The sequence below is a fragment of the uncultured Tateyamaria sp. genome (assembly GCF_947504105.1).
Classification (GTDB): Bacteria; Pseudomonadota; Alphaproteobacteria; order Rhodobacterales; family Rhodobacteraceae; genus Tateyamaria.
Genome location: NZ_CANNGP010000036.1, coordinates 1 through 43222 on the forward strand (window position 1 = coordinate 1; position 43222 = coordinate 43222).

Sequence of the window (43222 nt, forward strand, 5' to 3'; positions counted from 1 at the left end):
TCTCTATCGCAGATAATGACACCTGCACTATGGCGCATTGCGACGCCGGGGGAGCGGGAGCCATCCACCCCATCGGCAAAGCGTTTGGTCACGTGACTATGCAGCCTGATCAAACTGGATTTTGCCGTTGTGCAAGAAAAAGAGCTTGCGGAAGGCAGACAGATCCACCGGGTTTGGCAAACGAACATCCGAGATGTCCGGCATGGACTTCCCGCTCAAATCGAACGAGCGGTCAATTTGCGAGATCACCGCACATATTGCGCCCGTGTCTATTACATGTCTTTGGAGAAACTTAATCTGATCATCGAGACTTGGATGGGTGCGCTTCTGATCGAGAAGCTGAAGGTAGTCAACGATGATGAGCGCAGGTTCTTTTTCGGCCCTTAGGCGACTGACGACATAGTCCGCAGAAACATCATCAGATGTATCGACCACCACCGAACTATTGATGAAGTTCGGATCTATACCCATCGCCGAGAGCCGATCCGCAACGTCGCGCTCATGGTAGTCCAGCGTGAAGAAATAGCCCTTACGGCGGAGTTGTGATGCCTTGGTCGCCAGTTCGAGGCCTAGAAGAGTCTTGCCATGTCCTGGTCGTGCCCCAATGAGTGCCAAGTCGCCGGGTTCCAGTTGGGACAGAATTTCTCCTGCCTGACTTTCATTTGCCGATGACGACGCCAGATGGCTCCAACTTTGAAATCCCTCTTCGATGGCAACCTTGTCTAGCGCTTGATGCAGAGCAATGTCGATTTCCCGCGCCAAGAGCTTGGCCTTCCGCTTCAATACGTAAATGGGAGCAGATAACTGCATTTGTCGTCCTCCTCTTTCGAGCCGCTTCTGCAATCCCTCCTTATGCTTGCGCTCGAACGAGACATGTTCAGACGAATTCGCTCAGCATGACTGATGCTTCCCGGATGGAGGGCGGAGGCCAGAGCAAGGCCTGCGGTCACTCTCCTTCAACTGCCGCGATTATTCAACATACAACCGCCGTTCGCTACGACCTGACGAATGAGCAGCTCGGGCTCATTCCCGACCTTCGCAGCGCCGCAAGAACCCCAGACCAAGGCCGATTAAACCGCGGCCAACCCGGCGTCCAATGCGCTCAGCACTCGGGCAATCTCATCCTCTGTCACCACCAACGGGGGTGACATCATTATGTTGTTGCCCCCGATCCGCACCATCGCCCCGGCCTCATAAGTGGCCTTGTGGATGCGCTTGGTCGCTTCGAGATCAAGCGGTGTCTTGGTTGCCCGATCACTCACCAGCTCAATCCCAGTCATCAATCCGTGCCCACCGCGGACATCACCGACAATGCCATGCTTCTCCATCAGCGCGACACATCCTTCAAACAGCTGCGCGCCGCGCGGACCCGCATTGGCCTTGGTATCAAGGCGCAGCGTCTCATCCAGACAGGCCGTGACTGCCGCAGCCCCCACGGGATGCGCTGAATAGGTGTAGCCATGGAAAATCGCCCCATCGACGTCTGCCTTCTCAAACACGTCGGCCACCGCCTCGTTCATTAGCGCAGCGCCCACGGGGAAGTAGCCCGAGGTGATGCCCTTGGCACAACTCATCATATCGGGTTGCACGCCCCAGTGACGGGACCCGCTCCAATCGCCCGTTCGGCCAAAGCCCGTGATCACCTCGTCTGCGATCATCAGAATGCCATGCCGATCACAAATCTGCCGCATCAGCGGCATGAACGTCTCGTGCGGAACAATGACGCCACCCGCTCCTTGAATAGGCTCCATGATAAAGGCGGCAATGCTGCCAGGCCCCTGAAACTGAATCTCATCCTCCATTGCCGCCGCAACATTCTGGGCCAGCGCCGCCGGGTCCGTTTCATCAAACGGATTGCGGTAGGGATAGGGCGATGGCAGGTGAAAACAGCCCGGCATCAGCGGCTCATAGGCGATGCGAAACCGGTTGTTGCCGTTGACAGACGCACCGCCGAAATGCGTGCCGTGATAGCCCTTCTTCAACGACAGGAACTTGGTCCGCCCCGGCTCGCCCTTGATCCGGTGATACTGGCGGGCAAGGCGCAAACAAGTTTCAACGGAATCCGACCCGCCCGAGGTAAAGAAAACCCGTGCCATACCATCGGTCTCGAAAAACGATCGCACGGCATAGGAGGCTTCAATGGCAGTCGGGTTCGATGTGCCGAAGAAGGCGGAATAGTACGGCAGGTCATAAAGCTGCTTGGCAATCGCGTCCTTCACGGCGTCATTGGAATAGCCAAGGTTCACGCACCAAAGACCCCCAACCGCGTCAACGGTCTTGTGGCCATCGATGTCCTCGATCACAGATCCCTGGGCACCCGTGATGATGGTAGGCGCATGGGCCATCGCCTCGCCCGGATGGCCCATTGGATGCCACATATGACGTGCATTGTTGGCGCGCAGGAAATTGTCGTCTTTCATCATGGCCTCCCTTGGTTGCCAACACCCGGCCACAAAAAAGGAAGCAGGGCAAGCGCCCTGCTTCCTCTATTCTCAAATGGGCACGCGTTCGCGTCAGACTTCTTCTGGCAGAACGATGTTCAGCACGATCGCCACCAACGCTGTCGGCGCCACGGCAGAGGTCATCAGCGTCTTCACCACACCCGGCAGATATTGCACCGCTGTTGGCACCAGGTTCAGCCCCAGACCCGCAGCCAGCGACACGGCGATGATCACCATGTTGCGGCGGTTCATCTTGACCTCGGTCAGCACATTCAGACCAGCGGCGGCCACCATGCCGAACATCACGATCACACCCCCGCCCAGAACGGGCAACGGCATCGACGCGATGACAGCGCCGATCTTTGGGATCAGACCACAGATCACCAGCACCAATGCGCCAATGGTCACCACATGACGTGACATGATGCCGGTCATACCGACAATGCCCACGTTCTGGCTGAAAGACGTATTGGGCAGACCGCCAAAGACAGCAGCCACAGCTGTACCCGCCCCGTCCGCATAGGTGGCACCTGCAATCTCGCGGTCCGTGGCCTCACGTCCTGCGCCTGCCTTGGTGGTGGCCGAAGCGTCACCCACGGTCTCGATGGCGGACACGATGCTGACCAGCGTGACAGCGACGATGGCCCCGATGCTGATCTCGAAACCGTAAGGCAGCGGGGTCGGCACCATCACCCAAGCTGCGTTCGACACCGCGCCAAAATTCACCATGCCAAAGACGAAGGCGACAATGTACCCGACTAGCAGGCCAATCAGGATGGCAGCATTGCTCAACAAGCCCTTGGTAAAGAACTTGAGCACAAGCGCCACGATCACCACACTCAAAGCGACGGACCAGTGCATAAGTGACCCAAAGCTTTCGGCCTCCATCTGGAAACTGGCAGCACCACCGGCGGCATATTTGATGGCAACCGGAATCAGGTAAAGACCAATGGCCAGGATAACGAGGCCCGTCACAAGCGGCGGAAACAACCAGCGCAGGTGCTGGATCACCGACCCTAGCAGGAAGTGGATCACCCCAGCAATCAGACAGGCGGTCAGCGCCACGCCCAGACCCTGGGTCGCAGCAACGCCTGCCAGCACGCCCACAAAGGCAAAGCTGGTGCCTTGCATGATTGGCAGGCGCGCGCCCACCGGGCCAAAACCCACGGTTTGAAACAGCGTCGCTATGCCGGCAAACAGCATCGCCATCTGGATCAGGTACACCTGCTCCGGCCCGCCAAAGGCCAGTCCCGCAGCGCCCGCCACGATGATGGATGGGGTCACGTTCGAGGCGAACATCGCCAGCACGTGCTGCACCCCCAGCGGCACGGCCTGGTGCAGCGGCGGGGTGGTATCGGGGTCCGAAAACGCCCCTGAGGTTAAGTCTGTCATATCTCTGTCCCTGTTCCCAAGCCGTCTTGTCGCGGCTGTCGGGGACTATGAAACCACAAGATATGGCGGATCAAGAAAAAACTCTTCCAGATTTGGGGTATCGCCAATCCGATCCACAACTGCGAACAATCCGGGCAAATGCAGTGGCGTCAGCACACCGTGCCACACGCCGCGATGCAGGTTGATGCCCTGACCCGGCGCAGTCAGGAACGCCTGTGGTACACCCGGCCGGTCACCCTCGTCACGGGCCACGGTCACCAGAAATCCATACTCCGACATCGGGAGGAACGCCTGCGACCCTTCGGGATGACGCTCTAGAAGATCGAGGGTGTAGGGCAGGCTGCGTGGCTCGGCCTGAAACAAACTGATGCCGCCGCGCGCATTGCCAAAATCCAGCAACGCCCGGTCGTGATACCGCCCACACTTGCCCGCATTGATGATCTTGTCCGGGTCTCCCGCGCAATCCAGCACATCGCCAAAGGGAGCGAATGCATTAGCCGTCAGCGGCTGCGCCGTGATCTCAAAGCGGGACATGCCGGTTTACATCCTTGTAGAGCAGATAGCGGAATGGCCCGTCACCTGTGGCAATACACGCCTGCGGGCAGAAGGCGCGCAACCACATAAAGTCACCCGGCCCCACGCTGACCCAATCCTTGTTCAGCAGGTAATTCGCCGTTCCTTCCAGCACGTAAAGCCCATGTTCCATCACATGTGTCTCGGCAAAGGGGATACGCCCGCCGGGCTGGAAGTTTACGATGTTCACGTGGCAATCATGGCGCAGGTCGAGCGGATCAATGAAGCGTTGCGTCGCCCACAGGCCACCGCAATCGGGCATCGGGGCGGCGGGCACATCCTGATCATGGGTCACCACCACATCGGGGAGGCTCAGACCAGCACCCACCACGTATTTCTTGCGGATCCAATGCAGGCCACAAGCCTGATCCGACCGGTTCCACAACGTCCACGGCGCACCGGCCGGGATGTACGCGAAACTGCCTGGGCGCAGCTCGTGCAGATCTGCCCCTACAGTCAGGTGCGCATGGCCAAGCGCCACGAACAGCACAGCTTGGGCGTCCACGTCCGGCTCGGGATCATTGCTGCCCCCCTCAGGCGACAGCTCAACGGCATATTGGGCAAAGGTCTCGGCAAACCCGCTTAGGGGCCGCGCCAGGATCCAGGCCCGCGTGCTGTCCCATCCGGGCAGGAAGGACGTGACGATGTCCCGCTGAACCGAGGCGGGGATGACCGCATAGGCTTCGGTAAAGATGGCCGTGCTTTCGGGGCTTTCGGTCTGGCTGGGCAAACCGCCGGGAGGAAAGGCATAGGTCATTCCATAGCCTCCAACCGCAACCAGGCGATGCGTTCAACCTGACGACAAGCCTCAGCCATCTCAACACCGGTCTCGTTGCCGATCCGCCGTTCAAAGGCGCGCAATATGCCCGCCTTGTCGTGATCCTTGACCGCGATGATGAAGGGAAAGCCATGCTTGGCCGTGTAGTCGGCGTTCATCCGTTCGAACGTCGTCCGCTCCGCATCTGTCAACGCATCCAACCCCGCACTCGCCTGTTCCTCTGTACTTTCGACCGTCAGCCGCTTGGCCGCCGCCAGCTTGCCCGCCAGATCAGGGTGGGCGCGCAGCACGCCTAGGCGTTGGTCTTCGGACGCCGCGCGGAAAACACGGCACAACGCATTGTGCACACCCAAAGGACAGTCATGGGCTGGCCCCAATTCAAGCGCATAAGCCCCTTCGGCAATCCAAGGCGAATGCTCAAACACGCCGCCAAACACCTCAACAAAAGCGGCACGGTCCAGATGAATCCACCCACGCTCGGGCTTGGGCGGATGAACCTCAGCCCAGTGCGCCGCAATATCCTGCCGCCGGGCGCACCACACACCCTCATGCCCCTGCACGTATTCAATAAACCGGCGCAACGCCTGTACCCGACCGGGCCGTCCGATCAAACGGCAATGCAGACCCACAGACATCATCGCAGGCCGCCCCGCCGTACCCTCGGCATAGAGCGCATCAAACGTATCCCGCAGATAGGCAAAAAACTGATCGCCCGCATTGAATCCCTGCGGCGTGGCAAAGCGCATGTCGTTGCAATCAAGCGTGTAGGGAAGGATCAATTGGTCGCGGGCACCGATCCGAACCCAATAGGGCAGATCATCATCATAGGTGTCGCTGATCCAGTCCATGTCCCGCTCTGCCGCCAGCCACACCGTGTTCACCGAACAGCGGCCCGTATACCAACCGCGCGGACGCTCTCCCGTCACTTCGGTATGCAGTGCAATAGCCGCGTCCATGTCCGCCGCCTCGTCCTCGACCGAATGATCCTTGTAGTCGATCCATTTCAGCCCATGAGACGCGATCTCCCAATTGGCCTGCTGCATCGCCTCAACCTGCGCAGGGCTGCGGGCCAACGCCGTCGCCACGCCATAAACCGTCACGGGCACACGGGTCTCGGTGAACAACCGATGCAACCGCCAGAATCCGGCCCGCGCGCCGTAGTCGTAAATGGACTCCATGTTCCAATGCCGCTGCCCGGGCCAGGGTGCTGCCCCCACGATCTCGGACAAGAACGCCTCAGATGCCGCATCGCCGTGCAGCAGGCAGTTCTCACCCCCCTCTTCGTAGTTCAGAACAATGGACACGGCGATGCGCGCGCCACCCGGCCACGCCGCATCCGGTCTATCGGCCCCGTGGCCATGAAAATCGCGCGGATACCGCGGTGGCAACTCGGCCATGGACTTCCCCAGACAATCAAGGTGAGATGCCGCCAATCTGCGACCAAACAAGGCAGGATGCAATGGCAGCCGGATACCTCACCACCCATGTCCTCGACACCGCGCGGGGCATGCCAGCCCCGGGGATCAAGATCGCGCTCTACCGCGTATCCGGCAACAGCCACAAAAAGATCGCCGAGGCCGTGACAAATGCCGATGGCCGTACCGAAAGTCCGATCCTGCCACAAGGCAAGATGAAACAGGGCCAATACGAACTGATCTTTTTCTGCGGAGACTACCTCGATCAGCACGGGCTGAGCACGGATGAGGTCAAGTTCCTCGACCAGGTGCCGATCCGCTTCGGCATTACCGATGACGAGGCGCACTACCACGTGCCGCTCCTACTTTCGCCCTACGGCTACTCGACCTATCGCGGCAGTTGACGCGCAGCGGCGGGACCTTACCTGCCGTGGATGACCGACACACGACCGCCTGTTGACCCCAACATGACCGCCGCCGAGTTCGACCGCTGGTACTGGCCGGTCGACGCGCTCAAGACGTTTTGCGACGGTCTCGACATCCCCGCCACGGGCACCAAGGCAACGCTGCGGGCGCGTGTTCTGTCTGCCCTCTCTGGCGCACCTCTGCCCAAGGCGCCAAAGCGCAGCGGAACAAGCACGTTCAACTGGGCGAAGGCGGATCTGACAGCAAATACACGCATCACTGACAATGTGTCGTTCGGGCCAAATGTACGGGGCTATTTCAAAGCCGCGATCGGTCCCAAATTCTCCTGCCATTCCGACTTCATGGACTGGATGCGTGCCAACGCCGGGGCAACCCTCGCAGACGCTGAACAGGCATGGCACACACTCGAAGCGCGCAAGGACGACCCGACCTTTCGGCGCGAAATCGCGACCTGCAACAACTATCTGCAATATCTGCGTGACGCACGGGACACGCATCCGGACTTGTCACTGGATCAAGCCAAGGCATGCTGGGACGCGAAAAAGGTGCAACCGGCCCCCGGCGGATATGTCCATTTCGACAGCGATGATCTGTCCGTCCTTTCGTCCTGACATCTACGGGACAAAAGTACCGGGCTGCGGGATGAGACAACTGGTTATGCGACACAACCAAACGCCATCTCTCGTTCCCACACCGCTTAACCCAATAATAACCTTTGGCACCACACGCATCGTTAACCACGCCAAATCAACCCATACGGAACCGAAGGATTGCACAGGGGGTGTACGGATGCTGCATGGGGGGTGACAGCTGCTTTTTCCAACAGAGTAACGCGTTAACGCGTGTTCGGGCGACGTCGCGTCCGTTTCCGCTGCTAACTGTTGCGCGTACGGTGCGGCCCGGCCACCGCCGCGACGCCTAGAATGATCCCTGAAACGGTCGCAATCATCCCTGCCGCACTGACCGATGCGTTTGCACCAATCCACAGCGGCCCATACCCCGCCAGCACATATCCCAGCACCGCGGCCAGCGCGGCAAACAGCACTGACCACGCAACCTGATGGCCCAGCCGGTTGGTCATCATCCGCGCTGCTGCGGGCGGGCAGATGAACATCGCAATCACGATGATCGACCCCACCGCATCAAAGGCAGCTACGGCTGCAATGGCCGACATGATTACCAGCGCCAGGCCCAGCGGTGCCGTGCGAATACCAAGGCCTCGGGAAAATCCTTCATCAAAGGTAGACAAGGCCAGAGGGCGCCAGAAAAGCCATAAAAACAAAGCGATGACCACCAAAGCCAGCACCATGCGGGGCAACTCCACCGGCAGCCCCGCAAGTGCGGCAGGGTCCAACAGCGAGGCCCATCCCGTCGCATCCAGCCAGATCAGGCTCTCCAGATTTCCGTACAGGGCATGCTCGACATCCAGGTGGACTGAGGAGGTATCCGACTGCTCCAAGAGCAGCACACCACCGGCGAACATGGCGGTGAAGATGACCCCCATGGCCGCCCCCGCCTCGATCCGACCCAGACGACGCACGGCTTCGATTGCAATCACAGCAATGACCGCAGCCGCAGCCGCCCCCAGCAGCATAGGGCCCGTGGCAATCAGCCCGGTTACCAGAAACGCCACCACGATCCCCGGCAGCACCACATGGCTGATCGCATCACCGATCAACGCCTGCCGACGCAGCAGCAGAAAATTCCCCGGCAATGCACAAGCCACGGCCACCAACACTCCGATCAGGATCGGCGGCAGGGACAGGGCAACAAACTCCGCCCCCATCACGCCACCACCTGCGGTGCGTCGATTTTCCCATCAACTTCAGTGAGTTGGTCAGGAGTCAAAACATCCTCGATTGGCGTCAAACCATCATACCGCGTGGCGGCCAAAGCATAGGCTTGGTCCCCTCGAACAATAGCCCAGCGCGTCTCATCCAACAGTGCTTTTGACGCAGCCGCCTGCCCCGCCGGTGTCGGCACACCGTCGGGCAGGACCAAGCCTGCACGCTCCAGCAATCGGCGCGTCAGAACCTCATAGATCGGCTGCCCCTGCGCCAATGCCAGAAGCCCCTGCCGCACATGTACCCTTCGCTGATAGCGCAGGTGGGTCAGAAGCGAGGCCAGCACTCCACGACGCGGTGAGAATAGCAAAGAGAACAAGAAGATGGCAAACCCTACCAACACGACAATCGGCCCGGTGGGTAGGGCAGGCGCCGTCGCCGAACTGGCCGCGCCAACATAGCCCGACACGCCCCCCACGACACCTGCAATGATCACCACATGGTCCGCACGTTCCGTCCAGAACCGGGCCGTCACCGGCGGCACAATCAACAGCGCCACAATCAGGATCAACCCCACAACCTTGAGGCCCACGACCGTCACCACCAGAACAATGCCCATCATCGCCAGATCGACGCGCGGCAACGACCATCCTGTCGCCTCGGCATAGCCGGGATCGAAGGCCGCCAAGCCCAACGGCCTGCGCAAGATAACAACCAGCGCCAGCACCAATGCTGCAGACACGGCCAACAGGATTGCGTCGCTGCGCAACATGCCAGCGGTTGAGCCCAGCAGGAACCCTTCAAGCCCTGCTTGCCGCCCTGCATTCATGGTTTGGATGACAGTCAGAATGACGATACCAAAGCCGAAAAACACTGACAAAACAGCACCAATGGCCGCGTCCTCGCCCAACCGGGTGCGATCCGCCAGCCATTGCACACACAGCAGCCCGAACGCCGCTGACACTCCGGCCCCAAGCAACAATCCAAACAGCGACCGCCCTTCACCACCCATCACAACCATGAAGATAAAAGCCAGCCCGACCCCGGGCAAAGTGGCATGGGAAATCGCGTCGCTGACCAAGGCGCGTTTGCGCAGAAACAGAAAAGTGCCAGCCACGCCAGACGCGATACCCAAGAGGGCCGCCCCAATGGTGACAAGCGTGGCGTTGTAACCCAGCTGCAAAAGCAGCGCGTCGGCCAGCATGGCCTAGCCCGCCACGCTTTCAGGATCCGCGCGTGCCGTGGTTAAACGGCCACCATAAGCGGCCTGCAGGTTGTCTTCGATGAACGCCTCGGCCACCGGCCCGGCAGCCACCACTTGGGTGTTCAGCAAAAGCACATCGTCGAAGTAATCCGGCACGGTGGCCAGGTCGTGATGCACGGCCAGAACGGTCTTGCCTGCATCTCTAAGCCCTTGCAGAACTGCGATAATAGCCTTTTCTGTGGCGGCATCCACACCGGCAAAGGGTTCATCCAGAACGTAGATATCCGCCTCTTGCGCCAGCGCCCGCGCCAAGAAGACACGCTGCTGTTGACCGCCAGAGAGCTGTCCAATCTGGCGGTGCGCAAAGTCTGCCATGCCAACGCGATCCAGACACTCCTGCGCCAGTGCCTTATGCTGGCCCCGAATGCGGCCCAGCAGCCCAAGCTTGCGGTACATCCCCATCATCACGACATCGATGACACGCACCGGAAAATCCCAGTCCACACTTGCCCGTTGCGGGACATAGGCAATCCGATCGCGCATGTCCGCCATTGGTTCGCCAAAGACCGTCACCGATCCAGCAAGGGGCGCGATCACACCCAAAGCCGCCTTGAGCAGGGTCGACTTACCTGCGCCGTTTGGCCCCACGATGGCCGTCATCGCACCCGCACGCACCGTCATGTCGACCGAGAAGATGGCCGGTGTCTGACCATAGGACACCGTCATGCCGCGCACGGCCAGCGGGCTAGCTGCGCGCGTGGCCAAGTCGGTATCCTGCGATGTCACAAGGGAAATGTTCATGCTGCAGCCTTCAGTTTGCCCAGCCGTCCGCCGGCGGGCGCGTCTATGCCCAAAGCACGGGCAATGGTTGTCACGTTATGATCGATCATGCCCAGCCAAGTGCCTTCATAGGTGCCATCGGGACCCATTGCGTCACTGAACAGCGATCCGCCAATGATCACATCATGCCCCTGCGCCGCAGCCCCTTCGATCAGCGCTCGGACGTTGCGATCAGACACGGATGTTTCCACGAACACGGCGAGCAACTGGCGTTCAACGAGCAGATCAACCAACTCTCCGATACGGTTAAGACCAGCTTCGCTTTCGGTTGAGATGCCTTGAATGCCCATCACTTCGAAATCATAGGCTGTTCCGAAATATCCGAACGCATCATGGGCTGTCAGCAGCACGCGCCGCTCTGCGGGAACACTCGCCAACAGGTCGCGCGCATAGACTGACATCGCTTCCGCCTCGGAAACGAAAGCGGCAGCGTTTGCCTCGAACATGCTACGCACATCGGGGCGCAGGTCAGACAGTGCATCGACGACAGCAGGCACACACTGCACCCACAGATCCGGGTCCATCCAGACATGCGGATCAAAGCGACCCTCGTAGTCCTCATGCGCGAACAGCAAAGAGGGATCCAGCGATTCAGCAATCGCATGCACCTCTTTCTTGCGGCTCAAATCGTAGAAGAAATCCTCCATTTGCGCTTCAAGATACAGACCGTGCCAAAGCACCGCATCTGCACGGGTCATGGCAGCAATGTCGCTGCGCGTCTGACGATAGGCGTGCGGATCAACGCCAGCGCCCATCAGCCCCTTGACCGTAACCTGATCACTACCGATGGACCGCGCCATGTCCGCAATCATGCCCGTGGTGGCAACGATGTTGAGGGGAGAGGATGCGGCGTAGGTAGGGGTAGCGGCCAATGCACCAAGGCCAGCCAACAAAGCACGACGGGAGAGCGGAAAGGGGGTTTTCTGTCTCATACGGATGAATATGAGAATCATTCGCAAGAAGTCAATAAGAATGCGAATGACTCGCAATAACATGCCTAGATGTTGAAGACTCTCACTCGAAAGTGATTAAGAAACGCGCGCCCTCGCCCTCTTCTTGCAGCGCAATCTGCCCACCACGCGCCTGCACTAGGCTGCGAACGATATTCAGCCCCATGCCGGTGCCACCCCGTTCCCGGCGCGTGGTAAAGAACGGGTCAAAGATGCGATCACGGTTGCCCGGACTGACACCGGGACCATCATCCCAAACATCCAGCCCGGCCACAGACACACGCAGCGACAGTTTGTTCGCCCCATGAGCTGCAGCATTTCCAGCAAGCTGTGTCAGGATGGCTTTGAGGTCTTCCGCACTGATCGGCAGCATACCATCGGTTTCGACGTTCAGCGCCACATCCGTTTTCAGACTCTCTACCGCATCCGACAAACGTACGGTCCCCGGCCCCGCGGACGTAGCGGCATGCGCATGTCGCGCAAGATCATCGAGCAGGTTCTGCATACGGGCCGAAGCATCCGTGATCGTATTGCCCAATACCTTGGCATCCGCACCGCTGGCACCGGCCTGCAACAGCTCTGCCGCTCCCCTGATCGCAGTTAAAGGTGACTTCAACTCATGCGTTACATGATCCGCATAGGCCTGCAGACCGTCGGCACGGCTTTGCAGGCTATCACCCATGCCCATGACGCTGGAGGCAAGGCCCATGAACTCAGGCGTGCCTAGATGCGTAGGCGCATCTGGCCGCGCACCCTTGCGCACCTCTTGTGCATATCGATCCAGTGACCAGACCGGGCGCAGCACAAGCCGCCAGAGCAAGAAGCCAAGCACCGCAGTCGCAACAACGGCGATCCAGGCGATCAGCCATGCCGCTTCGCCCCACCCCATCACGTTGCCCCACAGGCGCAGGTTGACGATCCCAAGGATCGGTAAGGTCAGAACTGCCGCCAGTGTGCCCCCAAGGACAAAGACAAGGGGCGGGCGCCATTTCTTTATGATCCTGCGCATGGCCCCATCCGAATACCGATACCGTGCACCGTTTCGATGGCGTCACCGCATCCAGCAGTCGCCAACTTGGAGCGCAGGTTGCGCAAATGACTATCCAATGTCCGGTCACTGACCTGACCCCCGGGACCATAAAACGCATCCACCAACGCCGGTCGTGCCGACACACGGTCAGGATGGGCCATGAGGTGGGCCAATATCTCCATCTCACGTGCGGTGAGGGTCAGCGGCGTGCCATTGACCTCGCAAAGATGCCGCGCCGGATCGACGCGCAGGATACCGCGCGTGAAGGCCGGCATCGCAACAGGGCGCGCGCGCTTCAGGATCGCGCCGATCCTCGCAACCAGTTCGCGCGGAGAGAACGGTTTTGTCACATAGTCATCGCGCCCCAGTTCGAACCCGAGAACCCGGTCAATCTCGTCCTCGCGCGCTGTCAGGAACAGAACCGGAGTCTGGTCTATCTCGCGCAAGTTGCGGCATACGGCCAGCCCATCCATCTCGGGCAAGCCGATGTCCAAAACGATAAGGTCATAACGCCCGGACTGCGCCTTGGTCAGTCCTTCAATCCCGTCGCCAGCTTCGTCCACGGCATGACCGGCTTGTTGCAAGGCAATGCGCAGGACAGAGCGGATATGCGGGTCGTCATCGACCACCAACAGATGGGTCTTGGTCATGGCATGTCGGGATCAGTCGTCATGGACGCAAGGCTATTGCGCGTCCGCCAGTTGCGAAAGCCCCATTCGCGCCAGTTTTCGGGGTGGAACAGATGCGGTTGCATAAATTCCGACAGGCACGCTGCCCGCCAGTTGGGTCCAAAGGTAGCGGCCATCACTGGGATCACATCCTCAGACAATTGGCACAGCATCGGCATATCCTCGTGCACCGGCTGGCTCAGGTTGTGGCGCGCGACTGCCGCATCGAAACTAGCGAAGGCACAGACATACAAAACCGCTGCGCCCAGCACACCGCTGCGCAGCATCATCCACGCGGCAGGTTTGTCGCGCCAGATTTGCCAGACCACGATCCCCAGACCAGATGCGACCAACCCCATCCAGATATATGCCGCCAACCGGAGTCGCGTCAGACCAAACGCATCGACATAGATGTCCAATCGCCAAACGGAAGCAAAAACCAATGCGAGGGTCTGGGCGAGCCAGATCAGCATCAGCCAACGCAGAACCGGACGCCCCGCAAGGTAGGGACGCGCCATAACCGCGAACAGTCCCGCCAGCAACGCGGTGACAAGTAACGGATAGGCTCCGCGATGGGCATAGGTCGCCGGGCTGATCCCGTCGGGCAGACCAGCATCGCCATAGAGAAACATCACATCCATCCCGGTCTGCACAGCAAAGAGCACATTGAAGGCAACCAGTGACCGCGCAACAGAGCCTGCATTGATCATACCCGGGCGGTGTACCGTCGCGCGTTGCGGCTTGCGCGCGCGCAGACGTTCGCGCATTCGCAAGGTAACCAGCGCGGGCCAGATGGTCGCCGCTAGAAACAGCCAGAACCATACCCGCCACCAATTCGGCGCAGGTAGCTCGAACATGGTGATGCCACTCACCCAACGGTCCAGAACCGGGTTCGCGGCAAGGATTAACAGGGCAAAGACCAGACTTGTCCCCGCGGGGAAACCCCAAGCCATCACCAGACGACGCAAATCCACCCGGGCCAAATTCAGATCGCTCAAGTGACGCGCCCCTTGCGCACCGTCCTGAAAAGTCTGTGTCGGGGCGACCCACCACAACAGCACGCCCCCGCGCAACAGATCAAGGCGAGACACCCCGGCAAGGGCAGCGGTGCAAAGGGACAGCCCGACCATGGCAATTAACATTGATAGGGGCTGCACCAACTCGACCAACGGCAACAGGCTCAACACCACACCCGCTGCTATCCCAATTCGCGAGCGCACGCTGAGGCGCGGCCAAGCCAAACCAAGACCTGCGAATAACACCGCCGCGAAAAAGATGGCGATGTTAAGTCCCGGCGCGTATCCCCAGACCAATACATCGCCCAAGGCGATCAGGGCAAGCAGCAGCAACGCCTTGCCGCCATCCGACCGCAGTACCTTGCCACGCTGTTCCGTCTTGTCCGCTGGCGCATCCAGCCACCAGCCATCCTGCTCCATCGCCAATGGCACACCGGGTATCGTCAAAGCTTTCACTGTCCTGCCTCTCTTGGTCACTTGCTTTGAGAGCAACCTGGCAGGCACTGGTGCAGATCAACCGCGCCTATTTGTGCAGAGCTTGTGCAGAGGGGTGGTGGTTGCCAAAACCGCCCGGTCATGCCACTTCGGGACTCTGTCGCCGTCCGAAAGGATCACGAAGATGCAGACCACCACGACCACAGATACAACCGCCACGACCCACTTGCCGCAGGTCACCGAACCGCGCAATCCCGGCATGAAGCTGGATCTGGATTGGGTTGCGCGCGTGCAGGCCAACACCTCGGCTATCGAACGGCGCTGCGCGACGCTGCCCGGACGCCGGTCGATCAAGAAAGACCATCAGGCTGCGTGGCTGCTCAAGGCGATCAGCTGTATCGACCTGACCACGCTGTCCGGCGACGACACGGAACGGCGTGTACACAGGCTTTGCGCCAAGGCGCGCCAGCCTGTCAGGGCCGAGATGCTGGAGGCCCTTGGGATGCCCGGTCTGACCACCGGTGCCGTCTGTGTCTATCACGAGATGATCCCGGCGGCTGTGACCGCCCTGAAAGGATCGGGAATACCGGTTGCCGCTGTCTCCACAGGTTTTCCAGCGGGCCTGTCCCCCTTCCACCTGCGCATTCAGGAAATCCGCGAAAGCGTTGCAGCCAGAGCGGAAGAGATCGACATCGTCATCTCGCGCCGCCACGTGCTGGAAGGCAATTGGCAGGCTCTCTATGACGAAATGGCAGAGATGCGGGAGGCCTGCGGTGACGCCCATGTCAAAGCGATCCTCGCCACCGGAGAATTGGGCAGCCTGCGCAACGTGGCCCGCGCGTCGCTGGTCTGCATGATGGCTGGGGCGGATTTCATCAAGACCTCGACAGGCAAGGAAAGCGTGAACGCCACGTTGCCTGTCACTCTGGTGATGATCCGGGCCATTCGTGACTATTACGAACACACCGGCTACCGTGTGGGGTACAAACCGGCGGGCGGGATTTCCAAGGCCAAGGACGCCCTCGTTTACCTGTCGCTGATCAAGGAAGAGTTGGGCGACCGCTGGTTGCAACCGGACCTGTTCCGGTTTGGCGCATCCTCGCTGCTGGGCGACATCGAACGCCAGTTGGAACACCACCTGACCGGTGCCTATTCCGCCGGATACCGCCACGCGATTGGCTGACCGGAATTTAAAAAAATTCCGGAACGTTTTCTGTGAAAGAAAATGCGACCCGGATCGAAACGAAGGACGACATGATGACCGTCAAAGAGATTTTCGAGAGCATGGATTACGGCACCGCACCAGAAGCCGCCGGAGATGCCCTCGCCTGGATCGTTGATCAGGGCGCACGGTTCGGCCACTTTATCAACGGACAGTTCACCGATCCTTCGGACGGCTTTGAAAGCAAGAATCCCGCGACGGGCGAGGTGCTGGCAACTCTGTCACAGGCCACGCAAGCCGATGTGGACGCAGCAGTCAAAGCGGCCCGCGCGGCCCAGCCCAAGTGGGCCAAGTCGGGCGGTCATGCACGTGCCCGCATCCTCTATGCCATTGCGCGGCTCTTGCAAAAACACAGCCGTCTCTTTGCTGTCTTGGAAACGCTCGACAACGGCAAACCCATCCGAGAAAGCCGCGACATCGACATCCCCCTCGCCCAGCGCCATTTCTACTGCCACGCAGGCATGGCGCAATTGATGGAGGCGGAACTGCCCGACCGCGAGGCACTGGGCGTCTGCGGCCAGATCATCCCATGGAACTTCCCTCTGTTGATGTTGGCATGGAAAATCGCGCCTGCCCTCGCCATGGGGAACACGGTTGTTCTGAAACCCGCCGAATACACATCGCTGACTGCTCTGCTGTTTGCAGACATTTGCCGCCAGGCCGGTGTCCCGAAGGGCGTTGTCAACATCGTCACCGGCGACGGCGCGGTGGGCGAGATGATCGTGAATGCTGACGTGGACAAGGTCGCCTTCACAGGCTCCACCGCCGTGGGCCGCCGCATCCGCGAAGCGACGGCTGGTACGGGCAAGGAACTGACGCTCGAACTGGGCGGCAAGTCCCCCTACATCGCCTTTGATGACGCCGATCTGGACTCAGCCGTCGAAGGGTTGGTCGACGCCATCTGGTTCAACCAGGGACAAGTCTGCTGCGCTGGCTCGCGCCTGCTGGTCCACGAACCCGTGGCCGAGGCGTTCTATGCCAAGCTGCGGGCCCGAATGGACAAGCTGCGCATCGGCGACCCCCTGGACAAGTCCGTCGACGTCGGCGCGGTTGTCGACCCGGTTCAGCTGGATACGATCAGCAAAATGGTCAGCAGCAACACTGCCGGGCAGGTCTATCAACCGTCATCGTCCCTACCCGCAACTGGCTGCTACTACCCACCGACCCTGATCACCGGCCTGAACACGGCTGACCCGCTGATGCAGGAAGAGATTTTTGGCCCCGTCCTTGTCTCGACCACATTCCGCACCCCGTCAGAGGCCGTGGAGCTAGCCAACAACACCCGCTACGGGCTGGCCGCAACGCTTTGGACCGAAAACGTCAACCTCGCGCTCGACGTGGCGCCGAAACTGGCGGCTGGCGTTGTCTGGGTAAATGCCACCAATCTCTTTGACGCGGCGGCAGGCTTTGGCGGTGTGCGCGAAAGCGGGTTCGGACGCGAAGGTGGCTGGGAAGGTTTGCAAGCCTATACCAAGCCCAAGGGATCAGCCAAAGCGCTGAAACCTGTTGCGGCCTTCACGGGTGAAGACACACCCAGCGACCCTCTGGACCGAACCGCCAAGCTGTATATCGGGGGCAAACAGGCCCGTCCCGATGGCGGCTATTCCCGCAACGTCTATGGCAAGAACGGCGCGTTGCTGGGCCAATCCAGCCTGGCCAATCGCAAGGATGTGCGCAACGCCGTCGAAGCGGCGGAAGCGGCCAAAGGGTGGGCCAAGACCACCGGCCACCTGCGGGCGCAAATCCTGTACTACATCGCCGAAAACCTCGCAGCGCGAGGCGACGAATTCGCAAACCGCCTGAACGCCCTGCAAGGCGGCCGTTCTGGCGACAAGGAGGTCGAGGCAAGCATCCAACGCCTGTTCACCTATGCAGCTTGGGCTGACAAATATGATGGCGCGGCCAAGGGTGTACCGATCCGCGGCGTCGCCCTCGCGATGAATGAACCGACGGGCATCATCGGAACCCTGTGCCCGGACGAAGCACCGCTTCTGGGCCTCATATCCCTGATGGCGCCAGCCGTTGCCATGGGCAACCGCGTTGTGCTGGCCGCGTCACAGCCCTTCCCGCTGGCGGCAACCGATTTCTATCAGGTGCTCGAAACCTCGGACGTCCCTGCGGGAGTGGTGAACATCCTGACCGGCAAGCATGAGGAGCTTGCACTCCATATGGCGAAGCACCTGAATGTCGATGCCGTCTGGTCCTTCTCAGGCAGTGACCTGTCCGCGACCATCGAACGGGAAGCGGCTGGCAATCTGAAACGCAAGTGGGTGAACCACGGCAAGGCCCGCGACTGGATGGGATCTGACGGAGAAGGCAAGGCGTTCCTGCTGGCCGCCACAGAGGTCAAAACCATCTGGGTGCCCTACGGCGAATAAGGCTTCTTCTAACTGAAAGTACGATCAGGGGAGTTCGAGGGGGCAGACAGCCCCCTCGTCAGCAAAAACAGATCGCGCGTGCGCAAGCGCTCAATTGGCGACAGTCGTTTCCAGGCCTTCCGGCTGCCCCACCACGACGAAATGCAGGCTATCGGGGTCGAGCAACTCGCCCGCCACACGCTTCACATCCTTCAAAGTCACTGCCTCGACCTTGTCGTTGCGGGTCGCGATATAGTCGATGGGAAGGCCAAGCATCTGCATGCCGACCATGATCTGCGCGATAGGTCCATTACCGTCAAATCGTAAAGGATAGGCGCCCGTCACATAGAGCTTGGCGGCATCCAGCTCTTCCTCCGTCACCCCCTCAACCGCGGCACGCGCCCACTCATCTCGGATAACAGACACAGCCTCGGCAATACGGTCATTGGCGGATGCGACCTGTCCCTGGTACGTCGCGGCGTGATCCTGCGGCACGAGGAAGGAATAGACGCCATAGGTCAGTCCGCGCTTCTCACGCACCTCGGTCATCAGGCGGCTCTCGAAGCCACCAGCTCCAATCACTTGGTTCAAAACGCGGGCGGCAAAAAAGTCGGGATCGTCCTGTTCGATGCCAGCCTGTCCGAAGATGGCAACGGATTGCGGTGTATCAAAGGGCACAACGGTTGTCCCGCCTTCGATCAGGATATCGGCAGGACCGGGCTGCGGTGCACCCTCATCCGGTAGCGCGCCGAGTAATTCGTCCAGCATCGGCCCCAATTCTTCGGGCGTGATATCTCCCACAGCGCCGACATAAAGCCTATCCTTGGCAAACACCGCGCTGTGGGCTGTGATCATGTCATCGCGGGTCAGGGTGGTCACACTGTCGATCGTACCGCGATAATTCGAACCGTAAGGGTGATCACCATAAGCCATCTTGTCAAATGCAGCGCGGGCAATCTCGTTGGGGTCTTTGGTATCAGATCGCAGGCCGGTCAGCACCTGGCCTCTAACACGGTCCAGCGCATCTTGTCCAAATGTGGGTTCAACGATCGACTTGCGCAGTAACCCAACCGCGTCGTCACGATTTTCAGTCAGAAAGCGGGCCGATACGGATACGGAATCGTCGCTTACGTCATAGTCAAACGACGCAGCCAGCGCCTCCAGCTCGCGGGCAAAGGCACGGGCATCCAGATCGGCAGCCCCTTCTTCCAGAAGACCCGTCATCAGGTTGATGGCACCGCGCTTCTCTGGCACTTCCAGCGATGCGCCGCCGCGAAACCGCAGCTCAAGCGCCATGAACGGGATCGACGGTTCCTGCACCAGCCATGCAGTGATGCCGCCGGGGCTGACCACCTCGGTAATCTCGACCTCGGCCCGGGCCGGAAGACAGGCAAACAGAGCGATAGTCAGAGTTGCAAACAAGCGGATCATTGGGTCACCTCCTCGGACAGCGGGCGAGTCAGCCAACCCGTTACAGATGCATTACGGTTCAGAACCAACCGGGCAGCCTCCATGATGTCTTCTTCGGTCACGGCCTGCAGGATGTCGGGCCATGCCTGTACATCCTCGACCGTCAGGCCAACAGACAGGGCCGCCCCGTACCTGCGGGCGATGCCGTCGACATTGTCGCGCTCGTAAATCTGACTGGCACGCAACTGGTACTTGATGCGTTCCAGCAGCTCACTGTCCACACCATCCTCAATGAACTGGGCAAGTGTTTCGTCCATAGCGGCCTCGGCCTCCTCAAGCGTAAGACCCGGCACAGGCACGATCACCACATCAAAGGTCGTGTCGTCAAGCGACGTCCCACGATAGAACGCACCCGAAAACACTGCCTTTTGCTGCTCGAATTGCAGCTTCTCTGTCATGTAGCTTGTCTGTCCGCCCCCCAATACTTCGGCCAGCAACGTCAGGGCGGCAGCCGCCGTTTGATCTCCGGGATCGCGTTCTGGGGCAAGGTAAGAGCGGCTCACATATTCCTGCGCAACACGAGCATCGCGGTAGATCAGGCGGCGCTCGGTCGTTTGCGGAGGTTCCTGAGACCTAACGCGTTTGGGCAGGTCAGGGTTGGCGGGGATCACGCCATAATACTTGTCGGCCAGTTCACGCACCTCTTCCGGTGTTACATCGCCAGACACCACAAGGATCGCGTTGTTGGGATAGTAGTACGTGTCGTAGAAGCCCAGCGCGTCGTCCATATCCAATGCTTCCATCTCGTGCCGCCAGCCAATGATCGGCACGCCGTATCGGTGGTTGAGATATTGCGCGGCATTTATCTGCTCTGAATATAGCGCGCGCGGATTGCTGTCGGTTCTCTGATTGCGCTCTTCCAGAATCACATCACGTTCGGTCGCCACGTTCTGCGGGGTGAAGTTGATGTTGCGCATACGGTCGGCTTCCATCCGCATCATCAGCTCCAACCGGTCTGCCGCCACCCGTTGGAAGTACGCAGTGTAATCGTAACTGGTGAACGCGTTGTCAGTCCCGCCATTGGCCGCCACGGTTGCGGACAGCTCGCCATCGGCAAGCGTGTCTGTCGCCTTGAACAACAGATGTTCAAGAAAGTGTGCGACACCGGACGACCCGACAGGTTCATCTGCGGACCCCGCCTTGTACCAAACCATGTGCTGCAACACTGGTGCGCGATGGTCTTCGACCACCACCACCTGCATCCCGTTATCGAGAGTAAAAGCTGTGACCCCGTCCTGTGCCGCTTGCACGACAAGAGGCGAAGCAATCAGGGCAAGACCGGCAATGGCGGCGCGCAATCGGAACATGTCGTGGACAACCTCGGGCAGTTTACATTGATCAACACATACGGCCACTCAGCCGCGGATCAAGCACTACTGGCAGGTTTGTGAGCGAAGGGACGCTTAGCGTCGGCCGCGCCGGACTGTTCGGGGCGGCGCCATAGGTGTTGGAACACCAGCCCGCTGAAAGGTCCGCGCGGTTTGAACCGGGTCCAGCGCCTGTCTGCGATAAGCCTGATTGTAAATGTCTTCGCGCACGATGCGGATCTGGGTCAGACGCGATTGACGCTTGCGAAACTCCGCATCTGCGGCCGCAAGTGTCGCGCGGATATTGGCGTCGCGACCAAAGCGGCTGGCGTGATTGACCAGCGCCCCATCCGAGCCAGGAATCGGAGCATTGGGCGAGGACCTTTGTCCACCCAGCGCTGCAGCGCTGTCTTCCAATGGGCGCTGATCCGTCCGGTTGAACCCACCGGGTGTTGGTTGCGGCAAGGCCGAGAAGCTTTCGGGTTCTTCCAAGGGCTTGGAGGGTACAACGATGAACTCGTCCGGTCCGTCGCCACGCGACGTGATCTGGCGCAAGCCCTTGTTCTCGCATGCTGCAAGCAAGGTCACAGCTATCATGGCACATGCGATCAGTCGCATCGGAACTCTCCCTTTGTCAGCGAGCTTTATCGCAGCTTCGTCCACCTTGTCACGCGCCCTTTTTCCGGGCCGCGCCTTCACTGCCGAAGAAAACAAGGCCGATCGCGCCCGCAAATATAAAGATGTCCGCCACGTTGAACACGAACGGGTTGTCGATGCCACAGCACGACATGTTCAGGAAATCCAGAACGAAACCATAAAGCACTCGATCCAGCACGTTTGCCAAGGCTCCACCGATCAGCAAACCCGCACTGGCATAAGCCAACCACCCTTGCGGATGCTTCCACACCCACCACAAAACGCCCACACAGATCACGATCGCAACAGCAATCAGAGCCCAAACGCTGGTGTCATCCCCAAACAGGCCAAAGTTGATCCCCCGGTTTTCACCATACCGGAAATTCAATAGCGGCGGCAGCACATCAATGGGCTTGAATTGCGACACGCCCAGCACGTGGATCACCCAGTATTTCGACGCTTGGTCGAGCAGAAAGGCAATCGCCGCAGAGATCCAAAGCAGTTTCATTCAGCCCTCAATGCCGGAAATGCCGCATGCCCGTAAAGACCATTGCAAGCCCGGCCTCGTCTGCGGCGGCAATTACCTCGTCATCACGCATGGATCCACCCGGTTGGATCAGAGCGGTGGCTCCGGCCTCGGCCGCGGTGATCAAACCATCCGCGAATGGGAAGAATGCGTCCGATGCGACAACCGACCCTTGGGTCAGCGGCTTTGGCAAGCCCATCACCTCTGCCATGTCCTGCGCTTTGCGCGCGGCAATGCGGGTGCTGTCCACACGGCTCATCTGACCTGCGCCCACGCCGACAGTCGCGCCATCCTTGACGTAGATTATCGCGTTGGATTTCACGTGCTTGGCGACCGTCCAGGCGAACAACATGTCAGTCACCTCCCGCTCGGTCGGCGCCCGCTTGGTCATGACTGTAAGATCATCACGCGTGATCCACCCAACATCCTTATCCTGAATAAGAAAACCGCCTGACACCTGCTTGACCGCCAGAGACGCGGCAAAGGCATCGGCCAGACCGTCCGTGGTGAGCAAGCGCAGGTTCTTTTTGGCCGCAAAGACCTCGCGTGCTTCGGCGTTGGCGCCGGGTGCAATCACCACCTCGGTTAGGATATTTGTGATTTCCTGGGCCGTCTCCGCATCCAATTCTTGGTTCAGCGCAATGATGCCGCCAAATGCCGAGGTGCGATCACAGTCGAAGGCGCGTGTGTACGCGTCTTTCAGTGTCGCTCCGGTTGCAACACCGCAGGGGTTGGCGTGCTTGATGATGGCACAGGCCGGGCCTTGGCCGGCAAACTCGCTGACCAATTCAAATGCGGCATCGGTGTCGTTGATATTGTTGTAGGACAGTTCTTTGCCCTGGTGCTGCTTAGCCGTAGCGACGCCGGGGCGGGCAGACCCATCCGTGTAGAACGCCGCCGCCTGATGCGGGTTCTCGCCATAGCGCAACGTTTGCGCAAGCTGGCCGCCAACGGTGCGGCGACGCGGCGTGCCGTCGACTTGCTCGGCCATCCAAGTACTGACGGCGGTGTCATAAGCTGCGGTTCGTGCGTAGGCAGTCTGAGCCAGCTTCTGGCGCAGACCATATGTGGTTTGACCATCGTTTGCGGACAATTCAGCCAGTACTGCGTCGTAGTCTTCGACATCCACAACAACATTTACAAAGCCATGGTTCTTGGCTGCTGACCGGATCATGGCTGGGCCGCCGATGTCGATGTTTTCGATGACGGTGGCATAGTCCGCACCCTTGGCGACGGTTTCCTCGAACGGGTACAGGTTCACGACCACGAGATCGATGGCACCGATCTCATGCTCAGTCATCGCGGCAACATGATCATCATTGTTGCGTAGGGCCAATAGTCCACCATGCACCACCGGGTGCAGGGTCTTGACCCGCCCATCCATCATCTCGGGAAACCCGGTAACCTCGCTGACGTACTTGACCGTCAACCCAGCATCGCGTAGCGCGCGCGCTGTGCCCCCCGTGCTCAACAACTCAACCCCATGACCAGCCAAGGCCGCGGCAAAGTCGACCAGCCCGGTCTTGTCGGACACAGAGAGCAAAGCGCGGCGGACGGGGGTCAGGTCGGTCATGTTGGCAGCAATCCTTTAGTCATAAAACTCACCGGGTTCATCCCGGTTCAAGTCGCGGATGCCCATGGCAGTTTCCTGCGCTTTGGACAAGGACCAGCGCACACGGGTGGCAAAAGTCATCGCACGCCCTGACAGCACGATCTGCTGTGTGGCACGAGGCTTGAGCCGTCCCTTTTCCAGATACACGCTGGGTTCCAGCGACAGGTCCCGGGTGCCATCATGACGGAAGACCCAGATCTCTCCACTCTTCAGAGCCATGGAAACGGCGGACCCGCCCATATCCAGTTCGGCGTGCACTTCCGGGTGCAGATGGAAGCGGATATCAAAGGGGATACCTGACAGCTTCTTGGCGTCCATCACCTTGTCGAACAACCGTTTTTCAACGTCTTCCATGGCCAGCAACATGTCTTCGCCCGCCATGCCCCGACCGTCAAAGGTCAGTTCAAGCTGTCTTGCGTGGGTCAAACCATGGGTCCGGACATAGCCGTCATGCCCACCCTGAAAACGCAATCCATCGGGGGCGTGGGTGATTTCAATGGGCACATGGGTGGGCGCATCGATCAGTGTTTCTCGGGCCGTGGCCCGTTCGGCATCCCCCAGACGCGCGCTGGAATACCCATCCAGCGACAGCGCCGAATGCGACGGTGTGGCGCGCCCGGCGCGACGCCAATCGGCACCGAAACTCGCGCCCGACCCACAATTCACGATCAGCGGGCGCCGACCAGATGTCACTTCGAATGCAAGGGTCGAGGCATGGGCATTGTACCCGGCTTCGGGCTTAGGCGGGGCCGAGGCATCAATGATCACACTGGTGCGCCCCGAGCTGAGCCGGGCATATCCCATCGACAATCCATCTGGCTGCCGCGTCTTCACACCGGATGCAGCCAGTGCGTGATCCAACCACCCTTCCTGTCCGCGCCCGCCGCCGTGGAATCGGGCCAATCCACCATCAGAATGGCGCAATGTGCGTAGTGTCGGCGCAATCCGGTCGATAGCAGCTGAATAGGTTTCCGGCACAGGTTTTGCGGCATCTTCCAACGCGGCGACGGCCCACGTCAGCAGAGTAAACACCTCGAGCAACTCTTCTGGATTGCGCGTCGGCAGGCCGCCTTGTTCATCGATCTGATCTGTACATTCCTTCGCCAGTGCCGCGACGGCGGGAGGGGTTAGATCCTCCATCCCCTCCAACGCGAGACCTGCGTAGATCAACCCGGTGAGCGCTTCGAACCGGGGCAAACCAGGCGCAGCCGCATGCCAGCGCTTTGACAAAAAGCGGGTTTGCTGTGCAAGGCTCAGATAGAACGCGTCGGTGGCAGGAACATCGTGCCCGCGCAGTAAAAAAATGGCGTGGTTGATCCAGCGGATCAGACGGCGACCGGTCAGATCAGGGGTCCAGCCGGGACCCCGCCCGCGTCCATAATGTTCAATCCACCCCCACAGCCACGCCTGACCCAGTTCACGGGTGGACGTATCCCCGACAGCGGCGAGGTCGTCTAACCATGCAAAGCCGTGGATTTCGTCCAGATAAGCGCGGTCCGGGGCATCGATCCTCCAGATCACGGTGCCCTTCGCCTCGATCAACGCACCCGCAAACAGGTAATTCCCGGCAACCAACTGTCGCCCCTTGGCAAAGCTGCCAATGGTACGCGGTTCAGGCGACGACACAAAAGCCGTAGCGGCCTTCGCTTGTGTTGCACGACGGGCGTGCCAACGGTTCAGGAACCGTGCTTTTCGTGCGGTAAGCCCGCTTAGGGTGGACATGCTCTCTGCCTCTACGCGTCTACGGCGTTTTGGACATCACCTTAGCGGGTGTCCACGCGTGAGTCACGCGATGTCAGCCTGTTTTGCGCAAGCACACCGCATAGAAGCCATCCATGCCGCCACGATCCGCCCAATGGTCCGGGCGCAGGCGCAAACCACCCTCTTCCGTGACCCACTCCGGGTCAATGCCAGGTCGATCAAGTGCGGCGCGATCAACGGTCAGGGAAGAATGACGGCCCAGCGCCTCTTCCACCTGAACTTCGCCTTCGTCAGGCAGCAGGGAGCAGGTGCAAAACACCATGCGACCGCCTGGCTTGAGCAGGGTAGTGGCGTGATCCAGCATACGCGCTTGCAACTCGATCAAAGCGCCAAACTCCGATCCATCCTTGGCAAAGGGAAGATCGGGATGGCGGCGAATTGTCCCGGTGGCTGAACATGGCGCATCCAGCAGAATGGCATCGAATTCCCCAGTAACCTCGAAAGCATCGGCTACCAGTGTCTGTGCTGAGAGCTTGGTACGAACGAGATTCTGTTTCACTCGTTCCATCCGGCCCTCGGAAATGTCGACGGCTGTTACATCTGCCCCAGTTGCAGCCAGCTGTAATGTCTTGCCACCAGGGGCCGCACACAGATCCAACACCGTTTCACCCTTTTGCACATCCAACACACGGGCCGGGATCGCGGCAGCTGCATCCTGCACCCACCACTCGCCGTCCGTGAACCCGGGCAAAGCAGAAACTTGGCCCGCATCCGTCAATCGCACTGACCCTGTGGGCAGCACCGTACCGCCAATAGCCTTTGCCACATCCTCGGCATTGCGCTGAACGGTCAGATCCAGCGGTGCGCCTGTGAAATGCACGGCCTCCATCGCCAAGACGACCTCACCGCCCCAAGCATCGACCAATGGACCACGCAACCATTTGGGCAGACGCGGCGTGCGCAGGGTCGACCATTGTTCTGGCCCCTTGTCCGCCGCCTTGCGCAGCACCGCATTCACCAGACCCTTGAGATGCCCATAGCGCTTGTGACGCGACACGATGTTAACCATCGAATTGACGACACCATGCGCTGCCTCACCCGCGCACAGTTCGATCGTGCCGACGCGCAGGGCGTTACGGACAGTCAGCGGCGGATATTTTTGCAGATGCTTTTGCAGAATGCGGTCGGCACGTTCCATCCCGCGCAGGGTTTCCGTCGCAAGCCGTTGCGCTCGGGCGCGGTCGGCCGGGTCAAGGCGATCCAAAACGCCTGCCCCGATCAGCTCGGGCAGCAACTTGCCCTCGCCTATGATCTGATCCAGCAGGTAAATCGCGCTACGACGTGCAGGCAGGCCGCCATCCTTTGCCGGTTTGTCGCTCATGTCTGTTCCCGATCATTGCTGTCGCACCCGCTTGCCGGGCAGAAGGTCGGGCGTATATCAAGGGCATGGCCCAAGAGGAACCCACCATGTCAGACGACCCAAATCGCCCCGACGAACCACCGGGCATTCCGACAACGCCAGATCCGTCACCGACGCCTGCGCCCCAGGAAGCTCCGCAACCGGACCTACCGCCCCAGACACCACCGGCACCAACCTCACCCCCGGAGATGCCACAGCCCATGGACACCGATCTGCCGCCCGCCGCTCAGCGTGCGCTGTCCGAAGCCAAGGAACGGCGCAAAGCAGCGCAAGCGTTGGAATTGCCCACCGAACTTGGGGGGCGAGACGGACCGGAACCTGTCCGGTATGGGGATTGGGAGAAAAAGGGGTTGGCGATCGACTTCTGATCACACTCAGCGCAGACGGAACATCGCGCTATCGCCCGCGCCGCGGTCGGACGTGAACTTGATCCGACCGTCACTGCTGGCCTGCACCTCCTGACAATTGTAGCCTAGGGCGTCACCACCCCAAAACAGGTCGCGGCAGAAGTAACCATCACGCCAGGACCATGTGCCCTCGACATCCCAGCGCGCGCCGCGCCCCTCGATCTGACCATCGGGCTTTACGTTCAGCTTCACAAACGGTCGCGTCAGCGTCTTGCCGTTCACAAGTTGCACAAAGCTCTGCTGATTATCGACCTTGACCAGATCGGCCAGAGCAGGCCCGGCAACAAACGCGGCTGCAGCCACAAGCATCATCATATGCATATCACAAGCACCTTCACGCGATGGCGTCCTTTGCCAACGTTTACGCATGATCGTGTGAATTGGTTCACTCAGGCGGTGAAAATACGGCTCCCCGGCGGCGTTTATCCGCGCATTCCAAGTACATCCAGCATGTCATACTGCCCCGGTGCCTTGTCCTGCGCCCACAGGGCTGCCCGTAGCGCACCCTTGGCAAACAATGCCCGGTCAGTCGCCATATGTTTCAGCACAATGCGTTCCCCTGCACCGGCAAAGAGGACCTCGTGTTCGCCAACGATATCACCGCCGCGAATGACGGAAAACCCAATGTCGCCCCGCTTGCGCGCACCGGTGATCCCATCACGCGCCGCATCGCGCACTTGCGCCAGATCAACGCCGCGCCCCTCAGCGGCGGCCTCACCCAACATTAACGCCGTACCGGAGGGCGCATCGACCTTGTGGTGGTGATGTCCTTCGATCACCTCGATATCAAAGTCTTCGTCCAGGGCTGCCGCCACTTGTTTCGTCAGCTGCACCAAGAGATTCACGCCCAAGCTCATGTTCCCTGCACGCACAATCGGCGAATGCCGCGCCGCTGGTTCCAACCGCGCAATCTGGTCCTCACTCATGCCCGTGGTACCGATGATATGCGCCGCCCGCGCCTGCGAGGCAATCCTGGACAGGGCAATCGTCGCCTCGGGTGCGGTAAAGTCGATCACGGCCTGCGCCTTGGCCATAGGTTCAAGCGGGTCATCATAGACCATGACACCCAGGGCCTGACTGCCCATGGCCTCGCCTACATCACGCCCGATCCACTCATGACCGGGACGTTCCAGCGCGCCAACAAGACGCATCTTGTCACTCTCCAGCACCGACTGGATCAGCATCTGGCCCATGCGTCCCGATGCGCCTGCAATCACGATACCCGGCAATTCTGACATTATGTTCACCCCTTTTGACGGTTTCCCGCTTCACTAGCTTGCCCCGCTGCGCTTGGCAAAGCCCAGCACCTGTCTTAGATGGAGCAAATGGCAAAGAACAAGTTTCATGATGGCCCTGGCCCCTCGCAACGGCAACTGCGCGTAGGCGAACTGATCCGCCGCACCCTGTCCGAGGTGCTGGCGCGCGGTGACGTACATGACCCCGACCTGAACCGCATGTCCATCACCGTGGGCGAAGTGCGCACCTCCCCCGATCTCAAGATCGCGACGGCCTATGTCCTGCCGCTTGGCGGTGAAGGACAAGAGGACGTGCTCAAGCTGCTGGCCCGTAACAAGGGCGAGCTGCGGCGCGCAGTGTCCAAGAAACTGGCCCTTAAATTCGCGCCCGACCTCCGGTTCCAACTGGACGAGACATTTGACCGGATGGATGACACGCGGCGCATGCTGAACCAGGATGCGGTGCGGCGGGATACCGACGCATGATGCTGAGGGCAGCCGCGCTTGTGCTGCTGTCCTGGGCCCTACCCGCATGGGCCGTGACATGCGAAGACGTCCAGTATCAAGGCAACAGCTATACCATCTGCACCGTCGATCCTGCCAAGGAACAGCTGCGGTTGTTCTTGTACAACAAAGAGGGCGCACCCTATGGCCAGTTCAGTGCGGTGGATAGCGCCCTGAAATCGGATGGCGAAAAACTCAGCTTTGGCATGAACGCAGGCATGTACCATGATGATCGCGCGCCGGTGGGACATTATGTCGAGAACGGGAAAGAGATCATGCGCGTGATCGCCAACCCCGGTCCCGGTAATTTCGGATTGCTGCCGAACGGCATCCTTTGCCTGCGATCAGGGCGCGCCGATGTGTTCGAAACACTAGACTATGTCGACCAATCCCCGGACTGTGCCTTTGCCACGCAATCCGGGCCGATGCTGGTCATCGATGGCGCACTTCACCCGCGCTTTCTGCCCGACAGTACCTCACGCTTTATCCGCAACGGTGTGGGCACGACCAAGGACGGATCCAAAGCAGTCTTTGCCATCTCGAACAACAGCGTGACCTTCCATGACTTCGGCAGCATGTTCCGCGATCACCTTGGGCTGCCGAATGCCCTGTTCTTCGACGGCAACATCTCGCGCCTCTATGCACCCGACCTGAACCGGGACGACTTTGGCTTTGCCCTTGGCCCCATCATCGGCACGGTCGAGACCGGCAATTGACAAGGGCCACGGCACTGCGATAGGCGGCAGCCCTCACGCAAAAACGAGGGTGACATGGGCCGTTCACGCAAAGGGCGCGACATTTCCGGTTGGTTGGTGGTGGACAAGCCTGCGGGGCTGACCTCGACCGCTGTCGTGAACAAGGTGCGGTGGGCGCTGCAGGCGAAGAAGGCTGGACACGCCGGCACCCTTGATCCCGAAGCCACAGGCGTTCTGGCAGTGGCACTAGGCGAAGCCACCAAGACGGTCCCCTACATCACCGATGCGCTCAAGGCATACAGCTTCACCGTTCGTCTGGGACAAGCCACCAACACCGACGATGCCGAGGGCGAGGTCATTGCAAAATCCGATACGCGTCCATCGGACGAAGACATCAAGAATGCGCTTGGTCCATTCGTTGGTGATATCATGCAAGTCCCGCCCAAATTTTCTGCCGTCAAAATCGATGGCCAGCGGGCCTACAAGCTGGCCCGTGATGGAGAGCATGTCGAGATCGGGGCCCGCCCGCTATGGGTTGAGGAATTGGTGCTGACCAACCGCCCCGATCCCGATCATGTCGAGTTGGAAATGGTGTGCGGCAAGGGCGGCTACGTGCGGTCCATCGCCCGTGATCTGGGTGAGGCTCTGGGATGCCATGGCCATGTGCGCAAGTTGCGACGCATCTGGTCCGGGCCATTTCGGGCCGAGGATGGTCTGACACTCAACCAGATCGAAGAGATGGCGCAAACTCCCACGCTCGATGATCACCTGCGCCCAACCGCAGACGGATTGACGGAATTGCCAGAGGTGCGCGCGACGGCCGAGGGGGCATCACGGCTGCGCAATGGCAATCCCGGCATGGTGCTGGCCACAGATGTTGAATACGGCGAGGAGTGCTGGGCATCCTTTGAGGGTGAGCCAGTTGCCGTGGGCCGGTACAAGGCTGGGGAACTACACCCTGCACGGGTCTTCAACCTGTAACATTCGCCCCCCAAGTGGCCGGCGCAATTATACCTTGCCCAAGGATACACAATTAAATTGTTACAATTCACCGCGCGCCGGTAAGCCCTGCGTGAGGTAACTACAAAATTGGAACCATTCAGTCCACATTCAACCCATCGCAACGTCCACACGTCCTTTCATGGGAGACTGACATGACCCAAGTTACACTCCGCACCGTCGGCACCGTCCTGACAGCTGGCGCATTCGCCACCATCGCATTCGACGCATTCGGCCAGGTACTCAGCCCACTTTTGGGCTACGCCAAACTGGCTCCCGTCGGACTGGCGGGCGCATCGCTCAAAGCCATCTTCGGCGCAAACCCGTCGGGAGCCGCACACTTGCTGCACGCGCTGACCGGGCTGATCTTCTATGCCGTCGGCTATTTCGCCATAGCCCGCCCCATCCAGCTGGCTGTCATGCCGCGTTTGCACTGGTCGATCACGGCAGTTGCGTACGGTGTCGCTCTATGGGTCTTTGCCCTCTATGTCATGGCGCACCTCGTGACGGGCAACAAACCGTTCCTGGGCTTCACTGGCATCACCTGGGTCGCACTGTGGGGCCACATCGTCTACGCCGTGGTCGCTGCTAGCATCATGGAAGCCAAGGGCGCCGTGCTGGACCTGCGTCGCGAGCCAGTGGCTGTGCCCGTCGAGTAACGGCATCTGAATAAACAGATTGATGGGGCGGCCTGCGACTGGCAGAACCGCCCCATGATCGTTCGAACCCACACCAAGGGCGATGCGCCGTCGACCGCCGTCTATTCCGATTGCGAGCGGTATCGCTATAGCCTGACACGCATATGGGATGATAGCGGACGGCGGGTGAACTTCGTTATGCTCAACCCGTCGACGGCCACCGAAGTACAGAACGACCCAACCGTGGAACGCTGCGAGCGACGCGCACGGACACTGGGTTACGGCGGCTTTGCTGTCACAAATATCTTTGCGTGGCGCGATACCGATCCAAAGGCCATGCGCGCGTCCGCAGACCCGGTCGGAGCCGCCAACGACAAAAGCATTCTGGACCGGGCAATCTGGGCACACGACGTGATCGCAGCTTGGGGCACACACGGCGCACATCTGGACCGCGGGGCGCAAGTGGCGACACTGCTGAAAGGTGTCGATCGTCCACTTTACCATCTAGGTCTGTCGAAGGGCGGGCACCCCAAACACCCGCTATATCTGCCCTATGCGCAGCAGCCGGAACCCTGGAATAATGGGCCGCAAGTTACCTCGCGTTAACCATTTTCTCGGATAGCCTTTGTTTCAAACCGCTGTTTGAGATAAATGCAACTTGGGCAATTGTGCCCTTTGTTTGGAATTCGCGTATGTTGTGGCTTGCTGGATTGATGGGACTGTTGGGGGTAAGCGCTGTTGGCGTGATCGACATGATGCCAGTCGAGCAAGACGACGAAACAGCAGACGACGTGTCGAACAGTGTCAGTGACATGGCTCGATCGGGTGACGATGAGAATACCGTGACTGCCAGCGACGACTTCGGTGACGACACGCTGACATTGGGGACCGAAGGCAACGACGATCTGTCAGGCACTGATGGCGACGACACTCTGCACGGCGAAGAAGGTGATGATACCCTTGACGGCGGGCTGGGCAACGACACGCTGCACGGTGACGACGGGTCGGATGTAATTCACGGCAGCGACGGTGCGGACGAAATCTTTGGCCACAACGAAGATGACACGCTCGACGGCGGCGCAGGTGACGACGAAATGCACGGCGCCATGGGTGCGGATGATCTGTCAGGCGGCGACGGAAACGATGCGGTCCACGGAGGACTGGGCGATGATACCCTCAGCGGAGGTATAGGTCAGGATACCTTGTTTGGCGGCTGGGGCGATGACGTCCTGAATGGCGTTGAAGATGACGCTGACACGGATGGTACAGACCACAGCGATTTTCTGAACGGAGGCGGGGGTGATGACATCATAATCGCCGGTGAAGATGACGTGGTCACGGCCGGCGAGGGAAGCGATACCATCATTGCAGGTGGCTGGATTTCTGCAGAAAGTGCAACAACGATCGTGGATTTCGATGCCGAGGACGATAGCATCCTGTTGGTCTATGATGACAACGAAGATGATCCCCAAGTTTCCCTGCAACTCGACCCCGAAGATCCAAGCGTCACACAGGTCATGATGAATGGCGTTGCTGTTGCGCACGTGGCAAACGGCGCAGATATTTCAATCGACAACATTGCTTTGATGCCACTCAGCATGGCGCAAAGCGCGGGGATGGCGCCAGCTTAATCGCTATGCCGTAATTTTGGTACCACAACACGGTTTATCAATCAGGCAATCCAAGTTGCCAACCCTGCGAATCTCTTTTATACGCCCTCATCCCGGTAATCTGCCGTGGCATTGGCCCCGTGCTGGACGACATCCCGGCCGGCGGCGTCTCACTCTAGCCTGAAAAGGAGATCCCGATGTCGATCACTGCTGAAGAAAAAGCACGCGTGATGAAAGAATATGGCACCAAGGAAGGCGATACCGGTTCGCCCGAAGTTCAGGTTGCCATCCTCAGCTCGCGCATCGCCACGCTGACCGAGCACTTCAAAACGCACAAGAAAGACAACCACGGCCGCCGCGGCCTTCTGAAAATGGTTGCGCAGCGTCGCAAGCTGCTCGACTACCTCAAAGGCAAGGAAGAGGCACGGTACACCGACCTCATCAAACGCCTGGGCCTGCGCCGCTAACTTGCGCAAGATGGCGACACGATCAATCGCACCCCACGGGGTGCGATTTGTGTTTTCGGGGTCGTCTTGCTGATCATTGCCGCTCAGGTCTTCGTCGCCACAACCTGCATCGTCCTCGGTGATGCCGCGGGAAAGGCATTGACGGCATCAGGCTTCGATCCATTCTTCGTGGCATGGACACGTTTTGCATGTGCCGCCATCGCGCTTGCCCCATTTTGTGGCCTGTCCCGCGACAGCCTGCCCGTTCTGCTCGACCGCCGGGTCATTTTGCGCGCCGCTCTTATTGCGGCGGGCATCTGTTCGATACTGACAGCGCTCAGCACGACGCCATTGCCGGACGTGTTCGGCGCATTTTTCATCGGCCCCGTCGTCGCTTTTGTCCTCTCAGCGCTATTGCTGGGTGAGCGCATCAACACCGCTCGCGCCCTTCTTCTAGCCTTGGGATTTGGCGGCGTCATGCTGGTGGTCAAACCGGGCTTTGGTCTGACCACAGGCATCGGTTTCGCACTGCTCGCCGGGCTCTTCTATGGATGCTTTCTGGTTGCCACCCGCTGGCTTTCCGGGACGGTTCGCCCGCGCCTTCTTCTGTTTTCGCAACTCAGCATCGGGGCAGTTTTGCTAACGCCGCTTGGACTTGCAGCAACCGTACCGACGCTCACACCAAACGCCATCCTCTTGAACATGGGCAGTGCCGCCGGATCAGCGGCAGGTAACTTCCTGCTTGTCTGGGTCAGCCGATCCACGCCCGCCAGCATCGTTGCCCCATTGATCTACACCCAGCTCATTTCGGCCACCGCAGTGGGCCTAATCCTGTTCAATGATTGGCCGGACATTCTGACACTTGTCGGGCTGGTCGTCATTCTGGCGTCTGGCCTCGGATCTCTTTGGCTGGCGCGATCCGTGCACTAAGTAGCAAGGCATGCACGACCTGCCCCGCATCGCCCTTTCCGTCCGCCAACCCTCTGCCTGGGCCATTATCGCAGGCCATAAACCCATTGAAAACCGGACCCTCGGTTCAATCCGGGCGGGTCGCATGGCACCGGGACGCATCGCACTCCACGCTGCCGCTGGCCTGAAGGAAGAAGAGTTCCGATACCTTTACTGGCGCCTGGGAAAACACGGAGTGCAATGCCCCCACCCGCTCGACTTGCCAAGGGGGGCGATCATCGGCTCGGTCGAGGTGACAGGCATCATCACGGAATCGGACAACAAGTGGTTCGGTGGGGCGGCCGGGCTCACCCTAAAGGACCCGGAACCCTGCGAACCGATCCCCGCCGTCGGCGCACTTGGTTACTTCGAATGGACCTCCGGCGGCACTCTAGCACCACCCACACGCTGGATGCAGAAATGGGGCGCAGCGACCCCCGACAGCCATACCGAAGACCTCTTTCCCGACGCACCCATCGCCTTTGCCAAACCACCACGCAAACCGTGGCACTAAGCGCGGATGCGCCGCAGAGCACACGCTTTCATTTCCCGCAAAAGTGCTGTATGCGCGCAAAATCTGAAAGCCTGGCGCCCGGACCTCAGCGCCCGACAAAAGAAGATACCGGGGTCAGGGGGAATACGCCCCCTACGCAAATGGCCATCCGGCCAACTTAGGAAACACTTGATGTTTAACGAGACGAAAAAATCGATGCAGTGGGGCGAAGAGACGCTCACACTGGAAACCGGCAAGGTTGCCCGTCAGGCAGATGGCTCCGTCATTGCCACGCTGGGCGAAACCAGCGTCATGGCAAACGTGACGTTTGCCAAATCCCCCAAACCGGGTCAGGACTTCTTTCCCCTGACCGTCCACTACCAGGAAAAATACTACGCCGCGGGCAAGATCCCCGGCGGTTTCTTCAAGCGTGAGGCCCGACCCACCGAGAAGGAAACACTGACCGCTCGCCTGATCGACCGTCCGATCCGGCCCCTGTTCGTGTCCGGCTTCAAGCACGAAGTGCTGGTGATGTGCACCGTGCTGTCGCACGATCTGGTCAACGACCCCGACATTGTGGCGATGATTGCCGCCTCCGCCGCCCTGACCATCTCTGGCGCGCCGTTCATGGGCCCCATCGCTGGTGCCCGTGTCGGTTACGAGGATGGCGAATACATCCTGAACCCGACCCTCGACGACATGCAGGACCTGCGCCTGAACCCCGACCAGCGCCTTGACCTGGTTGTGGCCGGCACCAAAGACGCCGTGATGATGGTGGAATCCGAAGCCTACGAACTCAGCGAAGCTGAGATGCTGGGCGCGGTAAACTTCGCACACGAGCAAATCCAGCCCGTGATCGACCTGATCATCGCGCTGGCCGAAGACGCTGCGAAAGAGCCGTTCGACTTCCAGGCCCCCGATTATTCGGACCTCTATGAAGCGGTCAAAGCGGCTGGCGAAACCCAGATGCGCGAAGCGTTCGCGATCAGCGACAAGCAAGAGCGCACCAGCGCCGTTGCCGCCGCCCGCACCGCAATCATCGAAGCGTTGACCGAAGAGCAGCAAGAAGATGCGAACCTCGGTTCCGCCCTGAAAAAGCTCGAAGCCTCCATCCTGCGCGGTGACGTTGTCAAAACCGGCACCCGCATCGACGGTCGCAAGACGGACGAGATTCGCGACATCGTGTGCCAGACGGGCCTCCTGCCCCGGACACACGGCTCGGCGCTTTTCACCCGTGGTGAGACGCAAGGCCTGGTCGTAACGACACTGGGTACTGGCGATGATGAACAGTTCATCGACGCCCTGCACGGCAACTTCAAATCGAACTTCCTGCTGCACTACAACTTCCCGCCCTACTCGGTCGGTGAAGCGGGTCGCGTGGGCCCTCCTGGACGTCGCGAAATTGGTCACGGCAAACTGGCATGGCGCGCATTGCAAGCCGTGCTGCCTGCCTCGACCGACTTCCCCTATACCGTGCGCCTGGTATCGGAAATCACCGAATCCAACGGTTCGTCCTCCATGGCTTCTGTCTGCGGCGGCTCGCTGTCGATGATGGATGCAGGCGTTCCGCTGAAGAACGCGGTGGCCGGTGTGGCCATGGGCCTGATCCTAGAAGAGGACGGCAGCTACGCCATCCTGTCCGACATTCTGGGTGACGAAGACCATCTCGGCGACATGGACTTCAAAGTGGCAGGCACCGAAAACGGCATCACCTCGCTGCAGATGGACATCAAGATCGCAGGCATCACGCCCGAGATCATGGAGAAAGCCCTCGCCCAAGCCAAAGACGGTCGGATGCACATCTTGGGCGAAATGGGCAAAGCCATCACAGGCGCTGCCGAATTCTCCGTCCATGCACCACGCATCGAGACCATGCAGGTGCCAACGGACAAAATCCGTGAAGTCATCGGCTCGGGCGGTAAGGTAATCCGCGAAATCGTCGAAGTGTCGGGCGCCAAGGTCGACATCAACGACGACGGCATCATCAAGATCGCCTCGCCCAACGGCGAAGCCATCAAGAAGGCCTACGACATGATCCACTCGATCGTGGCTGAACCCGAGGAAGGCGCCATATATACCGGTACCGTCGTGAAGATCGTCGATTTCGGCGCCTTCGTGAACTTCTTCGGCAAGCGCGACGGCCTGGTGCACGTGTCCCAGATAGAAAACCGCCGCCTCAATCATCCTTCGGACGTCCTGAAGGAAGGCCAAGAGGTCAAGGTCAAGCTCTTGGGCTTTGACGATCGCGGCAAAGTCCGCCTGTCGATGAAAGTTGTCGACCAGGAAACCGGCGAAGAAGTTAAGAAAGAAGAGCCGGCTGCCGAGTAATGCTGCCCAAGCACCCGGCGCACACGTGCCGGGTGCTATACAACACGATCAGAAACCGTGGCCAACGCAATGACATCTACGCTCAAAATCACGGTCGCCGCGCTTACCCGTAAACGGCCCCGCATGCTGGCGACGTTGCTGGACTCGTACGGCGCAATGATGCTGCCCGAAAACTGCGAAGTTCAGTGCCTTATCGTGGAAAACGATGAAACGGACGCCAGCCGGTATGTAGTGGATCAAGCCAGCCAACTCGCCAACGGCCTAACTGTCACTTATGTCCTCGACACCGAACTTGGCATTCCCTTTGGCCGCAACCGGGCCGCCAAGGAAGCCATTGCATGGGGTGCTAACCTGCTGACCTTCGTGGACGATGATGAATTCGTTGATCGGGAATGGCTGGTGGAAATTGTGGCGCGCTATCGCAAGACCGGTGCCGCATTGATCGGCGGCCCTGTCCTGATCCCCGCGTCGCAAGAGGATTTGACCCGGCTTGAGCGGATATTCCACCAAGAACTCACCGATCACTACGTGCAGCGCGCCGAGGGGGCGATCCCTGCTGCAGAGCAAGGGCGCGCAAGCCCTGTCACCAACAACTGGCTCGGCGAAACCAAACTGTTCACGGAACACGGCATCTGGTTTGACGAAACGCTCCGCTTCACGGGCGGATCCGACAGCAGATTTTTTCATACGGCTCGTGACATGGGGTTGCATCTCGATTGGGCGCCCAAAGCCATCGTCTACGCAACCATGTCTGCGGATCGGTTGAACTTCAAAACCCAATTGCGAGAGGCGCACAGCCGCACCATCAATCGCATCCGACTGGATCAAGTGAACAAGCGCTTCTACTGGCTGCGACTGCCTTTCAGCCTCTTGCTGAAATTGATCAGTGCAACCTTACTCGCCATCACGCTTCCTTTCACGGGGGGCAAGGGCATCCTCAAACTCACACGGCGTCTTGGCCTGGTTACTGGGCGCATTTCCGCGGCTTTTGGTGGTAACTCTTCGCTCTACACCAAGATTTTCGGCAACTGACGCGCAAGGTATCACAAATGGCTACCGATCCCGTTCTTATCCTGACCATGAAGTGGGGCACGCTTTATGGCCCGAAATATGTCAACAGACTTGCCCGCGGCGTTAGCAGGCACTTGGCCCGCCCACACAGGTTCATATGCTTCACAGATGATACGACCGGGCTTTCCAGCGATGTCGAGGCATTGCCGCTTCCTGACATGCGCCTACCGGGCGGGCACGAGGATACGCGTTGGCGCAAACTTGGCTTGTTTGCACAAGACTTGTTCGGCCTGTCCGGAACCGCGCTGTTTCTTGATCTGGATCTGATCGTGGTTGGGTCTCTGGACCCGTTCTTCGAAGACAACGAACCTTTCCGCATCATCCAGGACGATACCCTGTTCCGCTCCAAGCCGCTCAGGCGGATCAATCCAGATCGAGACCGGTTCCTCGCCTCGGTCGGAAACTCGTCAGTCTTCAGATACCAAATTGGTGCGCACAGCTATATTCTCGACGCGTACCTTGCCGACCCAGTAGCAGCAACAGCACAGTATGAGATTTCCCAGCAGTTCCAGTCAGCACAATTGGCACGGCATGGCCACCTGTCCTATTGGCCCGCAGAATGGTGTGTGAGTTTCAAGAACCACTGCGTACCAAGAGGAATACGCAGCTACTTCACCAACCCCCGCCTACCCGACGAGGCCAAAATCGTTGTTTTCGCAGGTGAACCAAAGATGCACGACGCGCTCTCTGGCAAAGGAAGCAAATGGTATCGTCGGATTGGCGACGTCGGCTGGCTCAGGACTGCTTGGGAAAACCAATGAACTTCATTCGTGAATGGAACCGCGCGCGCAAATATCGAAAGCGCATCCGCAAATGTCGGACAGAGATCACAACACGTGCGGTAGTCAGTGTACCACACCGGCTTGAAACGCCGTTGGTTGTATCCCTCACAAGCTATCCTCCGCGCTTCCCTGAACTTCCGTTGACCCTGCGATGTCTTCTGCAACAAACGGTCAAGGCGGACCGCACTGTCCTTTGGATTGCCGAACAGGATCTTGCTGCGCTGCCGGACAATGTGCATGCGCTTGAAAAGGACGGGCTAGAAATTGCAACCTGTCCCGATTTGCGCTCGTACAAAAAACTACTGCCGCTCATGACCGAGATGCCCGAGGCGACCATTGTCACAGCGGATGATGACGTACACTACGGTCCCGATTGGCTGGCATCGATTTTGGGCGTGCACATGGACCTGGGCATCAAGGTTGTCTGCGGGCGCGGGCATCGCATAACACTCACTCCAGAAGGGCTCCCGGACACTTACGATAAATGGGACCAGAATGCCCCTGGCGGGCGCGACCCCAGCGGATTGATCTTCCCGACCGGTGTAGGAGGGATCCTCTATGCACCAGGCGCACTGTCACCTGTTGCAACCAATTGGGAGCTGGCGCAGCAACTCTGTCCAACGGCCGACGATGTTTGGTTTTACTGGATGCACAGACTGACAGGTGGACGGGCGGCCATGACGGGGGAACGGCGGCGTGTCTTGGAATGGGTCAAGGACCCGACCGGGGGCTTGCTCACCGTCAACTACACAGGCGGAAACGACCGCCAGATCGCCGCAATGATTGATCACTTTGGATGGCCCGGTCCCTGAACGGTACCGGGCCGATACGCGCCTAGTCCGGCGCTTTGGTCTTGCGCAGATATGGCAGCACGGTCTCGAACGTGCCGAACTTGGCCTTTGCATCCTCGTTGGACACGGTGGGTGGAATGATCACATCTTCACCCGGCACCCAGTTGGCCGGTGTGGCCACGCCCTTGGCCGACATCTGCAACCCGTCCAGCGCGCGCACGATCTCGGCAAAGTTACGGCCCACTGTCATCGGATAGGTCATCGACAGCTTCAGCTGCTTATCCGGTCCAATGATAAAGACCGAGCGCACCGTGGCACTGTCTGCAGGCGTGCGCCCGTCGGGCAGATAGGCTTCTGCAGGAAGCATGTCAAAGGCTTTGGAAACCTCAAGCCCCGCATCCGCAATGATAGGGAAACCGGCCTCAGCGCCTGAAACCCTCTCAATGTCGCCTTTCCACTTCTTGTGGTCCTCGATCCCATCGACCGACACGCCAATCACCTTGGTGCCGCGCTTGGCCCACTCGTCAGCCAATTGGGCCACCGCGCCGAACTCGGTCGTGCAGACAGGGGTGAAATCCTTGGGATGCGAAAACAGTATGGCCCAGCTGTCGCCAATCCAGTCGTGCAGCGAAATCGTGCCGTGGTCTGTTTCAACCGTCAAATCGGGGATGGTGTCGTTAATGCGCAAACCCATGGTGTCCTCCATCTGGATAGTAGTGCCAAACGCAATCTAAGCCATCGCAAGCACCTTTTCATCCCCCGTCTTGTGGCGGGCACATGCAGGTGCCACATTCCAATCAAATGTCAGGGAGAGACCGAATGCTTGAACAACGTGATTTCTATATCGGCGGCCAGTGGGTTGCCCCAAAAAACGGTACCGACCACCATGTGATTGACCCGTCGACCGAGGAAGCAACCGCAGTCATCTCGCTTGGCGGTGCCGAGGACGCGGAAGCTGCCATTGCGGCGGCCAAGGCGGCTTTCCCTTCATGGATGGCAACACCGGTCGAAGATCGTATCGGGCTGGTCGAAAAACTGATCGATGTCTACCAGACACGCGGCGAGGACCTGGCACAGGCGATGTCCAACGAAATGGGCGCACCACTCGACATGGCGCGCAGCCAGCAGGTTGGAGCGGGCATCTACCACTTGAAAAACTTCATCCGCGCCGCCAAGGCATTCGAGTTCAACCGCCCACTCAGCGACCGTGCCCCGAATGACCGTATCATCTACGAACCGGTCGGTGTCGCCGCCCTCATCACCCCGTGGAACTGGCCCATGAACCAGGTCACTCTCAAGGTGGGTGCTGCCACCATTGCGGGATGCACCATGGTCCTGAAACCATCCGAGGAATCTCCACTCAACGCCATGATCTTTGCAGAGATGATGGACGAGGCGGGCTTCCCTCCCGGCGTCTTCAATCTTGTGAACGGGGATGGCCCCGGCGTGGGCACCATTCTGTCGGGCCACCCGGACGTGGACATGGTCAGCTTCACCGGCTCATCGCGCGCAGGCCGCCTGATCTCGAAAAATGCCGCCGATACCCTCAAACGCGTGCACCTCGAACTGGGCGGCAAGGGGGCGAACGTCATCTTTGACGACGCCGATGAAAAGGCCGTCAAGCGCGGCGTCCTGCACATGATGAACAACACCGGCCAATCCTGTAATGCCCCCTCCCGCATGCTGGTTCAACGCAGCAAATACGACGCCGCAGTGGAAGAAGCAGCCGCTGTCGCCGGCAAGGTCACCGTCGGTCCCGCCAGCGACGAAGGCCGCCATATCGGCCCTGTCGTGAACGAGGTGCAGTGGACGAAAATCCAGGACCTGATCCAGAAGGGCATCGACGAAGGCGCCAAACTGGTCGCCGGTGGCACAGGCCGCCCCGACGGGTTCAACAAAGGCTACTACGTCCGCCCCACGGTCTTTGCCGACGTAAACAACGATATGACCATCGCGCGCGAGGAAATCTTTGGCCCGGTCCTGTCCATCATCCCCTTCGACAACGAAGAGGAGGCGGTCGAGATCGCCAACGACACCCCCTACGGCCTCACCAACTATGTTCAGACGCAGGATGACGCGCGGCTCAATCGCATGGCCCAAGCGCTACGCTCTGGCATGGTCGAAATGAACGGCACCAGCCGCGCAGCAGGCTCGCCATTCGGCGGCATGAAGCAGTCCGGCAACGGGCGTGAGGGCGGCATCTGGGGGATCGAGGATTTCCTCGAAGTCAAAGCGGTATCCGGCTGGGCGGCAGAGTAGAACAGTAGGGCGGGGCTGACCCCGCCCCAAACTGCACAACTGGGGTCGACTTCTCACCAAAACTGTCTGATGCGGCTGGTGCAAAATATGGCTGCAAAGCGCAGTACGCGAACTTTGCAAAGTTCGTCTAACGGCTCATAGCGGTCACTCGTCAACGTGCCGACTTGTTGCAGTCGCAACCCGTATTACTTACACTCGCCGCGACAGCAAAGCTTGGTCTGGTCGAACTCACAGTTTGCGGGACGCAAATTGCCGTTCCGTTCTTGAAGGCCAATGTCAGCTTTCCAAAAACTGCTTTCTACTCCAGCGCAATTTTGAACTCGACTGTCTCATGCCCACCAAGATTGCTTTTCCCGGACTGAATTGGTCCTCCGCTATGTTTATGAAGACAGAGAAACCGCGTGGCAAACAAGCGAGCCCAGCCGGAAGAGATTGTCACGAAGTTACAACTGGTTGAGGTTCTGCCGGGTCAGGGAATGTCGGAGCTGGATGCGGTCCGGCAGATTGGTGTGACTGAAGAGATGTTCTTCCGTTCGAAGAAAAGGTGCGGCAGGATGGGCGCGGATCAATTGCAAGACCTAAAGCGCCTTCAAAAAGAAAACGGGCGGCTCCGCAAGGCCATGTCCAATCTGACGCTCGACAGGCTGATCTTGACGGAGGCTGCACAGGGAAACTTCTTCGTCCTGCTCATCATCGTGCGTGCATTGATCGTGTTCGCCGTGAGCTACGTGTCTCGGAGCGCCGCGCTTGTTACGTTTTGAGGCAGCGCCGATCCACGCAACGCAAGACGCCAGTTGGACGTCCTGACGAAGA

The 43222-nt window shown here is 59.7% G+C and carries 42 protein-coding genes and 1 pseudogene; 20 read left to right on the forward strand and 23 right to left on the reverse strand.

Annotation, left to right across the window (positions count from 1 at the left end):
• Positions 1-96: 96 nt before the first annotated feature.
• The 6 genes from Q1A75_RS18095 to puuE all read right to left on the reverse strand — a co-directional run bounded on the left by Q1A75_RS18095 (position 97) and on the right by puuE (position 6581).
• Positions 97-810 carry a DNA helicase gene (locus Q1A75_RS18095; RefSeq protein ID WP_299550711.1) on the reverse strand — a complete coding sequence of 238 codons (714 nt, stop codon included), beginning with the start codon at positions 808-810 and terminating at the stop codon, positions 97-99.
• A gap of 260 nt (positions 811-1070) precedes the next feature.
• Positions 1071-2420 (reverse strand): aminotransferase class III-fold pyridoxal phosphate-dependent enzyme, encoded by a 1350-nt coding sequence (locus Q1A75_RS18100; RefSeq protein ID WP_299550709.1) that lies wholly within the window; start codon positions 2418-2420, stop codon positions 1071-1073.
• Positions 2421-2513: 93 nt separating this feature from the next.
• On the reverse strand, positions 2514-3833 hold the full coding sequence (locus Q1A75_RS18105) for a nucleobase:cation symporter-2 family protein (protein WP_299550708.1): 1320 nt from the start codon (positions 3831-3833) through the stop codon (positions 2514-2516).
• Between the two features lie 45 nt (positions 3834-3878).
• Complete coding sequence (locus tag Q1A75_RS18110) at positions 3879-4367, reverse strand: ureidoglycolate lyase (RefSeq protein ID WP_299550706.1); 489 nt, start codon at positions 4365-4367, stop codon at positions 3879-3881.
• The gene (locus tag Q1A75_RS18115) at positions 4354-5163 is read right to left on the reverse strand and encodes a bifunctional allantoicase/(S)-ureidoglycine aminohydrolase (RefSeq protein WP_299550704.1); all 810 of its coding nucleotides are present in this window, start codon (positions 5161-5163) and stop codon (positions 4354-4356) included. The genes Q1A75_RS18110 and Q1A75_RS18115 overlap by 14 nt, the downstream gene beginning before the upstream one ends.
• Positions 5160-6581 carry an allantoinase PuuE gene (puuE, locus tag Q1A75_RS18120; RefSeq protein WP_299550702.1) on the reverse strand — a complete coding sequence of 474 codons (1422 nt, stop codon included), beginning with the start codon at positions 6579-6581 and terminating at the stop codon, positions 5160-5162. The genes Q1A75_RS18115 and puuE overlap by 4 nt, the downstream gene beginning before the upstream one ends.
• A gap of 62 nt (positions 6582-6643) precedes the next feature.
• Between puuE and uraH the strand changes: the two genes are divergently transcribed.
• Complete coding sequence (gene uraH, locus Q1A75_RS18125) at positions 6644-7003, forward strand: hydroxyisourate hydrolase (protein WP_299550700.1); 360 nt, start codon at positions 6644-6646, stop codon at positions 7001-7003.
• Between the two features lie 30 nt (positions 7004-7033).
• Positions 7034-7636, forward strand: coding sequence for a DUF6434 domain-containing protein (locus Q1A75_RS18130; protein ID WP_299550698.1), 603 nt, complete (start codon positions 7034-7036; stop codon positions 7634-7636).
• Positions 7637-7899: 263 nt separating this feature from the next.
• Here Q1A75_RS18130 and Q1A75_RS18135 read toward each other — a convergent pair whose 3' ends face one another.
• From Q1A75_RS18135 to Q1A75_RS18165, 7 genes are all read right to left on the reverse strand, one after another.
• Positions 7900-8814: a metal ABC transporter permease gene (locus Q1A75_RS18135; RefSeq protein ID WP_299550694.1), complete on the reverse strand. Its 915-nt coding sequence runs from the start codon at positions 8812-8814 to the stop codon at positions 7900-7902.
• The gene (locus Q1A75_RS18140) at positions 8811-10013 is read right to left on the reverse strand and encodes a metal ABC transporter permease (RefSeq protein ID WP_299550692.1); all 1203 of its coding nucleotides are present in this window, start codon (positions 10011-10013) and stop codon (positions 8811-8813) included. Before Q1A75_RS18140 ends, Q1A75_RS18135 begins: the two co-directional genes overlap by 4 nt.
• A 3-nt stretch (positions 10014-10016) precedes the next feature.
• Entirely contained in the window at positions 10017-10814 is a 798-nt protein-coding gene (locus tag Q1A75_RS18145; RefSeq protein ID WP_299550690.1) for a metal ABC transporter ATP-binding protein, read from the reverse strand.
• Positions 10811-11785: a zinc ABC transporter substrate-binding protein gene (locus Q1A75_RS18150; protein ID WP_299550688.1), complete on the reverse strand. Its 975-nt coding sequence runs from the start codon at positions 11783-11785 to the stop codon at positions 10811-10813. Before Q1A75_RS18150 ends, Q1A75_RS18145 begins: the two co-directional genes overlap by 4 nt.
• A gap of 82 nt (positions 11786-11867) precedes the next feature.
• Positions 11868-12812 carry a HAMP domain-containing sensor histidine kinase gene (locus tag Q1A75_RS18155; protein WP_299550686.1) on the reverse strand — a complete coding sequence of 315 codons (945 nt, stop codon included), beginning with the start codon at positions 12810-12812 and terminating at the stop codon, positions 11868-11870.
• Complete coding sequence (locus Q1A75_RS18160; protein WP_299550684.1) at positions 12797-13483, reverse strand: response regulator transcription factor; 687 nt, start codon at positions 13481-13483, stop codon at positions 12797-12799. Before Q1A75_RS18160 ends, Q1A75_RS18155 begins: the two co-directional genes overlap by 16 nt.
• A complete protein-coding gene (locus tag Q1A75_RS18165) occupies positions 13480-14973 on the reverse strand; it encodes a DUF4173 domain-containing protein (RefSeq protein ID WP_299550682.1) in 1494 nt (497 codons plus the stop codon). The genes Q1A75_RS18160 and Q1A75_RS18165 overlap by 4 nt, the downstream gene beginning before the upstream one ends.
• Positions 14974-15136: 163 nt before the next feature.
• On the opposite strand from Q1A75_RS18165, the gene deoC reads away from it, so the two are divergent.
• Positions 15137-16135, forward strand: a complete 999-nt coding sequence (deoC, locus tag Q1A75_RS18170; protein WP_299550680.1) for a deoxyribose-phosphate aldolase — start codon at positions 15137-15139, stop codon at positions 16133-16135.
• A gap of 74 nt (positions 16136-16209) precedes the next feature.
• Positions 16210-18552 carry an aldehyde dehydrogenase family protein gene (locus tag Q1A75_RS18175; protein ID WP_299550718.1) on the forward strand — a complete coding sequence of 781 codons (2343 nt, stop codon included), beginning with the start codon at positions 16210-16212 and terminating at the stop codon, positions 18550-18552.
• A gap of 90 nt (positions 18553-18642) precedes the next feature.
• Here the strand turns inward: Q1A75_RS18175 and Q1A75_RS18180 are convergent, their stop codons facing one another.
• The 7 genes from Q1A75_RS18180 to Q1A75_RS18210 form a co-directional block, all read right to left on the reverse strand.
• Positions 18643-19962, reverse strand: coding sequence for a pitrilysin family protein (locus tag Q1A75_RS18180; RefSeq protein WP_299550678.1), 1320 nt, complete (start codon positions 19960-19962; stop codon positions 18643-18645).
• Complete coding sequence (locus Q1A75_RS18185; protein ID WP_299550676.1) at positions 19959-21308, reverse strand: pitrilysin family protein; 1350 nt, start codon at positions 21306-21308, stop codon at positions 19959-19961. Before Q1A75_RS18185 ends, Q1A75_RS18180 begins: the two co-directional genes overlap by 4 nt.
• Before the next feature lie 96 nt (positions 21309-21404).
• Positions 21405-21926, reverse strand: coding sequence for a DUF3035 domain-containing protein (locus Q1A75_RS18190; protein WP_299550674.1), 522 nt, complete (start codon positions 21924-21926; stop codon positions 21405-21407).
• A gap of 49 nt (positions 21927-21975) precedes the next feature.
• Positions 21976-22452, reverse strand: a complete 477-nt coding sequence (lspA, locus tag Q1A75_RS18195; protein WP_299550672.1) for a signal peptidase II — start codon at positions 22450-22452, stop codon at positions 21976-21978.
• Positions 22453-22459: 7 nt separating this feature from the next.
• Entirely contained in the window at positions 22460-24043 is a 1584-nt protein-coding gene (gene purH, locus Q1A75_RS18200) for a bifunctional phosphoribosylaminoimidazolecarboxamide formyltransferase/IMP cyclohydrolase (protein ID WP_299550670.1), read from the reverse strand.
• A gap of 15 nt (positions 24044-24058) precedes the next feature.
• Positions 24059-25804 (reverse strand): heparinase II/III family protein, encoded by a 1746-nt coding sequence (locus Q1A75_RS18205; protein WP_299550668.1) that lies wholly within the window; start codon positions 25802-25804, stop codon positions 24059-24061.
• Between the two features lie 73 nt (positions 25805-25877).
• Complete coding sequence (locus tag Q1A75_RS18210) at positions 25878-27164, reverse strand: transcription antitermination factor NusB (protein WP_299550666.1); 1287 nt, start codon at positions 27162-27164, stop codon at positions 25878-25880.
• 86 nt (positions 27165-27250) lie between these two features.
• Here Q1A75_RS18210 and Q1A75_RS18215 point away from each other — a divergent pair, with 86 nt between their 5' ends.
• Positions 27251-27571 carry a DUF1674 domain-containing protein gene (locus tag Q1A75_RS18215; protein WP_299550664.1) on the forward strand — a complete coding sequence of 107 codons (321 nt, stop codon included), beginning with the start codon at positions 27251-27253 and terminating at the stop codon, positions 27569-27571.
• Between the two features lie 6 nt (positions 27572-27577).
• Here Q1A75_RS18215 and Q1A75_RS18220 read toward each other — a convergent pair whose 3' ends face one another.
• Positions 27578-27925, reverse strand: coding sequence for a dihydrodipicolinate reductase (locus Q1A75_RS18220; protein ID WP_299550716.1), 348 nt, complete (start codon positions 27923-27925; stop codon positions 27578-27580).
• Between the two features lie 107 nt (positions 27926-28032).
• Positions 28033-28848 carry a 4-hydroxy-tetrahydrodipicolinate reductase gene (gene dapB / locus Q1A75_RS18225; RefSeq protein ID WP_299550662.1) on the reverse strand — a complete coding sequence of 272 codons (816 nt, stop codon included), beginning with the start codon at positions 28846-28848 and terminating at the stop codon, positions 28033-28035.
• A gap of 87 nt (positions 28849-28935) precedes the next feature.
• Here dapB and rbfA point away from each other — a divergent pair, with 87 nt between their 5' ends.
• The 13 genes from rbfA to Q1A75_RS18290 all read left to right on the forward strand — a co-directional run bounded on the left by rbfA (position 28936) and on the right by Q1A75_RS18290 (position 40171).
• Positions 28936-29331, forward strand: coding sequence for a 30S ribosome-binding factor RbfA (gene rbfA / locus Q1A75_RS18230; RefSeq protein ID WP_299550660.1), 396 nt, complete (start codon positions 28936-28938; stop codon positions 29329-29331).
• Positions 29331-30065 carry a phosphodiester glycosidase family protein gene (locus Q1A75_RS18235; RefSeq protein WP_299550714.1) on the forward strand — a complete coding sequence of 245 codons (735 nt, stop codon included), beginning with the start codon at positions 29331-29333 and terminating at the stop codon, positions 30063-30065. Before rbfA ends, Q1A75_RS18235 begins: the two co-directional genes overlap by 1 nt.
• A gap of 54 nt (positions 30066-30119) precedes the next feature.
• The gene (gene truB, locus Q1A75_RS18240) at positions 30120-31025 is read left to right on the forward strand and encodes a tRNA pseudouridine(55) synthase TruB (RefSeq protein WP_299550658.1); all 906 of its coding nucleotides are present in this window, start codon (positions 30120-30122) and stop codon (positions 31023-31025) included.
• 173 nt (positions 31026-31198) lie between these two features.
• A complete protein-coding gene (locus Q1A75_RS18245) occupies positions 31199-31702 on the forward strand; it encodes a hypothetical protein (protein ID WP_299550656.1) in 504 nt (167 codons plus the stop codon).
• Positions 31703-31756: 54 nt separating this feature from the next.
• Positions 31757-32287 carry a DUF1643 domain-containing protein gene (locus tag Q1A75_RS18250; protein ID WP_299550654.1) on the forward strand — a complete coding sequence of 177 codons (531 nt, stop codon included), beginning with the start codon at positions 31757-31759 and terminating at the stop codon, positions 32285-32287.
• A gap of 86 nt (positions 32288-32373) precedes the next feature.
• Positions 32374-33312 carry a calcium-binding protein gene (locus Q1A75_RS18255; protein WP_299550653.1) on the forward strand — a complete coding sequence of 313 codons (939 nt, stop codon included), beginning with the start codon at positions 32374-32376 and terminating at the stop codon, positions 33310-33312.
• 176 nt (positions 33313-33488) lie between these two features.
• On the forward strand, positions 33489-33758 hold the full coding sequence (gene rpsO, locus Q1A75_RS18260; protein WP_299202688.1) for a 30S ribosomal protein S15: 270 nt from the start codon (positions 33489-33491) through the stop codon (positions 33756-33758).
• Between the two features lie 66 nt (positions 33759-33824).
• Positions 33825-34667 (forward strand): DMT family transporter, encoded by an 843-nt coding sequence (locus Q1A75_RS18265; protein WP_299550650.1) that lies wholly within the window; start codon positions 33825-33827, stop codon positions 34665-34667.
• 10 nt (positions 34668-34677) lie between these two features.
• Entirely contained in the window at positions 34678-35199 is a 522-nt protein-coding gene (locus tag Q1A75_RS18270; protein ID WP_299550648.1) for a hypothetical protein, read from the forward strand.
• A gap of 171 nt (positions 35200-35370) precedes the next feature.
• Positions 35371-37506 carry a polyribonucleotide nucleotidyltransferase gene (gene pnp, locus Q1A75_RS18275; RefSeq protein WP_299550646.1) on the forward strand — a complete coding sequence of 712 codons (2136 nt, stop codon included), beginning with the start codon at positions 35371-35373 and terminating at the stop codon, positions 37504-37506.
• 69 nt (positions 37507-37575) lie between these two features.
• A complete protein-coding gene (locus Q1A75_RS18280) occupies positions 37576-38538 on the forward strand; it encodes a glycosyltransferase family 2 protein (RefSeq protein ID WP_299550644.1) in 963 nt (320 codons plus the stop codon).
• 17 nt (positions 38539-38555) lie between these two features.
• Positions 38556-39338, forward strand: a complete 783-nt coding sequence (locus Q1A75_RS18285; RefSeq protein ID WP_299550642.1) for a hypothetical protein — start codon at positions 38556-38558, stop codon at positions 39336-39338.
• Positions 39335-40171: a glycosyltransferase family 2 protein gene (locus Q1A75_RS18290; protein WP_299550640.1), complete on the forward strand. Its 837-nt coding sequence runs from the start codon at positions 39335-39337 to the stop codon at positions 40169-40171. Before Q1A75_RS18285 ends, Q1A75_RS18290 begins: the two co-directional genes overlap by 4 nt.
• A gap of 22 nt (positions 40172-40193) precedes the next feature.
• On the opposite strand, the gene Q1A75_RS18295 is transcribed toward Q1A75_RS18290, so the two are convergent.
• Positions 40194-40844: a peroxiredoxin gene (locus tag Q1A75_RS18295; RefSeq protein WP_299550638.1), complete on the reverse strand. Its 651-nt coding sequence runs from the start codon at positions 40842-40844 to the stop codon at positions 40194-40196.
• A 125-nt stretch (positions 40845-40969) separates the two neighbouring features.
• Here Q1A75_RS18295 and Q1A75_RS18300 point away from each other — a divergent pair, with 125 nt between their 5' ends.
• Positions 40970-42409, forward strand: a complete 1440-nt coding sequence (locus Q1A75_RS18300) for an aldehyde dehydrogenase family protein (protein WP_299550636.1) — start codon at positions 40970-40972, stop codon at positions 42407-42409.
• A gap of 401 nt (positions 42410-42810) precedes the next feature.
• Positions 42811-43222 (forward strand): annotated as a pseudogene (locus Q1A75_RS18305) (IS3 family transposase); the annotation flags it as partial.

Bases quoted from the DNA above. Each gene is read 5' to 3' on its own strand.
- Q1A75_RS18095 (WP_299550711.1), bottom strand. From the start codon at position 810: ATGCAGTTATCTGCTCCCATTTACGTATTGAAGCGGAAGGCCAAGCTC.
- Q1A75_RS18100 (WP_299550709.1), bottom strand. From the start codon at position 2,420: ATGAAAGACGACAATTTCCTGCGCGCCAACAATGCACGTCATATGTGG.
- Q1A75_RS18105 (WP_299550708.1), bottom strand. From the start codon at position 3,833: ATGACAGACTTAACCTCAGGGGCGTTTTCGGACCCCGATACCACCCCG.
- Q1A75_RS18110 (WP_299550706.1), bottom strand. From the start codon at position 4,367: ATGTCCCGCTTTGAGATCACGGCGCAGCCGCTGACGGCTAATGCATTC.
- Q1A75_RS18115 (WP_299550704.1), bottom strand. From the start codon at position 5,163: ATGACCTATGCCTTTCCTCCCGGCGGTTTGCCCAGCCAGACCGAAAGC.
- puuE (WP_299550702.1), bottom strand. From the start codon at position 6,581: ATGGCCGAGTTGCCACCGCGGTATCCGCGCGATTTTCATGGCCACGGG.
- uraH (WP_299550700.1), top strand. From the start codon at position 6,644: ATGGCAGCCGGATACCTCACCACCCATGTCCTCGACACCGCGCGGGGC.
- Q1A75_RS18130 (WP_299550698.1), top strand. From the start codon at position 7,034: ATGACCGACACACGACCGCCTGTTGACCCCAACATGACCGCCGCCGAG.
- Q1A75_RS18140 (WP_299550692.1), bottom strand. From the start codon at position 10,013: ATGCTGGCCGACGCGCTGCTTTTGCAGCTGGGTTACAACGCCACGCTT.
- Q1A75_RS18145 (WP_299550690.1), bottom strand. From the start codon at position 10,814: ATGAACATTTCCCTTGTGACATCGCAGGATACCGACTTGGCCACGCGC.
- Q1A75_RS18150 (WP_299550688.1), bottom strand. From the start codon at position 11,785: ATGAGACAGAAAACCCCCTTTCCGCTCTCCCGTCGTGCTTTGTTGGCT.
- Q1A75_RS18155 (WP_299550686.1), bottom strand. From the start codon at position 12,812: ATGCGCAGGATCATAAAGAAATGGCGCCCGCCCCTTGTCTTTGTCCTT.
- Q1A75_RS18160 (WP_299550684.1), bottom strand. From the start codon at position 13,483: ATGACCAAGACCCATCTGTTGGTGGTCGATGACGACCCGCATATCCGC.
- deoC (WP_299550680.1), top strand. From the start codon at position 15,137: ATGCAGACCACCACGACCACAGATACAACCGCCACGACCCACTTGCCG.
- Q1A75_RS18175 (WP_299550718.1), top strand. From the start codon at position 16,210: ATGACCGTCAAAGAGATTTTCGAGAGCATGGATTACGGCACCGCACCA.
- Q1A75_RS18180 (WP_299550678.1), bottom strand. From the start codon at position 19,962: ATGATCCGCTTGTTTGCAACTCTGACTATCGCTCTGTTTGCCTGTCTT.
- Q1A75_RS18185 (WP_299550676.1), bottom strand. From the start codon at position 21,308: ATGTTCCGATTGCGCGCCGCCATTGCCGGTCTTGCCCTGATTGCTTCG.
- Q1A75_RS18190 (WP_299550674.1), bottom strand. From the start codon at position 21,926: ATGCGACTGATCGCATGTGCCATGATAGCTGTGACCTTGCTTGCAGCA.
- lspA (WP_299550672.1), bottom strand. From the start codon at position 22,452: ATGAAACTGCTTTGGATCTCTGCGGCGATTGCCTTTCTGCTCGACCAA.
- purH (WP_299550670.1), bottom strand. From the start codon at position 24,043: ATGACCGACCTGACCCCCGTCCGCCGCGCTTTGCTCTCTGTGTCCGAC.
- Q1A75_RS18205 (WP_299550668.1), bottom strand. From the start codon at position 25,804: ATGTCCACCCTAAGCGGGCTTACCGCACGAAAAGCACGGTTCCTGAAC.
- Q1A75_RS18210 (WP_299550666.1), bottom strand. From the start codon at position 27,164: ATGAGCGACAAACCGGCAAAGGATGGCGGCCTGCCTGCACGTCGTAGC.
- Q1A75_RS18215 (WP_299550664.1), top strand. From the start codon at position 27,251: ATGTCAGACGACCCAAATCGCCCCGACGAACCACCGGGCATTCCGACA.
- Q1A75_RS18220 (WP_299550716.1), bottom strand. From the start codon at position 27,925: ATGATGATGCTTGTGGCTGCAGCCGCGTTTGTTGCCGGGCCTGCTCTG.
- dapB (WP_299550662.1), bottom strand. From the start codon at position 28,848: ATGTCAGAATTGCCGGGTATCGTGATTGCAGGCGCATCGGGACGCATG.
- rbfA (WP_299550660.1), top strand. From the start codon at position 28,936: ATGGCAAAGAACAAGTTTCATGATGGCCCTGGCCCCTCGCAACGGCAA.
- Q1A75_RS18235 (WP_299550714.1), top strand. From the start codon at position 29,331: ATGCTGAGGGCAGCCGCGCTTGTGCTGCTGTCCTGGGCCCTACCCGCA.
- truB (WP_299550658.1), top strand. From the start codon at position 30,120: ATGGGCCGTTCACGCAAAGGGCGCGACATTTCCGGTTGGTTGGTGGTG.
- Q1A75_RS18245 (WP_299550656.1), top strand. From the start codon at position 31,199: ATGACCCAAGTTACACTCCGCACCGTCGGCACCGTCCTGACAGCTGGC.
- Q1A75_RS18250 (WP_299550654.1), top strand. From the start codon at position 31,757: ATGATCGTTCGAACCCACACCAAGGGCGATGCGCCGTCGACCGCCGTC.
- Q1A75_RS18255 (WP_299550653.1), top strand. From the start codon at position 32,374: ATGTTGTGGCTTGCTGGATTGATGGGACTGTTGGGGGTAAGCGCTGTT.
- rpsO (WP_299202688.1), top strand. From the start codon at position 33,489: ATGTCGATCACTGCTGAAGAAAAAGCACGCGTGATGAAAGAATATGGC.
- Q1A75_RS18270 (WP_299550648.1), top strand. From the start codon at position 34,678: ATGCACGACCTGCCCCGCATCGCCCTTTCCGTCCGCCAACCCTCTGCC.
- pnp (WP_299550646.1), top strand. From the start codon at position 35,371: ATGTTTAACGAGACGAAAAAATCGATGCAGTGGGGCGAAGAGACGCTC.
- Q1A75_RS18280 (WP_299550644.1), top strand. From the start codon at position 37,576: ATGACATCTACGCTCAAAATCACGGTCGCCGCGCTTACCCGTAAACGG.
- Q1A75_RS18285 (WP_299550642.1), top strand. From the start codon at position 38,556: ATGGCTACCGATCCCGTTCTTATCCTGACCATGAAGTGGGGCACGCTT.
- Q1A75_RS18290 (WP_299550640.1), top strand. From the start codon at position 39,335: ATGAACTTCATTCGTGAATGGAACCGCGCGCGCAAATATCGAAAGCGC.
- Q1A75_RS18295 (WP_299550638.1), bottom strand. From the start codon at position 40,844: ATGGGTTTGCGCATTAACGACACCATCCCCGATTTGACGGTTGAAACA.
- Q1A75_RS18300 (WP_299550636.1), top strand. From the start codon at position 40,970: ATGCTTGAACAACGTGATTTCTATATCGGCGGCCAGTGGGTTGCCCCA.